The 55,683-nt window shown below is 73.8% G+C and carries 53 protein-coding genes (1 of these 53 only partly in view); 22 read left to right on the forward strand and 31 right to left on the reverse strand.

From position 1 onward, the window contains the following. Window positions 1-226 precede the first annotated feature (226 nt). Entirely contained in the window at window positions 227-1,774 is a 1,548-nt protein-coding gene (locus LP52_RS13070) for an aldehyde dehydrogenase family protein (RefSeq protein WP_040273687.1), read from the forward strand. Window positions 1,775-2,159: 385 nt separating this feature from the next. Continuing rightward, window positions 2,160-2,741 carry an HhH-GPD-type base excision DNA repair protein gene (locus tag LP52_RS13075; RefSeq protein ID WP_040273688.1) on the forward strand — a complete coding sequence of 194 codons (582 nt, stop codon included), beginning with the start codon at window positions 2,160-2,162 and terminating at the stop codon, window positions 2,739-2,741. A 229-nt stretch (window positions 2,742-2,970) separates the two neighbouring features. Here LP52_RS13075 and fdhD read toward each other — a convergent pair whose 3' ends face one another. From fdhD to LP52_RS13100, 5 genes are all read right to left on the reverse strand, one after another. After that, on the reverse strand, window positions 2,971-3,831 hold the full coding sequence (fdhD, locus tag LP52_RS13080) for a formate dehydrogenase accessory sulfurtransferase FdhD (protein WP_040273690.1): 861 nt from the start codon (window positions 3,829-3,831) through the stop codon (window positions 2,971-2,973). Window positions 3,832-3,996: 165 nt separating this feature from the next. Next, the gene (locus tag LP52_RS13085; protein WP_040273691.1) at window positions 3,997-4,938 is read right to left on the reverse strand and encodes a 2Fe-2S iron-sulfur cluster-binding protein; all 942 of its coding nucleotides are present in this window, start codon (window positions 4,936-4,938) and stop codon (window positions 3,997-3,999) included. Window positions 4,939-4,947: 9 nt separating this feature from the next. Beyond that, window positions 4,948-6,948 carry an NAD(P)H-dependent oxidoreductase subunit E gene (locus tag LP52_RS13090; protein WP_040273692.1) on the reverse strand — a complete coding sequence of 667 codons (2,001 nt, stop codon included), beginning with the start codon at window positions 6,946-6,948 and terminating at the stop codon, window positions 4,948-4,950. A gap of 405 nt (window positions 6,949-7,353) precedes the next feature. Next, window positions 7,354-9,324, reverse strand: a complete 1,971-nt coding sequence (locus tag LP52_RS13095) for a molybdopterin oxidoreductase family protein (protein WP_040273693.1) — start codon at window positions 9,322-9,324, stop codon at window positions 7,354-7,356. A gap of 161 nt (window positions 9,325-9,485) precedes the next feature. After that, window positions 9,486-10,505: a 2-dehydropantoate 2-reductase gene (locus tag LP52_RS13100; protein ID WP_040273694.1), complete on the reverse strand. Its 1,020-nt coding sequence runs from the start codon at window positions 10,503-10,505 to the stop codon at window positions 9,486-9,488. A 94-nt stretch (window positions 10,506-10,599) separates the two neighbouring features. Between LP52_RS13100 and LP52_RS27280 the strand changes: the two genes are divergently transcribed. Beyond that, entirely contained in the window at window positions 10,600-10,779 is a 180-nt protein-coding gene (locus tag LP52_RS27280) for a hypothetical protein (protein ID WP_157036319.1), read from the forward strand. Window positions 10,780-10,826: 47 nt separating this feature from the next. Beyond that, window positions 10,827-11,507 (forward strand): GntR family transcriptional regulator, encoded by a 681-nt coding sequence (locus LP52_RS13105; RefSeq protein ID WP_040273696.1) that lies wholly within the window; start codon window positions 10,827-10,829, stop codon window positions 11,505-11,507. Between the two features lie 103 nt (window positions 11,508-11,610). On the opposite strand, the gene LP52_RS13110 is transcribed toward LP52_RS13105, so the two are convergent. Both LP52_RS13110 and LP52_RS13115 read right to left on the reverse strand, forming a co-directional pair. Next, window positions 11,611-13,641 carry a CocE/NonD family hydrolase gene (locus tag LP52_RS13110; protein WP_040273697.1) on the reverse strand — a complete coding sequence of 677 codons (2,031 nt, stop codon included), beginning with the start codon at window positions 13,639-13,641 and terminating at the stop codon, window positions 11,611-11,613. Between the two features lie 35 nt (window positions 13,642-13,676). Next, window positions 13,677-14,942, reverse strand: a complete 1,266-nt coding sequence (locus tag LP52_RS13115; protein ID WP_040273698.1) for an ATP-grasp domain-containing protein — start codon at window positions 14,940-14,942, stop codon at window positions 13,677-13,679. A gap of 155 nt (window positions 14,943-15,097) precedes the next feature. Between LP52_RS13115 and LP52_RS13120 the strand changes: the two genes are divergently transcribed. Together LP52_RS13120 and LP52_RS26575 are read left to right on the forward strand one after the other, a co-directional pair. Then, a complete protein-coding gene (locus LP52_RS13120; protein WP_040273699.1) occupies window positions 15,098-15,520 on the forward strand; it encodes a hypothetical protein in 423 nt (140 codons plus the stop codon). 436 nt (window positions 15,521-15,956) lie between these two features. After that, complete coding sequence (locus LP52_RS26575) at window positions 15,957-16,355, forward strand: hypothetical protein (protein ID WP_040273700.1); 399 nt, start codon at window positions 15,957-15,959, stop codon at window positions 16,353-16,355. A 102-nt stretch (window positions 16,356-16,457) separates the two neighbouring features. Here LP52_RS26575 and LP52_RS13130 read toward each other — a convergent pair whose 3' ends face one another. Further along, the gene (locus LP52_RS13130) at window positions 16,458-17,639 is read right to left on the reverse strand and encodes a pyroglutamyl peptidase (protein ID WP_238580904.1); all 1,182 of its coding nucleotides are present in this window, start codon (window positions 17,637-17,639) and stop codon (window positions 16,458-16,460) included. A 257-nt stretch (window positions 17,640-17,896) separates the two neighbouring features. Between LP52_RS13130 and amaB the strand changes: the two genes are divergently transcribed. Next, window positions 17,897-19,438 carry an L-piperidine-6-carboxylate dehydrogenase gene (gene amaB, locus LP52_RS13135; protein WP_040273701.1) on the forward strand — a complete coding sequence of 514 codons (1,542 nt, stop codon included), beginning with the start codon at window positions 17,897-17,899 and terminating at the stop codon, window positions 19,436-19,438. A 252-nt stretch (window positions 19,439-19,690) separates the two neighbouring features. On the opposite strand, the gene LP52_RS13140 is transcribed toward amaB, so the two are convergent. Further along, window positions 19,691-20,578: a hypothetical protein gene (locus LP52_RS13140; RefSeq protein WP_052809799.1), complete on the reverse strand. Its 888-nt coding sequence runs from the start codon at window positions 20,576-20,578 to the stop codon at window positions 19,691-19,693. 185 nt (window positions 20,579-20,763) lie between these two features. Between LP52_RS13140 and LP52_RS13145 the strand changes: the two genes are divergently transcribed. The 5 genes from LP52_RS13145 to LP52_RS13165 all read left to right on the forward strand — a co-directional run bounded on the left by LP52_RS13145 (window position 20,764) and on the right by LP52_RS13165 (window position 25,581). Continuing rightward, on the forward strand, window positions 20,764-23,151 hold the full coding sequence (locus LP52_RS13145; protein ID WP_338011644.1) for a lysylphosphatidylglycerol synthase transmembrane domain-containing protein: 2,388 nt from the start codon (window positions 20,764-20,766) through the stop codon (window positions 23,149-23,151). Between the two features lie 272 nt (window positions 23,152-23,423). Next, entirely contained in the window at window positions 23,424-23,864 is a 441-nt protein-coding gene (locus LP52_RS13150; RefSeq protein WP_040273703.1) for a MarR family winged helix-turn-helix transcriptional regulator, read from the forward strand. A 79-nt stretch (window positions 23,865-23,943) separates the two neighbouring features. Then, complete coding sequence (locus LP52_RS13155) at window positions 23,944-24,414, forward strand: MarR family winged helix-turn-helix transcriptional regulator (RefSeq protein WP_040273705.1); 471 nt, start codon at window positions 23,944-23,946, stop codon at window positions 24,412-24,414. Between the two features lie 82 nt (window positions 24,415-24,496). Next, the gene (locus tag LP52_RS13160; RefSeq protein WP_040273706.1) at window positions 24,497-24,919 is read left to right on the forward strand and encodes an organic hydroperoxide resistance protein; all 423 of its coding nucleotides are present in this window, start codon (window positions 24,497-24,499) and stop codon (window positions 24,917-24,919) included. A 119-nt stretch (window positions 24,920-25,038) separates the two neighbouring features. Beyond that, window positions 25,039-25,581 (forward strand): hypothetical protein, encoded by a 543-nt coding sequence (locus LP52_RS13165; RefSeq protein WP_040273707.1) that lies wholly within the window; start codon window positions 25,039-25,041, stop codon window positions 25,579-25,581. Between the two features lie 262 nt (window positions 25,582-25,843). Here the strand turns inward: LP52_RS13165 and LP52_RS13170 are convergent, their stop codons facing one another. The 5 genes from LP52_RS13170 to LP52_RS13190 form a co-directional block, all read right to left on the reverse strand. Further along, on the reverse strand, window positions 25,844-26,785 hold the full coding sequence (locus LP52_RS13170; protein ID WP_238580906.1) for a DMT family transporter: 942 nt from the start codon (window positions 26,783-26,785) through the stop codon (window positions 25,844-25,846). A 225-nt stretch (window positions 26,786-27,010) separates the two neighbouring features. Continuing rightward, window positions 27,011-28,021: a hemolysin family protein gene (locus LP52_RS13175; protein ID WP_040273710.1), complete on the reverse strand. Its 1,011-nt coding sequence runs from the start codon at window positions 28,019-28,021 to the stop codon at window positions 27,011-27,013. Next, window positions 28,018-29,409 carry a hemolysin family protein gene (locus tag LP52_RS13180; protein ID WP_040273711.1) on the reverse strand — a complete coding sequence of 464 codons (1,392 nt, stop codon included), beginning with the start codon at window positions 29,407-29,409 and terminating at the stop codon, window positions 28,018-28,020. Before LP52_RS13180 ends, LP52_RS13175 begins: the two co-directional genes overlap by 4 nt. Before the next feature lie 259 nt (window positions 29,410-29,668). Continuing rightward, window positions 29,669-30,259: a TrmH family RNA methyltransferase gene (locus LP52_RS13185; protein WP_040273713.1), complete on the reverse strand. Its 591-nt coding sequence runs from the start codon at window positions 30,257-30,259 to the stop codon at window positions 29,669-29,671. Between the two features lie 125 nt (window positions 30,260-30,384). After that, window positions 30,385-31,062 (reverse strand): class I SAM-dependent methyltransferase, encoded by a 678-nt coding sequence (locus LP52_RS13190; protein ID WP_238580907.1) that lies wholly within the window; start codon window positions 31,060-31,062, stop codon window positions 30,385-30,387. A gap of 254 nt (window positions 31,063-31,316) precedes the next feature. Here LP52_RS13190 and LP52_RS13195 point away from each other — a divergent pair, with 254 nt between their 5' ends. The 4 genes from LP52_RS13195 (at window position 31,317) to LP52_RS13210 (ending at window position 34,352) form a co-directional block, all read left to right on the forward strand. Then, on the forward strand, window positions 31,317-32,072 hold the full coding sequence (locus tag LP52_RS13195; protein ID WP_040273714.1) for an SDR family oxidoreductase: 756 nt from the start codon (window positions 31,317-31,319) through the stop codon (window positions 32,070-32,072). 182 nt (window positions 32,073-32,254) lie between these two features. Continuing rightward, window positions 32,255-32,458, forward strand: coding sequence for a DUF1918 domain-containing protein (locus tag LP52_RS13200; protein WP_040273716.1), 204 nt, complete (start codon window positions 32,255-32,257; stop codon window positions 32,456-32,458). Between the two features lie 31 nt (window positions 32,459-32,489). Continuing rightward, entirely contained in the window at window positions 32,490-32,765 is a 276-nt protein-coding gene (locus LP52_RS13205; RefSeq protein WP_040273823.1) for a DUF1876 domain-containing protein, read from the forward strand. A gap of 321 nt (window positions 32,766-33,086) precedes the next feature. Further along, window positions 33,087-34,352, forward strand: a complete 1,266-nt coding sequence (locus LP52_RS13210; protein WP_040273717.1) for an APC family permease — start codon at window positions 33,087-33,089, stop codon at window positions 34,350-34,352. Window positions 34,353-34,364: 12 nt separating this feature from the next. On the opposite strand, the gene LP52_RS13215 is transcribed toward LP52_RS13210, so the two are convergent. From LP52_RS13215 to LP52_RS13235, 5 genes are all read right to left on the reverse strand, one after another. Next, on the reverse strand, window positions 34,365-35,234 hold the full coding sequence (locus LP52_RS13215; protein ID WP_040273719.1) for an NUDIX hydrolase: 870 nt from the start codon (window positions 35,232-35,234) through the stop codon (window positions 34,365-34,367). Continuing rightward, on the reverse strand, window positions 35,231-35,989 hold the full coding sequence (locus tag LP52_RS13220) for an HAD family hydrolase (protein ID WP_052809801.1): 759 nt from the start codon (window positions 35,987-35,989) through the stop codon (window positions 35,231-35,233). The genes LP52_RS13215 and LP52_RS13220 overlap by 4 nt, the downstream gene beginning before the upstream one ends. A 177-nt stretch (window positions 35,990-36,166) precedes the next feature. Continuing rightward, window positions 36,167-37,114 (reverse strand): VWA domain-containing protein, encoded by a 948-nt coding sequence (locus LP52_RS13225; RefSeq protein ID WP_040273721.1) that lies wholly within the window; start codon window positions 37,112-37,114, stop codon window positions 36,167-36,169. Between the two features lie 100 nt (window positions 37,115-37,214). Continuing rightward, window positions 37,215-38,192 (reverse strand): DUF58 domain-containing protein, encoded by a 978-nt coding sequence (locus tag LP52_RS13230; RefSeq protein WP_040273722.1) that lies wholly within the window; start codon window positions 38,190-38,192, stop codon window positions 37,215-37,217. Window positions 38,193-38,201: 9 nt separating this feature from the next. Then, a complete protein-coding gene (locus LP52_RS13235) occupies window positions 38,202-39,278 on the reverse strand; it encodes an AAA family ATPase (RefSeq protein WP_040273724.1) in 1,077 nt (358 codons plus the stop codon). 165 nt (window positions 39,279-39,443) lie between these two features. Between LP52_RS13235 and LP52_RS13240 the strand changes: the two genes are divergently transcribed. Continuing rightward, window positions 39,444-40,292: a hypothetical protein gene (locus tag LP52_RS13240; protein WP_040273725.1), complete on the forward strand. Its 849-nt coding sequence runs from the start codon at window positions 39,444-39,446 to the stop codon at window positions 40,290-40,292. Between the two features lie 157 nt (window positions 40,293-40,449). After that, entirely contained in the window at window positions 40,450-40,752 is a 303-nt protein-coding gene (locus LP52_RS13245) for a 4a-hydroxytetrahydrobiopterin dehydratase (protein WP_040273726.1), read from the forward strand. A 22-nt stretch (window positions 40,753-40,774) separates the two neighbouring features. Here the strand turns inward: LP52_RS13245 and LP52_RS13250 are convergent, their stop codons facing one another. Continuing rightward, on the reverse strand, window positions 40,775-42,400 hold the full coding sequence (locus tag LP52_RS13250; RefSeq protein WP_040273728.1) for an AMP-binding protein: 1,626 nt from the start codon (window positions 42,398-42,400) through the stop codon (window positions 40,775-40,777). A 145-nt stretch (window positions 42,401-42,545) separates the two neighbouring features. On the opposite strand from LP52_RS13250, the gene LP52_RS13255 reads away from it, so the two are divergent. Further along, window positions 42,546-43,556 carry an acyltransferase domain-containing protein gene (locus LP52_RS13255; RefSeq protein ID WP_040273729.1) on the forward strand — a complete coding sequence of 337 codons (1,011 nt, stop codon included), beginning with the start codon at window positions 42,546-42,548 and terminating at the stop codon, window positions 43,554-43,556. 16 nt (window positions 43,557-43,572) lie between these two features. Here the strand turns inward: LP52_RS13255 and LP52_RS13260 are convergent, their stop codons facing one another. The 3 genes from LP52_RS13260 to LP52_RS13270 form a co-directional block, all read right to left on the reverse strand. Further along, window positions 43,573-43,761: a hypothetical protein gene (locus LP52_RS13260; protein ID WP_040273731.1), complete on the reverse strand. Its 189-nt coding sequence runs from the start codon at window positions 43,759-43,761 to the stop codon at window positions 43,573-43,575. Between the two features lie 32 nt (window positions 43,762-43,793). Then, on the reverse strand, window positions 43,794-44,630 hold the full coding sequence (locus tag LP52_RS13265; RefSeq protein WP_040273732.1) for an arginase family protein: 837 nt from the start codon (window positions 44,628-44,630) through the stop codon (window positions 43,794-43,796). Window positions 44,631-44,749: 119 nt separating this feature from the next. Beyond that, a complete protein-coding gene (locus LP52_RS13270) occupies window positions 44,750-45,505 on the reverse strand; it encodes a class I SAM-dependent methyltransferase (RefSeq protein WP_040273733.1) in 756 nt (251 codons plus the stop codon). 323 nt (window positions 45,506-45,828) lie between these two features. Between LP52_RS13270 and LP52_RS13275 the strand changes: the two genes are divergently transcribed. Further along, complete coding sequence (locus LP52_RS13275) at window positions 45,829-46,122, forward strand: YiaA/YiaB family inner membrane protein (RefSeq protein WP_040273734.1); 294 nt, start codon at window positions 45,829-45,831, stop codon at window positions 46,120-46,122. 326 nt (window positions 46,123-46,448) lie between these two features. Here LP52_RS13275 and LP52_RS13280 read toward each other — a convergent pair whose 3' ends face one another. The 5 genes from LP52_RS13280 to LP52_RS13300 all read right to left on the reverse strand — a co-directional run bounded on the left by LP52_RS13280 (window position 46,449) and on the right by LP52_RS13300 (window position 49,774). Further along, on the reverse strand, window positions 46,449-46,931 hold the full coding sequence (locus LP52_RS13280) for a GNAT family N-acetyltransferase (RefSeq protein ID WP_040273735.1): 483 nt from the start codon (window positions 46,929-46,931) through the stop codon (window positions 46,449-46,451). Window positions 46,932-46,967: 36 nt separating this feature from the next. Next, window positions 46,968-47,519 (reverse strand): GNAT family N-acetyltransferase, encoded by a 552-nt coding sequence (locus LP52_RS13285; protein WP_040273736.1) that lies wholly within the window; start codon window positions 47,517-47,519, stop codon window positions 46,968-46,970. Window positions 47,520-47,571: 52 nt separating this feature from the next. Then, entirely contained in the window at window positions 47,572-48,651 is a 1,080-nt protein-coding gene (gene bioB, locus LP52_RS13290; protein WP_052809802.1) for a biotin synthase BioB, read from the reverse strand. A gap of 201 nt (window positions 48,652-48,852) precedes the next feature. Then, on the reverse strand, window positions 48,853-49,413 hold the full coding sequence (locus LP52_RS13295; RefSeq protein WP_040273737.1) for a TIGR03086 family metal-binding protein: 561 nt from the start codon (window positions 49,411-49,413) through the stop codon (window positions 48,853-48,855). A gap of 109 nt (window positions 49,414-49,522) precedes the next feature. Beyond that, window positions 49,523-49,774 (reverse strand): hypothetical protein, encoded by a 252-nt coding sequence (locus LP52_RS13300; protein WP_040273739.1) that lies wholly within the window; start codon window positions 49,772-49,774, stop codon window positions 49,523-49,525. Between the two features lie 240 nt (window positions 49,775-50,014). Here LP52_RS13300 and pabB point away from each other — a divergent pair, with 240 nt between their 5' ends. After that, window positions 50,015-52,096, forward strand: coding sequence for an aminodeoxychorismate synthase component I (gene pabB / locus LP52_RS13305; RefSeq protein WP_040273740.1), 2,082 nt, complete (start codon window positions 50,015-50,017; stop codon window positions 52,094-52,096). A 73-nt stretch (window positions 52,097-52,169) separates the two neighbouring features. Next, complete coding sequence (locus LP52_RS25775) at window positions 52,170-52,763, forward strand: RDD family protein (RefSeq protein WP_052809803.1); 594 nt, start codon at window positions 52,170-52,172, stop codon at window positions 52,761-52,763. A 56-nt stretch (window positions 52,764-52,819) separates the two neighbouring features. Here LP52_RS25775 and eda read toward each other — a convergent pair whose 3' ends face one another. The 3 genes in view from eda to edd are tightly spaced (each overlapping or abutting the next) and all read right to left on the reverse strand, a layout consistent with a single transcriptional unit that may run on beyond the window. Then, complete coding sequence (gene eda, locus LP52_RS13315) at window positions 52,820-53,458, reverse strand: bifunctional 4-hydroxy-2-oxoglutarate aldolase/2-dehydro-3-deoxy-phosphogluconate aldolase (protein WP_040273742.1); 639 nt, start codon at window positions 53,456-53,458, stop codon at window positions 52,820-52,822. Then, window positions 53,439-54,458: a glucokinase gene (gene glk, locus LP52_RS13320; RefSeq protein ID WP_040273743.1), complete on the reverse strand. Its 1,020-nt coding sequence runs from the start codon at window positions 54,456-54,458 to the stop codon at window positions 53,439-53,441. The genes eda and glk overlap by 20 nt, the downstream gene beginning before the upstream one ends. Next, on the reverse strand, window positions 54,455-55,683 hold the 3' portion of the coding sequence (gene edd / locus LP52_RS13325; RefSeq protein ID WP_040273745.1) for a phosphogluconate dehydratase. It continues 592 nt past the right edge of the window; only the last 1,229 of its 1,821 coding nucleotides appear in the window; the start codon falls outside the window, past its right edge — the gene reads right to left on this strand; it ends in the stop codon at window positions 54,455-54,457. The genes glk and edd overlap by 4 nt, the downstream gene beginning before the upstream one ends.

Consider the following 55,683-nt stretch of genomic DNA (forward strand, 5'->3'; position numbering starts at 1 on the left):
GCCGCCGGCGTCAAGGTCGGCAAAACCCCCACCGAGACGGCCGAGATCGCCCGAGCGCTCTGTTAACTATCGCCGCTCGCGACGGACTGTGAAGAGTCGCCGAAGCGGACGCGCCGCGGCCGTGGCCGCGGATCCGGAGTCAGGGGAGTGTTGAGAGCGCCGGCGGCCGGGATCGGCCGCCGGCCGCTCAGCATCGGCCCAGCACCGCAACCACCAGGGGAATCGAATGACCCTCATGCTCAAGCCCGGAACCGAATGGACCACCCTGTACCAGCGCTGCCGCGAGATCGCCCCCGAGGCGTTCGCGGCCGATCGGGTGCACAACCACTGGGGCGGCCGCTGGCGCGCCGACGGTGAACCGCGCCTGGCGGTCTCGCCCGTCGACGGCACCGAGATCGCCGGCCCGCCCATGATCGACGCCGACACCGCCGAGGCCGCGGTGCGCGCGGCGGCCGACCAGCACCGCACCTGGCGGGTCACCCCGCTTGAGGAGCGCCGCGCGCGGGTGCGCGCCACCGTCGAGGCCTGGGGCGAGCACCGCGACACGCTCGCGCTCGCGCTGGTCTGGGAGATCGGCAAGTCCTGGAAGCTGGCCCGCCAGGACGTCGACCGCGCGATCTCGGGCTCCGAATGGTACGTGGAGCAGATCGAGGACATGATGGAGGGCCGCGCCCCGCTGGAGGGGCCGGTCAGCAACATCGCCAGCTGGAACTACCCGATGAGCGTGCTGGCCCACGCCATGTGCGTGCAGGCGCTGGCCGGCAACGCCGCCATCGCCAAGACCCCCACCGACGGCGGCCTGGTGTGCCTGACCCTGGCCGTGGCCCTGGCCGCGCGCGAAGGACTGCCCTTCACGCTGGTCAGCGGCGGTGGGCGGAACCTGTCGCCGGTGCTGGTGCGCTCGCCGGAGATCGGCTGCGTGTCCTTCGTCGGCGGCCGCGACACCGGCGGCCAGGTCGCCACCGACCTCGCCGACCTCGGCAAGCCGCACATCCTGGAGCAGGAGGGGCTCAACTGCTGGGGCGTGTGGGAGTACAGCGACTGGGAGACCTTCGCCGGCCAGGTCCGCAAGACCTTCGACTACGCCAAGCAGCGCTGCACCGCCTACCCCCGCTTCGTCGTGCAGCGCTCCCTGTTCGACAGGTTCCTCGGCGCCTACCTGCCGGCGGTGGACTCGGTGCGCTTCGGCCACCCGCTCGCCGTCTCCTCGCCTGAGGACGACCTGCCCGAACTCGACTTCGGCCCGCTGATCAACGCGGCCAAGGCCAAGGACCTCACCGCCCAGGTGAGCGACGCCATCGCCGGCGGGGCGGTGCCGCTCTACCGCGGCTCCGTGGACGACGCCCACCTGCTGCCGGGCCAGAACACCGACGCCTACGTCGCACCGGTGTCCCTGCTGGAGCCGCCGCGCTCCTCCCCGCTGTTCCACGCCGAGCCCTTCGGCCCGGCCGACTCCATCGTGCTCGTCGACACCGAGGCCGAACTGCTGGCGGCCATGAACGCCAGCAACGGCGCCCTGGTCTCGACGATCTCCACCGACGACCCCGACCTGGGGGCGCGGCTGGCCGAGGAGGTGCGCGCCTTCAAGGTCGGCATCAACCGGCCGCGCTCGCGCGGCGACCGCGACGAGATGTTCGGCGGCTGGGGAGCGTCCTGGCGCGGCGCCTTCGTGGGCGGCAAGCTCCTGGTCCACGCGGTCACCCGCGGCCCGGCCGACGAGCGCCTGCCCGGCAACTTCCCCGACTACACCTACGTCCCCAAGGAGCACGGCTGATGTGAGCCGGCCCGGCCGCGCCGGTGCCCCGAGACGGGCGCCGGCGCGGCCTCCGGGCGGCTCTCCGGCCGCGAGCCCCGGCGGTCGTAGGCGCGCCCCGCCCGTTCAGCCGCCGAGTACGCGGCCGACACCGGGGACAGGGCGGATCCCGCGGGCCCGGAGGACGGCGCGCAGCCTCCGCCGCCCGACCGACCGCGCTGCGCCGCCGGCGTCGGGCGCCGTCGCTGCCGATCGGCATGGTGCTGGAGGGGCAGGTGGCGATGGAGACGGCTTCCGTCGGAATCCGCGCTCGGCAGCCGGCCGTCCATCGGCCCTGCACGGCTTCCCTGCGACCGCACGGCGGCGGGACGTGCCGTCGGGGCCCTCCCCTGGGACAATGGCGGCCATGAGCTCGTTGCACCTCGTCCAGGAACCTGAAGCCGACGCGCTGCTGGCGTCGGATCCGCTGGCGCTGCTGATCGGCATGCTGCTGGATCAGCAGGTGGCGATGGAGGTGGCCTTCGCCGGGCCGAAGAAGATCTCCGACCGGATGGGCGGCCTCGACGCCCGCACCATCGCCGCCACCGATCCGGAGGAGTTCGCCGAGGTCTGCTCTCGGCAGCCGGCCGTCCACCGCTTCCCCGGCTCGATGGCGGGCCGCATCCAGACGCTGTGCGGCTACCTCGTCGAGCACTACGGCGGCGACGCCGCCGCGCTGTGGACCTCGGGAGAGCCCGACGGACGCGAGGTCCTCAAGCGGCTCAAAGCGCTGCCGGGCTACGGAGACCAGAAGGCGCGGATCTTCCTGGCGCTGCTGGGCAAGCAGTTCGGGCTGCAGGCGCCGGGCTGGCGCGAGGCGGCCGGCGCCTACGGCGAACAGGACGCGCGCCGCTCCATCGCCGACGTGGTCGACGAGCAGACCCTGGCCGAGGTCCGTGCCTTCAAAAAGAGCGAGAAGGCGGCGAAGAAGGCGGCGAAACCGCAGTAGCGGTGCCTCGGGCGCGCGGGCGCCGCGGAGCTCGACCGCATCGGCGCCGACCGGCCGCCCCGGCAGCGGCGTCCGGGTGGAACGGCGCGCCGGGGCCCGGACCGGTGGGCACCGCGCCCGGGGGCAGGCCGATGCCCGCCCCCGGGCGGTGCGAGGAATGTCGGGACCGGCCGGCGCAGGGGGCTGGTGCACGCCGGCCGGTCTCGCGCCTACCGGCCCGGTCGGCAGATCACCCTGGGGCCGCCATCGGCGTCGTGGACGCCGTCTCCAGGGTGACCCGTTGCCGGCCGGCGTAGACGTTCATGGAGGCGCCGCGCAGGAACCCGACCAGGCTCAGCCCCGAGTCGGCGGCCAGTTCCACGGCCAGCGACGAGGGCGCGGAGACCGCGGCCAGCATCGGGATTCCCGCCATCAGCGCCTTCTGCGCGAGTTCGAAGGAGGCCCGCCCCGAAACCATCAGCGCGCTGCCGCGCAGCGGAAGCCGGCGCTCGCGCAGGGCCCAGCCCACGAGCTTGTCGACGGCGTTGTGCCTGCCGACGTCCTCGCGCACGGCGAGCAGCTCCCCCTCGGGAGTGAACAAGCCGGCGGCGTGCAGCCCGCCGGTGCGGTCGAAGACCCGCTGGGCCTCGCGCAGGCGGTCGGGCATCTGCGACAGGACCGCGACGGCGAAGTCCGCCTCGTCGTCGGCGACCGACCAGTGGGCGACGGTGGAGACCGCCTCCAGGCTGGCCTTGCCGCACACGCCGCAGGAGGAGGTGGTGTAGAAGTTGCGCTCCAGCGACGCCTCGGGCACCGGGACTCCGGGCGCCAGCACGACGTCGAGGACGTTGTAGGTGTTGGAGCCGTCGTCGGTGGCTCCGGCGCAGTAGCGGATGGTCGAGATCTGGTCGGGCTCGGTGATGACGCCCTCGCTCACCAGGAATCCCGCCGCCAGGTCGAAGTCGTGGCCCGGAGTGCGCATCGTTACCGTGAGAGCCCGGCCGTTCATCCGGATCTCCAGCGGCTCCTCGGCGACCAGGGTGTCGGCGCGCTCGTCCGCCACGCCGTCCCGGATGCGCAGGATCCGCTCGCGGACCGTGACCCGTCCCATGGCACTGCCCCTTTCCGGAAGCCCTCGGGCTTCCTGTGCCCGGCGCACTGTCGGTGCGGCCGGACGCGGGAGGTCTTCCCGCTGCGGCCGGTCTTCAGTCTGCGAACCGCCGTCCGACCGCGCCCAGGCTGACCGCGGCGGCCCCCGGGCGGGGGCCGCACGGCGTCAGTCGTGGCGTCTCTGCTGCACGTGCTGGTAGCCGAACCGCCCCTTGATGCACAGGTTTCCGTGCGTCACGGGATTGTCGTGCGGTGAGGTGACCTTCACTATCTCGTTCTCCTGCACGTGGAGGGTGACGTTGCAGCCGACCCCGCAGTAGGTGCAGATTGTGGTGGTCTGGGACTGGTTCTCCTCGTCCCAGGTACCCTCCTGGCGCATCTCGTACTCGCTGCGGAACATCAGCGCCCCGGTCGGGCAGACCTCGATGCAGTTGCCGCAGTAGACGCAGGCGGAGTCGGGCAGCGCCAGGTCGTGCTCGGTGGAGACCCCCGCGTCGAACCCGCGGCCGGCGATGCCGATGGCGAAGGTGTTCTGCCACTGCTCGCCGCAGGCGTCGACGCACTTGTAGCACATGATGCACTTGCCGTAGTCGCGCACGTAGAGATCGTTGTCGATCTTGGTGGGCTGCTCGACGGTCTCGGCCGCCATGCCGTCGCCGACCGTGTGCTCCCCGGCGCGCCGGGCCTCGCGCTCGCCCATGGGCGCGGGTTCGGCCCGGGGGCCGAACCGCTCGGGCCGTGCGTCGTAGCGCTCGTTCCACTCGGGGATGCCGGGCGTGGTGGACAGGTCCACCGAGGAGCCCAGCAGCTCCAGCACCATCTTGCGGCTGTGGCGGACGCGCTCGGAGTCGGTGGCCACCGACATGGAGTCCTCGACCTTGCGCGAGCAGGCGGGGACGAGCGTGCGCGCGCCCTCGACCTCCACCACACACACCCGGCAGGCGTTGCGCGGGGTGAGGGTGTCGCCGTAGCACAGCGTCGGCACGTCGGTGCCGACTTCTTCGCAGGCGTCCAGGATGGTCGAGCCCTCGGGCACGCGCACCACCTGGCCGTCGACGGTGGCCTCGACCAGGCGGCGAGGCGCCCCAATAGCAACCGGTGTGCTCACCGGACCTCCTTAAAGGGTTGGTTCCTCCTGCGGGCCGAACGCGCCCAGCCGGTCGATCGCCGACTCCACCGCGTTCCACGCGGTCTGGCCCAGCCCGCAGATCGAGGCGTCGCGCATCGCGTCGCCCACCTCGCGCAGCAGCGCCAGGTCGGTGCGGCGCGCCCCCGTTCCCTGCGAGAGCCGCACCAGCGCCTCCTCCTGGCGGACGGTGCCGACCCGGCAGGGCACGCACTGGCCGCAGGACTCGTCGCGGAAGAACGCCGCGATGCGCACGAGGATCGCGGTGAGGTCGACGCTTTCGTCGAGAACGAGGATGACGCCCGAGCCGAGGGTGGCCCCGGCGTCGCGTGCGCCCTCGAAGGTCAGCGGGATGTCGAGTTCGTCGCCGCGGACGAACCCGCCGGCGGCGCCGCCCAGCAGCACCGCCCGCGGCACGCGCTCCCGTCCGTCGGAACCGGTTCCCACCCCGCCGCACATCTCCATCAGCTCGCGCAGGTCGGCGCCGAAGGGGACCTCGTAGACGCCGGGGCGCTCGACCGCGCCGGAGACGCAGAACAGCTTGGGGCCGGTGGAGCGGCCGGTGCCGATGGACGCGTAGGCGGGTCCGCCCTGCAGCACGATCGGCAGCACGTTGACGAGGGTCTCGACGTTGTTGATGGCGGTGGGCTTGCCGAAGACGCCGCGCTCGACGGGGAAGGGCGGTTTGCTGCGGGGCTCGCCGCGCAGCCCTTCGATCGAGTTGAAGATCGCGGTCTCCTCGCCGCAGATGTAGGCGCCGGCGCCGCGGCGGATCTCGATGTCGAAGTCGAACCCGGTGCCGAGGATGTCGGTGCCCAGCAGGTTGCGCGCCCGGGCCAGCTCGATCGCGTTCTCCAGCAGCCACAGCGCCCGCGGGTATTCGCCGCGGATGTAGATGTAGCCCATGGCGGCGTTGTTGGCGTAGCCGGCGATGGTCAGCGCCTCGATCACCGAGAACGGGTCGCCCTCCATGAGGACCCGGTCCTTGAAGGTGCCGGGCTCGCTCTCGTCGGCGTTGCAGATGACATAGCGCGGAGTCTCGGGCCGCTTGGCGGTGCCGTCCCATTTGCGCCCGGTGGGGAACGCGGCGCCGCCGCGTCCCACCAGTCCCGAATCGGAGACCTCGCGGATGACGCCGGCGGAGCCCAGCCGCAGCGCCTCGCGCAGCGCGGCGTAGCCGCCGTTGGCGCGGTAGTCGTCCAGGCTGGTGGGGTCGACCACGCCGATGCGGCGCAGCAGGACGAGGTCGGGGTCGCCGGCTTGGGGGACCGCCGCGTGCGGCGGCGGTTCGGGTGCGGGACCGGGCAGCGTCTCGGGGGAGAAGGTGGTGCGGCGCTGCGGGCGGTCCCCGTCGAGCGAGGGCCCGTGGCCGTTGCCCGAAGCGCCGTGTCCGTTGGCCGATGCGGCCGCGGATGCCTCCGCGGCGGGTACTTCACCGGGTGCGGGGACGATGTCGTCGACGTTCGCCGGCGCGGCCACGCTGTAGCGGGGCGGGTCGCCCGCCTGCAGCGACACCGCGGCGGGTGCCCGTTCGCACAGGCCCAGGCACGGGCTCTCGTGCCAGGTGAACTCGCCGTCCTCGCTCCCCGGCTCGCCCACGCGCTCGGTCAGCTGCGCGCAGAGGCTCGCGGAGTCCTTGGCCGCGCAGGCGATGTCGGTGCACACGTGCACGACCCGGCGCGGGCGCTGTTTGAGCGAGAACATGGCGTAGAAGGTCGCCACGCCGTAGGCCTCGGCCGGCGGGATCGTCAGCCGGCGGCAGATGTAGTCGAGCGCGGCCTGGCTGATCCAGCCCACGCGGTCGTTGACGGCATGCAGTGCCGGAAGCAGCAGGTCGCGCCTGCCGCGGGCGACGTGGCCGCCCTCGGCGAAGCGCAGATCGGAAGCCTGGCGCGTGCCGCCGTCCCATCCCGAATCGGGCGGGCCCAGGACAGCGTCCACGGCCTCGCGCTCGGCGTCCTCCGGAACTGCGTCCAGGAAGTGCAGGTCCACGTCCCCGGTCACCTCGAATCAAATGTAAGCCAGGTCACAGACTTTGTATACGGGCTACAGTATGCTTAATACCCGCCGTGGGCAACCCCCGCTCGCCCCCGTCTTCGGGCGCTGTCCTGCAGGTGCGTGCCCACGGCCATGCCCGCTGCGGTCGGCGCGCACCCGTGGTGCGCGCCGACCCGGCGGCCTCCGCCCGGGCGCAGTTCGGGCGGAGGCCGCCTCGCTACGCGCCGGAAGCGGAACGCTCGTGCCGCACGGCCGAGAACGCCCGGCCGCCGCGGCCGGCACGCACCGCTGCCCGCCGCGTACCCGCGGCCCGCGCCCCGGGTGCCGGGTGGCGAACAGAGCACCCGGGGCCGGAGCCGGGACCGCAGGGGTCCCGGCCGCGGGCCGCGGCGGTCGCGGCTAGGGCGAGGCCGGTACCGGCGCATGGTCGGCCGCCCCCGCGGGCGCGGCTCCCTCGGTGATCTTCTCGATGCTCACGGCCGCCGCCTTGTACTCGGCGGTACCGGCGTCAGGGTCGGTGGCGTCGATGGTCAGCAGCTGGGTGTCGACCTGGTCGGGGAAGTGGAAGGTCATGAAGACCAGCCCCGAGCGCATCTGCGTGGAGACGGCGGCGGGCACCAGCACCGATCCGCGGCGCGAGGAGACCCGTACGACCTCGCCGTGGGCGATACCCAGCCGCTCGGCGTCCTCGGGCGAGAGGTCCAGCGTCTCGCCGCGCCGCATGGGCGAGGAGAAGCCGCTGGTCTGCACGCCGGTGTTGTAGTCGTCCAACCGGCGGCCCGTGGTCAGGCGGAAGGGGTAGTCGTCGTCGAGCAGGTCGACCGGCGGCGAGTGGCCCACGATCCCGAAGGGCGCGGGGTCGCCCCGCTCCTGGGGATCGGTCGACCACAGCCGGGAATGCAGATAGCTGGGCTCCAGGCGGTCCTCGGAGAAGCAGGGCCACTGGATGCCCTGCAGCTCCTCCAGCCGCCGGTAGCTCATACCGCGGTGGATGGGCGAGAGGCTGCGCAGCTCGTCCCAGACGACCTCGGAGTCGGGGCGCTGCCAGGCGTGCCCCAGGCGCTGGGCCAGTTCGCACATGATCTCGATGTCGTCGCGCGCACCGGGCGGCGGGTCCAGCGCCTTGCGCACCAGCTGCACGCGGCGCTCGCTGTTGGTGAAGGTGCCGTCGGACTCGCACCAGGACGCGCTGGCCGGCAGTACCACGTCGGCCAGTTCGGCGGTCTTGGTCAGGAAGATGTCCTGCACCACCAGGTGGTCCAGCTGCTGCAGCCGGCGGGTGGTGGTGAAGGTCTCGGGCTCGGACTGCACCGGGTTCTCGCCGATGACGTAGAGCGTCTTGAGCTCGTCCTCGTCCATCGCCTCGAACATCTGGGTCAGCGTCTTGCCCTTCTGCGGCTGGATGGTGGTGTTCCAGACCGCCTCGAAGCGCGAGCGGACCTCGGCGTCGAGGATGTCCTGGAACCCGGCCAGCCGGTCGGGAATGGCGCCCATGTCGCCGCCGCCCTGGACGTTGTTCTGCCCGCGCAGCGGCTGCAGGCCGGAGCCGTAGCGGCCCACGTGCCCGGTGAGCAGGGCGAGGTTGATCAGCGCCTTGACGTTGTCGGTGGCGTTGTGGTGCTCGGTGATGCCCAGCGTCCACGACAGCTGCGCCCGCTCGGCGGTGGCGTAGGCGTGGGCCAGCTCGCGGATGGCGTCGGCGGGTACGCCCGTCTCGGCCTCGGCCGCCGCCAGGGTCCAGGGCTCGACCAGTTCGCGGTACTCCTCGAAGCCGGTGGTGGCCCGCTGGATGAAGGCTTGGTTGGCCAGGCCCGCGTGGATGATCTCGCGCCCGATCGCGTGGGCCAGCGGAATGTCGGTGCCGACGTTGAGGCCCAGCCAGCGGTCGGCCCACTGGGCCGACGAGGTGCGGCGGGGGTCGACCACGACAAGCCGGGCGCCCTTGTGCACGCCCTTGAGCACGTGCTGGAAGAAGATCGGGTGGGCGAAGCGCGGGTTGCCGCCCCACACGATGATCAGGTCGGTGTCCTCGACATCGGAGTAGGAGGAGGTGCCTCCTCCCGAGCCGAAGGCCGCGGACAGCCCGGCCACGCTCGGTGCGTGGCAGGTGCGGTTGCAGGAGTCGACGTTGTTGGTGCCCATCACGACGCGGGTGAACTTCTGGGCCATGAAGTTCATCTCGTTGGTGGCCCGTGCGCAGGAGAGCATGCCGAAGGTGTCGGGGCCGTGGCGCTCGACTCCGGCGCGGAAGCCGTCGGCGGCGCGGTCCAGCGCCTCGTCCCACGAGGCGGGACGCAGTCGGCCGTCCTCACGAACGAGCGGGCGGGTGAGGCGTTCGTAGCTGCTGGGCTGGTGGTCGTCCGATCGCATCTTCAAGGCCTCGCTTGGGTCTCGTGGCCACTGCGGTGTGTCGATTACATCACAGCAATATTGTCTACAGTATGCGAAACCCGTGCGGCGGGCAAGGGCTCGCAGGCGGGGGCGGCGGCAGGGGACCGCCCCCGCCGGGCGGGGAGAAGAGGTCGGGAGCCTCAGGCGGCACGGGCCGGCGCGGCGGCGGCCATGCGCTCGGCCACGCTGCCGTCGACCAGCCGGTCGTTGAGCAGCCGGGCGACCGCGTCGACGGTGCGCAGGGTGGGCACCTCGGCGCCGACCAGGTCGGCGAGCTCGACGACGGCGGTGAGGATGACGTCGAGCTCCATGGGGCGGCCGCGCTCGACGTCGTGCAGGGTGGAGGTGCGGTGGTCGCCGGCGCGTTCGGCTCCGGCCAGGCGGCGCTCGACGGAGATCGAGGGGCGGACGCCCAGGCGTGCCGCCACCTCCAGCGTCTCGTTCATCATCGCCCGCGCCATTTCGCGCGAGGAGCGGTTGTGGCAGATCTGGGCCATGGTGGAGCGGGTCAGTGCGCTGAGGGGGTTGAAGGTGATGTTGCCCATCAGCTTGACCCAGATCTCCTCCCGCAGATCCGGCTCCACCGGGCACTTCAGTCCGCCGGCCTTCATCGCCTCGCTGAAGTCGGTGCTGCGCTGGGAGGCGCTGCCGTCGGGCTCGCCGATGGAGAAGCGGGTGCCCTCCAGATGGCGGACGACGCCGGGCGCCTCGATCTCGGTGGCGGCGTAGACGACGCAGCCGATGGCGCGCTCGACGGGGATCGCCCGGCTCACGGCGCCGCCCGGGTCGACGGTGTGGACCCGGTGCTCGGCCAGCGGCCCCGAGGTGCCGTGGAAGTACCACCAGGGGATGCCGTTCTGTGCGGCGACCACGGCGGTGTGCGGGCCCATGAGCGGACGCAGCATCGGCCCGCAGCCGGCGTAGTGCTGGGCCTTGAGGCCCAGGAAGACGAAGTCGACGGGGCCGATCTCGCGGGGGTCGCTGGTGGCGTTGGGCCGGGCGGTGAAGTCGCCCCGGTCGCTGAGGACGCGCACCCCGTCGCTCCGCAGCGCCTCCAGGTGGGGGCCCCGGGCGATCAGGTGGACGTCGGCTCCGCCGCGGTGGAGTGCGGCGCCCGCGTAGGCGCCGATCGCGCCGGCGCCGAGGATGGCGATTCTCATACTGTGCTCCGTTCTCTCGCCCGAACGATTTTGTATACAGTATGCTGAGATGCGTGCAAGCACGAGGGGTCGGTAGCGGAAAAGGAACGGGTGAATGCAGGCGAACAGCAAGTTCATCGGTTCTTCTCCGTCGCCGAACCCTCGTGTGCAGGGGGCGGGCGCGGCCGGGGCGGCCGACGTGCCGCCGGGTGCGCCCCGTGCGATCGCGAGCCGGCGGGCCGCCCGCGGGCTCGCGATCGCCGCACGGCCCGCAGGCGTTGCCGGGATTTCGTAGACTGTCTACATCAAACATTCGAGCATCGTGCGACGGGCAGGAGCGGCATGACCACACAGCCGTTGAAGGCCGCGCTGAGTGGGCGGGTGCAACGCCCTGTCCCACTTCGTGAGACGGTCTACGAGACCCTCCTCAACCTCATCATCACCCGGGAGTTCCCGCCCGGCAGGCATCTGGTCGAAAGCGAGCTCGCCGAGCAGCTGGGCGTATCGCGCCAGCCTGTGCGCGAGGCACTCCAGCGCCTGAGCAACGAAGCCTGGGTCGATCTGCGGCCGGGCTACGGCGCCTTCGTGCACACGCCCACCGAAAGCGAGGCCGACCAGCTGCTCGCGGTGCGCGCCGTGCTGGAGACCGAGGCCGCCCGCCTGGCGGCACTGTCGGCCGAGCCCGCGCAGCTCGAGCATCTGCGCGAGCTGTGGCGCGCCGGCGTCGCCGCGGTCTCCGACGCCGACGTCGACTCGGTGGTCACGGCGAACGCCGACTTCCACCGCGGAGTCATCGAGGCATCGGGCAACCGGGTCCTGGCCGAGCTGGCCGCACAGGTCGACCGCCGGGTGCGCTGGTACTACGCTCCCATCGCGCGCTCGCGCGGCATGGCCTCCTGGGACGAGCACGCCGGGATCATCGACGCCATCCAGGCGGGCAGCGCCGATGAGGCCGCCCGCCTGATGAACGACCACACCGAACGGACCCGGCTGACCTACCACGACCAGGTCGACGGGGGCTGACCCGCCACCGACCGCGGAGGGCCCCGCCGGGAACTCCCGGCGGGGCCCTCCGCGGTTTCGGCCGCTCCGTGGCAGCGCACCGCCTGCGCGGCGGCCGGCGGCCTCAGACGTGGTTGCGCGGAACGACCGTGTTCCAGGTGCGCGCGGTGACCCGGTCGCCGTTCTCGTAGGCGTCCAGCGTCGCGTTCAGATGGAAGGCCTCGGGGGTGGAGGTGAGCTCGGTCTTGGTGACCGTCTCCACATCCCACCCCTCGCGTTTGAAGCGCATGTGCCACTCGGTGGTGCCCGTGGGCGAGGTGAAGTCGTCGACGCGCACCGTGTAGACCTCGTCGGCGCGTCGGGACACGTCCAGGTCGATGTCCTCGAAGCGCACCGTGCCCAGGTCCTTGACCACCCGCAGCGACGACTCGTAGTCGACCAGGTCGCGCTCGACCTTCCACTGCTGATCGCCGGGGATCAGGTGGGTCGACGCCAGCGGGGGCGTTCCCTCGGCCTCGTCGAAGGGCTGCGGCGCCACCTCGTCGGAGCTGTCGGTCGGGCGCACCGGCAGCACGACGGTGCTCTCGCCTTCCAGTAGCACCGTCAGCAGCACCGGCTCCGGCGGCGGCCAGGCCAGGGGCCAATAGGAGGTCGACACCGACACCCGCAGCCGGTGCCCCGGCGGGAACGCCTGGGCCACCCCGTTCATCGGCACGGCCACCTTGTAGCGCTTGCCGGGCACCAGGTCCTGGGCCTGGGAGTGGTCCTCGGAGTGGGTGAGGTTGAGCAGCCCGTAGGTCACCCGCGTCGCCCGCCCGTCGGGGGCCACATCCGACAGCCGCACGCTCACCATCGCCACCGGCCGGTCGACGGTGAACTCGAGGTTGACCACCGGCGCGCCGAGGATCTCCAGCCGCTCGGGCAGCGCCTCGCTGTCGAAGACCAGCGACCCGCCGTCGTCCTCGCGCTGGTCGAAGGGCAGATCCGGCGGTGCGTTGTAGGAGCACCACTTGCCCGCGTACTGGCCCACGGTCAGTGGCGACTCCACCGACGCGCTCTCGGATCCGACCTCCTCGCCGGGCTCGGCGATGCGGTCCTTGCCCAAGGGGTGGGTGCGGCGGCTGATGCGCGGCGAGGGCCAGCGGGGCTCGCCCACCCAGCGGCCGGGCCGCTCCTCGTAGGCGGTGGAGGGCGGCACACTCTCCTGCATCCAGGTCCGCACGGTCGGCTCGTCCATGACGTCGTTGTCCACGCCCTTGAGCCAGCGGTCCCACCAGCGCACGCACTGCTGCAGGAACCCGATGGCGGGTCCGGGCACGCCCAGGTGCGGGTACTTGTGCGACCACGGGCCGATCAGCCCCAGCCGCGGCACGCTCAGCCCTTCCATCAGCCGGAACACCGCGTTGGAGTAACCGTCGGCCCACCCGCTGACGGCCATCACCGGCACCTCGATGTCGGAGAGGTCCTCACACACCGAGCCGTGCCGCCAGTAGTCGTCGCGCAGCTGGTGGCGCAGCCAGGTGTCCAGCCACAGCCCGCTGTGGGCCAGCCGCTGCTGCCACATCTCCCGCCAGCGCTCGCCGACCACGGCCGGGTCCGGCGGGCAGGAGGTGTAGGCGAACATCGTCGAGGCCCACGAGAGGTTGTCGCCCAGCAGGCAGCCGCCCATGTAGTGCACGTCATCGGCGTAGCGGTCGTCGGTCGAGCACAGCGACACGATCGCGCCCAGGCTCTCCGGGCGGCGCGCCGCCACCTGCAGCGCGTTGAACCCGCCCCAGGAGATGCCCATCATGCCCGTCGAGCCCGAGCACCACGGCTGGGAGGCCAGCCAGGCCAGCACCTCCTCGGCGTCGCGCAGTTCCTGCTCCAGGTACTCGTCGGCGAGCACGCCCTCGGAGTCGCCGCTGCCGCGCAGGTCCACTCGGGCGCAGGCGTAGCCGTGGCCCGCCAGATAGGGGTGGATGGTGGAATCGCGCTGGGCGGTGAGGTCGCGCTGGCGGTAGGGGATGAACTCCAGGATCGCCGGGACCGGTTCCTCGGCCGGCTCGGGCCGCCAGATCCGCGCGGCCAGCCGGGTGCCGTCGGACAGGGGGATCATGACCCCCTGGTCCTCGACGACCTTGTGGGGCAGTTCCGGTTCCGTGACATGGCGCATGCGGCCTCTCCCTTCTCGTCGGCTCCGCGCCTGCCTCAGCCGGGCTCCTCCTCGATCTCGAACGGAAGCCGGGCCAGGCACAGTTCATAAGCGCGCTGCAGACTCTCGGCGTCGGCCGCGCCCGTGTAGACGATCGCCAAGGCGTAGCTGTAGCTGTCCTGGTCGGGCAGCTCCGACAGCCACATGCCGGGGCTGACCATGATCTCCGCCGAGGTGCCGGGGATGTCGCGCGCCATGGCGGCGACGTCCTCGTCGTCGGGAGCGATACGCACCACGCCGTCGGCGAAGCGGCGCAGGAACCACTTCGCCGCCACCGCGGACTCGCCGCCGCCCTGCTCCAGCACGGGTTCGTGGCCCAGGGCGAGGTCGAGGCGGTAGGAGTGGTTGGGGCGGGCGTCGACGTAGGTCATCAGCTTGGCGTGGGACTGGGAGTGGCGGGGATTGACCTCCAGCAGGCGCGTGGTGTCGGTGTCGGGGTCCCAGAAGAACTCGATGTTGAACGTGGTGTCGTCCAGGCCCATCCGGGTGACCACGCGGCAGGCGACGTCGCGGACCCGCTCCAGTACGTGCCCGGGCAGCTCGGAGGGGTACTGGTAGCGCAGGAAGCTGGGGGAGCCGGGGTAGTTCAGCGAGTCGATCACCCCGTAGGCGTGCGGGCGGCCCTTGTACACGTATCCCTCGACGGTCAGCTGGAGACCGTCCACCGCCTCCTCGGCCAGGCATGCCGTCCCTCCGGCCTGGGCCACGGCCTCGGGCAGCTCGATCTGGTCCAGTACCCACTCGAAGGGACCGCCGAGTTTGCCGGCTCCCTCCCGGATACGGGCCAGGGCGTCGCGGAAGCCCTCGTCGTCGGCGACCCGGAAGGCCAGCTCCGAGGAGAACCCCTTCACCGGCTTCAGCCACATGGGGTACTTCAGGTGCTCGGGCGGGCCCTCGGCGTCGAAGGGGATCTCGGCGAAGGCGGGCAGTTCGTCGATGACCTCGGCCTGCTCCAAGCGGCTCCAGTACTTGTGCTCGCACTTGACGACCGCCTCCAGCGGCGGCGCGGGCAGGCCCCGCTCCGCGCACAGGATCGGCACCAGGGTGCTCACCGGGAAGTCCCAGTAGCCCATGATGGCGTCCACCGACCCCTCGAAAGCGTCCAGCTGTGCGCGGGCCTCGTCCAGCATCGCGGCCAGGTCGTCGCGCTTGCGCACCCGGTCCACCGACAGCAGTTCGTGGAAGCGGACGTCGTGGGGGAGCTGATCGAGGGTTTCGCGGTTCTGCTCGTCCATGCCGAGCACAAAAACGTTCTGGCTCATCTCACACCTCTTTCATTCCCTCGCAGGCGCGCCTACCCGCAGGGAGGGCGAATACGACGTGGCAACCCCGGTGATGCGGGCCTCGTTCCCTGCGCCCCCTGCTCCGCGGGCGGTTTCCGCCGTCTCGTGGGGCCCGATCCTCCTAAGCTGGGTCCATGGCGCACCGACACCCCAGCAAGCTCAACGCTGAGCACGTCGTCCATCCCGGTGCCCGCCGCCTGCTCAAGGCCGAACTGGCCAACTGCGCCGCGTGCCGGGCCCAGGGCGACGCCGACGCCCTGGCCGCCCCCGAGATCCTGGAGTCGCTGCTGCACGGCTTCGTGCTCAAACGCGCCGAGCAGTGGCGCAACCGCCATTCCCGCTACCCGGTCAACCTCTACGACCTCGCCCCGCCCGACGAACTGCGGTTCCTGCACATCCCCACCCGCGAAGTGGTGCGCCTGTGCGTGGTCGAAGGGCGCGCGGGCGACCGTGTCGAAACGGCCGGTGCGCTGGTCGAGATGGGCAACCTCACCGGAGACGACAAGGAGCGGGTGCTGGGCGACATCATCGACGGGATCCTGGAGGACGAAGGCTGAGCTCCGCCTGCTCTCCTCTCCGGACAGCGGGCCGATTGCGGTTGTATCACGATCATCCGCGCCGGCGATCGCCGCGCCCAGGCGGCGCGGCGCCGCCTGGACCGGCGTCTGCGCTCCGCAGCGGTGGCCGCGATCGGCCGCCCACCCCCGGGTACGGCCGTGATCCCGCATTGTGCAGGGCCCTGGCGGACCGGGCCGGGGATCGGACACCGTATGCTGCCCTGGCGGACGCTGCGGATTCCAGCGCCCTGATCCGATTTGCGGTGCGTCTTCGAAGGCGGCCGCCCCTGCGCCCGCATCGGGCAGGCTCAGCGAACCGACGGAACCGCGGCGCTCGTGTGCGCATCCAACCTGTGCACGCAAGTACGCAAACCTATCGAGACATCCCAGCGGCGCCGGTGAGCGCGCCGCCCGGGCATTTCCGGGGAGGAAACACATGAGTTACGGACCGTCAGGGGGTCAGCCGCCCTACGGCAACAGCGGAGGCTACGGCCCGCCGCCCCCGCCGCCCCCCTCCGGCCCGCCCGGCGGCGGCGCCTACGGCCCTCCGCCTCCGCCCGGCGGTCCCGGCGAGCCCCCCGCCAACAAGGGTGCGGCGATCGGCGCGCTGGTGGCCAACGTGATCGGGTTGTGCATCAACTGCCTGTTCTCGCTGGTCGGCCTGATCCTGGCGATCGTGGCCATCACCCAGGCCGAGAGCAACCCCAAGGCCGCGCGGACCTGCACGCTGATCTCCTGGATCCTCTTCGGCGTGGGCCTGGTCGTCGGAGTGCTCTACTGGATATTCGTGGGGTTCGACGCGCTCATGGCGAGCTCGACCACCACGAGCTACTAGGCGGTTCCCGCAGGGTCCTCGGCGCCCTGCCGCACGGCCCCGGCTCGGCACAAGGCGCGAGCCGGGGCCTCGTCGTGTCCGGCCCCGCCCTGGAACGGCCCCTCACCCCTCCAGCGCCGCCTGCACGATCGCGCGCAGCTGCTCGACGATGTCGGCGCGGTCGCGCTCGAAGTCCGGCGAGGTCAGCGCCTCGGGATCGGCCGAGCCGAGTTCCAGCACCGGGGTGAGCACGTGGCCGGCGGGGATCTCGCGTCCCGTCGCGTCGCGCAGCAGCGTGTTGCGGTAGGCGACCTCGTTGGAGACGTAGTCCCCGCCCCCGCCCGCGCGCACCCGCGCGCCGGGCGTGGGACCGCCCGCGTGCGTCACCGGTTCGCCGCCCTCCGCCGGCACCTCGGTGACCTCGGTGTTGTCGTGCACCGGGAAGCGCCCCTCCGCGTGCTGCAGGACGGCGCCGCGCCGCAGCGAGGAAGCGGTCCACTCCGGCAGCGGATCGAGGGCCGGCTCCACGCGCGGCGGCGGCACCGGACCCGGCGCGCTCACCCCCTCGTTGTCGGGCGCCGCGCCGCGCATCCCGGCACTGTAGCGGGGCAGGTCGAACCGGCCCGGCCGGCCCTGGCTGACCGTGATCACCGCGTCGGCGGCCACCGCACCCGGGCCGGGGGAGTAGTGCGGCCCCAGCGCCTGCTCGACCATGCCCGCGGTCAGGTCCCGCCAGCGCGTGGGGAAGATCGCGGTGCGCAGCGCCGCCGAGCGGCCGCCGATCTCCAGGCGGGACCCGTGCAGGGTGAGCGCGGCGGCGCCGGAGGGGTTGGAGCGGCGGACGTCGGTGTCCAGGCCGAAGGGATCGAACCCGGCCACGACGACCCGCAGCAGCTTGTCGTCGGGCGGGAACACCAGGTCGTCGTGCCCGCGCGAGGCCCGCTCCAGCCGGTCGGCCAGCGCGGCGCGGCGCTGCTCGTCCACGGAGAAGGCGGGACGCCACTCGCGCAGCCGGGCGCTGAGGGTCAACCGCGCCCAGTACAGGAAGCGGTCGTCGGCGACGCCGTCGCTCTGGCGCACCGCCTCGGTCCACAGCCTCCGGCCGTGCGAGGCGACGACCCCCTCGGCCTCCTCCGCGTCGGCGGCCGCGGCCAGGTCGGCCGCGAACAGCGGAGCCGCGGCGGCGAAGCCCGAGCGGCGCAGGATCGCCTGCGGTGCGGCGAAGGCGGTGCGGGACTCCTCGACGGTCATGGCGGTGGCCCTCATGTGCGTTGCGGCGTGCGGCCCCCGGCCGTGCGGGGACACGCCGCGCCTCCTTCCAGGTATAGCGCGGTCGCCGGTGTCGTTGCCAAGCGGTCACCCTAGGCTCCGCCCGGACACCGGCGCGCCGCCGCGGCCGGAACCGGGGCCGGGCGCGGGGTTCGGCGCACAGCCTCCCACAGGCACCGCGCCGCCCGACCGCCGCCCGCGCCGACCCGGCGGAACCGACACGCGGTTATCCCGGGGCGGTGCGGGGAAAAAGTCGAATGCCCGCACCCGCCTCTCAACGGAGAGAGAAGGACATGGCAGCCCTACCCGAAACCGAGCAGCTGCGTGAGCGCGCCCGCACCGCGCTGCGCCGCTGCGGCGCCGAGGGCCTCGCAGAAGGCTCCGGCACCGGGCACACCGCCCGCACCCCCATCACCGGCGAGACGCTGTTCGAGCTGGCGCCCGCCGGCGCCGCCGAAGCCGACCGGGCCGTCGCCACGGCCGAATCGGTCTTCACCGGGGCCTGGCGCGACACACCGGCGCCCGAGCGCGGCCACCTCGTACGTCGGCTGGGCGAACTGCTGCGCGAGCACAAGCAGGACGTGGCCGACCTCGTCACCATCGAAGCCGGCAAGATCGGCTCCGAGGCCGCCGGCGAGGTCCAGGAGATGATCGACATCTGCGACTTCGCCGTGGGCCTGTCCCGCCAGCTCTACGGCCGCACGATGGCCTCCGAGCGGCCCGGCCACCGGCTGATGGAGACCTGGCACCCGCTGGGCGTGGTCGGGGTCGTCACCGCCTTCAACTTCCCCGTCGCCGTGTGGTCGTGGAACACCGCGGTGGCACTGGTGTGCGGTGACACCGTCGTATGGAAGCCCTCCGAGTCGACGCCGCTGACCGCACTGGCCTGCCACGGACTGCTGATGCGCGCCGCCGCCGACGTCGGCGCCCCCGAAGGCGTGCACCGTGTGCTGATCGGCGGTCGCGAGGTCGGCGAGCGGCTCGTCGACGACCCGCGGGTGGCGCTGCTGAGCGCCACCGGATCAGTCCGCATGGGCCGCGAGGTCGCCCCCCGGGTGGCCTCCCGCCTGGGCCGCTACCTGTTGGAACTGGGCGGCAACAACGCCGCGATCGTCGCCCCCTCGGCCGACGCCGACCTGGCCCTGCAAGGGGTCGTCTTCGGCGCCGCCGGCACCGCGGGCCAGCGCTGCACCACCCAGCGGCGCCTCATCGTGCACGAGGACATCGCCGAGGACTTCACCGGGCGCGTCGCCGAGGCCTACACCAAGCTGCGCGAGCGCATCGGCGACCCCTTCGCCGCGGACACCCTCGTAGGCCCGCTGATCGGCGAGGGCGCCCACCGCTCGATGGGGCGCGCCCTGCAGGCGGCCGCCGACGAGGGCGGCAGCCTGCTCACCGGCGGCGCGCGCCGCCTGGAGGACGAGGCGCCCCGGGCCTACTACGCAGACCCCGCGGTGGTGCGCATGCCGCGCCAGAGCGCCATCGTGTGCGAGGAGACCTTCGCTCCGATCCTGTACGTGCTCACCTACCGCACCTTCGAGGAGGCCCTGGAGCTGCACAACGGGGTACCGCAGGGACTGTCGGGCTCGGTGTTCACCCGCGACCAGCGCGAGGCCGAGCGGTTCCTGTCGGCGGCCGGCTGCGACTGCGGCATCGCCAACGTCAACATCGGCACCTCCGGCGCCGAGATCGGCGGCGCCTTCGGCGGCGAGAAGGCCACCGGTTCGGGGCGCGAGTCCGGCTCCGACGCCTGGCGCGCCTACATGCGCCGCGCCACCAACACCGTCAACTACTCCACCGAGCTGCCGCTGGCCCAAGGTGTGAGTTTCCTCTGAGGCGGCACGAGGGCTGACTGGGAGGCGCGAGGCGGCCGACGCGGCAGGAGGTCCGGGTGCCGCGCCGACCGGGTCTCTCGCGGCGGGGGCGCTGCGACCGGCGGCGCGCCCGCCGACGATCACAGCGGCCCGCTTCCCGCGTGCCGGAGCCCTCGCCGGCTCCGGCACCGCACGGTGCGGACTGATGCCCCGCTACCCGGATCCGGACTTCGGCAACACATCCGATCCCGGCCTGAGCAGCCGATCGCCGGATCAGCTCGCGGGCACCTCGTGGGAGTCCGTGCGCAGGCGGGCCCGCAGGCAGGCTGCGGCCCGCACCAGCGCCCGGCACCGCGCGAACTCCACGGGGGTGAACGGGACGGCGCGGCGCAGCACCAGCGCGCCGCCCTCGGGATCGGGCAGCGACATCTCCGTGCGCCGCACGTCCTCGGCTTCCAGCCCCGGCGGGGGAGCGGAGCGGCGCTCGACGGCCTCGGCCCCCGACACCGACACCAGCGCCTCCGGCAGGCTCGTCTGCCCGCCGACCAGACCGGCCAGCAGCGACAGCGCGCGCGCCGCGGTGTCGGTCAGATCGCGGACGTCGGCGGGCTCGACGACCGCGCGGCGTCCGCCCGCGCGGGCCGCGGTCGCACGCAGCACCTCGGCGCCGACCCCGGCCGGCGCCGTCACATAAAGCTCGTCGACGGCCTCGTCACCCCCGGGGTGGACCTGCAGCAGCCGTATGTCCACGCCGCGTCCCGCCATCTGCGCGGTGAGCGCGGCCAGCCCTCCGGGCACATCGTCGACGGCCACCCGCACCCGCCACAGCCGCTCCCGCTCCGGTGCGCCCGGATCCGCAACGTCGGCCGCGCCGCCGTGCGGCGCCGCAGGACCGCGGCCGAACGGGCGGGCGCCGGCGCGGTGCGCCCTCCAGCGGTGCAGTGTCGAGGCCGCCAGCACCACGGCTCCGGCCGCGGCCAGCAGGCGGCCGCCGTGGTCGCTGTGTCCCAGGGACAGCACCAGCAGGTGCGCAGCCCCCGCCGCCAGCAACAGCCCGCCCACATCCACCAGCTCCTGGCCGAAGAACCCCCGGGCGGGCACGTGCCGCGCGCCCGCCCGTCCTGTCCGCGTCTTCACGTCGGTCCGCACGTCATCACCCATGCCCCCGACGATGCCCCCCGCGCGTTTCACCCGATCGACCGGCGGTGACGGCGCTGTTACGCCGGGGCGTGACGTCGGTCACCAAGCGTGACCGAGGGGCACCCTGCGTCTCGTGCGCGCACCGCGGACACGCCACCGCCCCGCGGCTGGCACGGGCACCACCCGGATTCGGGCAGTCTGGAACCGTGAATTTCGCAGGAGTCAACCCGGACCAGGGCGCCGACGAGCGCCTCCCGGCGCTGGGGCCCACCGCCCGAAGACCCGTTGATCTGCTGGTGGCCTCGGCAGGAGTGCTGGCCATCGCCGCAGTGCTGATCGCCGTGCGCTTCACCACCGACGGCCAGGACGCCGCGTATCCGGCCGAGCTGCGCACGCTGCTGCCGCCCTCGGTACTGGCTCTCGCTGCCGGCGTGGCCAATCTGATCGTCATCGTGCTGGCCGCGGTCGCCGCGGTGGAGCGGCTTCTGCGCCGGGAGTTCCGCCAGAGCGTGCGCGCGCTGGCGGCGGCCGCATTCGCCTACGGCCTGGCCGGCGCGATCAACGCCACCGCGCACGCGCTCACCCCTTCCGAGTCCCTGCCGGAGGTGCTGCTGGGCCCGCAGGCCCAGAGCATGTTCACCTCGCCGCTGCACGCCTACATCGCCGCTGCCGTGGCCTATGTGCGCGCGCTGCCGCTGGGGCACATGCCCCGTGTCCGGGCGGCGATGTGGGGCGGAATCGCGCTGACCTCGGCCTCGGTGCTGCTGGCGGGGGTTACCACGCCGTTGTCGCTGCTGCTGACGGTGCTGGCCGCCTGGACCTGCGCGTCGGTGGCCGCCTACGCTGTGGGCCTGTCGCGGCCGGTTCCGGCCACCGGGCGCCTGATGCGCGAGCTGCGCCGCTTCGGCTGGGAGCCGCTGGGCCTGACCCCGCTGGGCGGCGACGCCGAAGGCAACCAGCGCTACGCCGTCGACACCGTCGACCGGCGCCTGGACGTGGTGCTGTTTCGCAGCGAGGACACCAACGGGGTGTGGAAGCGGCTGCTGGCCGCGGCGATGCTGCGCGGACCTGCCGCGCCCTCGGTCCTGCTGGGGGTGCAGCGCCGGGTCGAGCACGCCGCGCTGATGGACTTCGCCGCGCGCGCCGCGGGCGCCGCCGGCCCGCGGGTGCTGGGCATCGGCGAGCTGGGCCTGGGCACCGTGGCGCTGGTGACCGAGCACGTGCCGCTGCGCGCCCTCGACGAGATGTCCACCGCCGAGCTCACCGACGAGGCGCTCGACGAAGTCTTCACCGAATTGGCGCTGCTGCACCGCAACCGCATCACCCACGGCAACCTCAACGGTGCGACCGTGGGCCGTCGGCTCAACGGGCGGGTCGTCTTCGCCGGCCTGGCCAACGGCACCGTCGCCGCCTCCCCGATCAAGGCGTCGCTGGACGTGGCGGCGCTGATGACCGTGCTGGCGCTGCGCGTGGGGGAGCAGCGGGCGGTGGAGGCGGCCATCCGCGTGCTGGGCCGCGAGACCGCAGCGGCCGCGCTGCCGTTCCTGCAGGCCGCCGGGATGCCCTTCGCGGTCCGAAGCCGGCTGCGCGCCAACCGCGAGATGCTGGGCGCCATCCGCGCGCAGATCACGGGCGCGGTGCCCGATGCGCCGGCCCGCCCGGCCCGCCTGGAGCGGATGCGTCCGCGCACCGTGGTCAGCGTCGCGGCCGCCACCGCGGTGGGGCTGATCCTGACCTACCAGCTCGCCGGAGTCGACCTCACCACGATCTCCGGCGCGAACCTGGGCTGGGCGGGGGCCGCGTTCGGCGCCTCGACGCTGTGCATGGTCGCCGCGGCCATGGCGCTGATGGGGTTCGTGCCGATCCCGCTGAACCTGTGGACGACCGTCCTGGTCCAGTACGCCGGCTCGTTCGTGCGCATCGCCGCACCCGCCGGTCTGGGGTCGCTGGCGATCAACACCCGCTACGTCTCCCAGATGGGCGCCTCGGCCGGGCTGGCGATCTCGGCGGTGGGACTCTCCCAGGTGGTGGGGCTGATCCTGCACGTGCCCCTGCTGCTGATCTGCGCCTACCTGACCGGAACCGCCTACCTCGCCGACTTCTCGCCCTCGGTGACGGCCATCGCGGTCACCGCCGGCCTGGCGGTGGCCGTGGCGCTGGTGCTGCTCGTGCCCGCCCTGCGGCGGGCGGTGCTGGACCGGGCGCGGCCCTACTTCCACAACACCCTGCCCCAGCTGCTGGATCTGCTGCAGCACCCGCGCCGGCTGATGCTGGGCGTGGGCGGGACGCTGCTGCTGACGGTGGCGTTCGTGATGTGCCTGGGCTTCTCCGTCGCCGCGTTCGGCGGCAGCGCCGGCATCGCCGCGCTGGCCGTGGTCTTCCTCGCCGGAAACGCGATCGGCTCGGCCGCACCCACCCCCGGCGGGCTCGGCGCGGTCGAGGCCGCGCTGCTGGGCGGATTGACCACGGTCGCCGGGGTTCCGGCGGCGGTGGGGCTGCCGGCGGTACTGCTGTATCGGCTGCTGACCTTCTGGTTGCCGGTGCTGCCGGGATGGGGCGCCTTCCACCTGCTGCAGCGCTGGAAGGCCATCTGAGGCCGGCGGGGCATCGCCGCCCCGGTGCGCGGCCGCCGAGGCCGGCAGCCGGCGGCCGACACGTGGCGGGGAGCCCGGTGGGCGGGTAGCTGCGGGCGGGGCCGCATCCGCCGAAGGCGGACGGGCGCTGCGGCCCCGCCGGAGGTCGCCGGTCGATGGAATGATGAGTCGGCGGGGCCCGCAGCGGGCAACGGGCGGCATCGCCCGCCCCGGATCCGGCCGGAGCGTTCCCGCCGAAGGGCCCGCGGGCGCCAGCGCGGAAAGGCGGAGGAATGGCCAGGGACAAGCTCGCCGAGCAGGCGTGGGAGGAACTCGCCCGCGCCCAGGTCGCACTGATGCGCCGGTTTCAGGACGACTTCCGCCGCACCGAGGTCTCCATGCGCGAGTACGACGTGCTCTTCACCCTCTCGCGCTGCCCGGAGGGCACGCGGATGCGCGACCTCAGCGAACACGTGCTGCTGACCCAGCCCGGAATCAGCCGGCTGGTCGAGCGCATGGCCGCCGACGGCCTGGTCAGCCGCGACGGTGACCCCGGCGACAGGCGGGGCACCGTCGTGGGACTCACCGAGCGCGGCCGCGAGGTCCTGCAGCGGGCCGGTCGCTCCCACGCGACGGCCATCGAGGACTACGTGGGAGCGGTGCTCAGCCGCGACGAACTGATCAGCCTGCGCGACATCGCCCGCAAGCTGCGCCGTGCCCAGGCGTCCGAGTGAGACCGCGGGGCTATCGGTTGTGCGCAATTCGGTTGTGCTAAATTGAGTGGCGCCGAGGGAGGAAGGGGCCGCCCGCGCCATGACCGACACGTCCGAGTCCGACCCGCAGGCGCTGGAGCGCCAGCTGTGCTTCGCGGTCTATGCGGCCTCGCGCGCGCTCACCGGCCTGTACCGGGAACTGCTCGGCGAGCTCGGCCTCACCTACCCTCAGTACCTGGCGATGCTGGTGCTGTGGGAGCACGGCGACCTCACCGTCACGGAGCTGGGCACCAGACTGCGACTCGATTCGGGAACCCTGTCGCCCCTGCTGCGCCGGCTGGAGGCGGGCGGCCTCGTGCGGCGCAGCCGCACGGGCGGCGACGAGCGTGTCGTGCGCGTCACTCTCACCGGCAACGGCGCTCGACTGCGCGAGCAGGCCGCCGGCATCCCCGCTTCAGTGCTGGAGGCCGCCGGCGTCTCCGCGGCCGAGGCCGCGGAGCTGCGCCGGGCCCTGGAGCGGATCACCGACTCCGCCACCGCCGCCACCGACGATCTCCGCTGCCGGCGGTGAGCGGGCGGCGGCGCCCGGCGGGGGCAGCGACCCGCGGCCACCGGGCCGCGGGCACGAGCCCATCCGAAAAGGAGAATGTGCGATGAAGGTCATGTACACCGCCGAAGCCGAGGTCACCGGCGAAGGCCGCAAGGGTTACGGCCGTACCCCCGACGACCGCCTCAACGTCGACCTGTCCGTGCCCAAGGGCCTGGGCGGCGACGACGGCCCCGGCACCAACCCCGAGCAGCTGTTCGCGGTGGGCTATGCGGCCTGCTTCCACGGCGCCCTGAAGAAGGTCGCCCGCGAGGCCGGCGACTCCGCCGAGGGCTCCACGATCGACTCCCGGGTCAGCCTGGGCAGCGCCGACGACGGCCTGACCCTGGCGGTCGAGCTGGAGGTCACCATCCCCGGCAAGACCCAGGAGGAGGCGCAGAAGCTGGTCGAGGCCGCCCACCAGGTGTGCCCCTACTCGCGCGCCACCCGCGGCAACATCGAGGTCACCCTCACCACCAAGAACGGCTGAGGACTCCGCGGCCGCGCCGGCCCGCGCCCGCCCGCCTCCGGGGCGGCGCCGGGCTGGCGCTCGGAGGCGGGTGATCACCGCCTACCACGGCACTGCCGCGTTTCGTTACGCTGGCCGTCATGTTGGATCCACTCATCAAGCGGGCCGGCCTGCCCGCCGACGCCTCCCTCGCCCAGGTGGTCGACGCCGTCCACCGCATCCCCTTCGGACCCCCCGCCGACCGCACCGCCCAGGCCACTCTGGACGAGTGGCAGGGCACCAGCGCCACCAAGCACGAACTGCTCGCCGCTGCCTTGGAGCGCGGCTGGCCCGAGACCAGACCGCGCCTGGTGCACCGCGTCCACCGGTGCACGCCCCAGGACGCGCGCGAACGCTTCGGCGAGGAAGCGGCCGCCGCCCTGCCCGAGAGCGGGATGTGGGACGTGCACCGCTACCTGCTCGTGGAGTCCGGCGGCGAACGCGTCGTCCTCGACGTCACCTTCCCGTCGATGCCGGGTTGGGACGGATCCTCCTCGATGCCGGTGGCGGCCGCCGAGGGCACCGACCACGAGGCCGGCCCCGATGCCGACCGCGAGCTGCGCGTCCTGGAGGCGGCCCACTGCGACCCGCGCCTCCGCGACCGCTTCGCGACCGCCCTGTCGGCGTCGTTGGCCTCGGCCTGAGGAGCACGCGCACGCACCGGCCCTGCGCCGCGCGGCCCCGCCGCCCATGAAGCGGGCGCGGACGCCGCACGGGTGAGCCCGGCCCCGACGAGACCGTTCCAGCCCCCACCGCAGCCTCTGCGCCCGTTCGCTCCGGCGCGCACGTCCGACCGCAGCGCGGCCGTCGTGTCCCGGTGCGACACTCCCCGGCCCCGTGCCCGCGGCCGCAGGAAGACCCCTGAGTCCCCGCACCCGCGCCGCGTCGCCGCAGCCGGGCCGTCCGTCAGTGCACCGCCGGGCGGGCGGCCGGAGTGTCCTCGGGCACGTGCACTCCCGAGGGGCGCGGCCCCGACCGGTTCAGGGCCATCGAGGTCACGGCGATCAGCACCACGGCGCCGCCCGCCCACTGGCTCCATTGCAGGCTCCCGCCGAGCAGACCCGCTCCCACGACCGCCGAGACCAGCGGAAATGCCAATTCGGCCAGCGTGGCGCGGCTGGCCGCGGTGCGGCGCAGCCCCCAGTAGTACAGCGTCAGCGCCAGCAGGCCCGGGATCAGCGCCAGCAGCACCAGCCGGGGAACCTGGGCGGGTCCCACCGCCAGGGAAGCGCCCGACGCCAGCGCGATCACCAGCGCCACGGGCAGCCCGAAGGTGAAGCGCAGTACCGTGACGTGCATGAACGCCAACCGCACGCCGGCCAGACGGCCCAGCACGGTGCCGGCGGCCCACAGCAGCGCCGCGCCCACCGCCAGCGCCGCGCCGCGGGCGTCGTCGACGGTGACCCCCAGCGGATCGGGGAAGGCCAGGATCCACGCCCCGGCCAGGGCCGGCAGGGCGTACAGCCCGAAGCGCGGCGCCAGCCGCTCGCCCAGCAGCACCACAGCGAGCACGATCGCGAAGACCGGCTGCAGCTTCTGCAGCACCTGGGGCGTGATGGGGTCCCCGACCGTGAAGGCCAGGGTGAACAGCATCGTCGCCAGCGCCGAGGAGCCGCCGCCGATCACCGCGACCGCCGCGATCACCGCGGGCCCGGCCGCGGCCAGCGCCCGCAGCGCCGGTATCAGCCACGGAAGCAGCAGCACCACGATGACGGCGTGCTCGTAGACCACGATGGTCGAGGCCGGCAGCACCTGCGCCAGCGGGTCGCGCATCAGCGCCGAGGTTCCCCACAGTCCGGCGGCCAGGGCCACCGCCCACATCCGGTCCGCTCCGCGAGCCTGCACCACGCCCCCGATTCCCCTCGTCGCCGGCTTCGTCCGCGGCCTACGGTAGCGGCTCGGCCGAACGCGGCGGGGACCGGCCCGCCTCCGCCCGGCGGGTGAGGGCCGCGACCCGCCGTGGGCGCCGAGACCGCGTGCGCGGCCACCCGCCGAGCGCCGGCGCCGCGCGAACCGCGGCCGCCGCCCCCGGGCGGGGGCGGCGGCCGGTCGGATCGGCGGCGGGCGGCCGGCTCAGGCGGCGGAGTCGAGCAGCAGCCGATCCAGCATGTCCTGCAGCGTGACCAGCCCGGCCAAGCGGCCCTGCTCCTCCACCAGCGCGAGGTGGGTGCGGCTCTCGCGCATGACGCCCAGCGCCGCGTAGATGGGCGTGTCGCCCTCCAAGGTGAGCACCGGCCGCATCAGGTCGGCGGCGGTGGTCTCGGGCGTGCTGGTCAGCGCGTCGCGCACGTGGAGTACGCCCACCGGCTCGGCGCCCTCGCGCACCACCAGCCGCAGGTGGCCGGATTGGCGGGAGACGCGCTTGACGTCCTCCAGAGAGGCCGAGGGCGCCACGGCCGCCAACTCCTCGCGGGGTGTGGTGATCTCGCGCAGCGGCCGCGAGTTCATCTCCAGGGCGGTGGCCAACTGGTCGCGCCGGTCCTCCTCCAACGCACCCGCCTTGGCCGAGTGGTCGACGAGCTCGCGCAGGTCCTCGGGCCCGTGCCCGGAGGCGACCTCGTCGACGGCCTGCACGCCCACGCGGTGCAGGGTCCAGTTCGCCAGCCCGTTGAGCAGTACCAGCGCCGGGCGCGTCAGCCACATGAACGCGCGCATCGGCAGCGCCAGCAGCGTCGCCGAGCGCTCGGGGTGGGAGATGGCCCAGGACTTGGGCGCCATCTCGCCCACGACCAGGTGCACGAAGGTCACCGTGATCAGCGCCACCACGAACGCCACCGCGGTTGCCGCCGCAGCCGGCAGCCACCCGGTGAACAGCGGATGCAGCATGTGCTCCACCGCCGGCTTGGTGACGGCGCCCAGCGCCAGCGTGCACAGGGTGATGCCCAGCTGGGAGCCGGCCAGCAGCAGCGAGAGGTCGCGCGCGCTCTTCAGCGCCGCGCGCGCCGAGAGGCTGGTCTCGGCGGCCTCCTCCAGGCGGTAGCGGCGGGCGGCCACCAGCGCGAACTCGATGGCCACGAAGAACGCGCTCGCCGCGATGATCACGACCGTGGCGGCCAGCGCCACCAGCGGGTTCAAGTCGCTCATGCGTTCACCTCGCTGTCCTGGTCGGCGGGCTCGCCGGCGGGCTCCTCGTGCAGCTCCAGGCGCACGGTCTCGGGCACGTGCCGGTCGACGGTGCGCACACCCAGATCCACGGTGCGCAGCGGCTCGTGCTCGGCGGCGCCGACGTTGCGCGGCAGCGCCACGCTGATCCTGTCGCCGGGTTCGGGCAGCCGCCGCAGCTGGGCGATGACCAGGCCGCCGATGGTCTCGAAGTCGCCCTCGGGCAGGTCGTGGCCGATGAGACGCTCGACCTCGTCGACGTGCAGCGCGCCGGGCACCAGCCAGCTGCCGTCCTCGCCCACGCGCGCCTCGCCGGCGTCCTCGGGGTCGTGCTCGTCGGCGATCTCGCCCACGAGCTCCTCGGCGATGTCCTCGGTGGTGATGACGCCCGCAAGGCCGCCGTACTCGTCGACCACGCAGGCGAACTCCTCCTCGGACTCGCGCAGCCGGTTCAGCACGGCCGGCAGCGGCAGCGAACCGGGCACCAGCAGCGGCGGGCGCGCGACGTCGGAGACCCGGACGTCGGAGAGCGTGCGGTCGCCCAGCTCCAGCACGTCGCGCAGGCAGACCACGCCGACGATGTCGTCGACGCCGTCGCCCAGCACCGGGAAGCGGGAGTGGCCCGAGGCCATCAGCTCGACCACGCGGCTCACCGGTTCGCCCGTCTCGACGGTGGAGACCTGCGGACGCGGGATCATGGCGTGCTCGGCCGTGCGGTCGTGGAAGTCCAGCGTGCGGTCCAGCAGCGTGGACAGCTCAGCGGGCAGATCCCCGCTCTCGCGCGACTCCTCGACGATGTACTCCAGGTCGCGGGGGGTGGCGGCGTGCTGGACGTCCTCGACCGGCTCGATCCCCACCGCCTTGAGCAGCACCAGCGAGGCCTGGTCGAACAGCCAGATCAGCCAGCCGAACAGACGCAGGTAGACGCCGGTGGACAGCGCGAGCCAGCGGGCGACCGGCTCGGGGCGGGCGATGGCCAGGTTCTTGGGGAACAGCTCGCCGAAGACCATCTGCATCACGGTGGAGAACAGCAGCGCCACGGCGATGCCGATCGCGATGCCGGTCCCGGCGGGAACCCCGACCCAGCCCAGCAGCTCGCCGATGCCCTCGCCCATCATCGGCTCGGCGACGTAGCCGACCAGCAGGCCGGTGACGGTGATGCCCAGCTGAGCGCCGGAGAGCATGAACGAGGTGCGGCCGGTGATGCCCAGAGCACGTCGTGCCCCGGCATCGCCCTGGGCGGCGCGGGCCTTCAGGCGGGAGCGGTCCACCGCCATGAAGCCGAACTCCTGGGCGACGAAGTAGCCCGTCGCCGCTGTGATCGCCAGGATCACCAGTGCTCCGAGGAGGATGCTCAGGATCACGCTCACTTCGCACGCACCGCCTCGGAGCAGTGGTCTGCGGCGCGGGCGCTATCTGGTGAAGGCGGCTCGTCGGAGTCGGGGGAGCAGCGTCCGTCCGGGACGCTGCCGGTACTTCGGGACGGGTCCACGTGTCCTCTCTCGCGTCGGTTTCAGTGTGTGGATACGAATGCGGAGCTGGAAATATTCCCCCGATGCCCCGCCTCGACCCCCCGGGCGGCGATGTTTGCGGAGTCCCTGCTCAGCGCACCGCCGGCACGGCCGCGGCCTAGCGCGCGGGGCTCGCCCCGGCGTCTCCGGCGGCATCGGCGTCTTCCGGGGTTCCGACCGGGTCCTGCTGCCATTCGCGGCGCCGGGTCTCGGCGACGGCGACGGCGGCGGCCACGGCCACGTTCAGCGAGCCGACCCGTCCGACCTGCGGAATGTAGGCGACGGTGTCGGCGCCGGACAGCAGCGCACGGGAGCAGCCGTGGTCCTCGGCGCCCACGGCCAGGCAGATGTCGCCCTCCAGCGGCGCCTCGTGCAGCGGCACGGCGCCGCGGGCCAGCTCGACTGCGGCGACGCGGTATCCGGCCTCGTGCGCGGCGGCGACCGCCTGTGCGGCGTCGGCCGCCTTCTCCAGATGCAGCTTCTGCTCGGTACCCAGAGCGGTCTTGCCCACCTGGGGGTGGGCGGGATCGGCGCTGTTGCCGGCGAGCCAGACGGTCTCCACCCCGAATGTCGCGCAGGTGCGCAGGATGGAGCCCAGGTTGAACGGCTGGGTGACGGACTCTGCGATGAGGGCGATACGGCCCTGGGTGCGCCTGCGCCAGTGGCGGTTGAGTCGTTTGACGTCGGTGGGGCGCAGCTGCGTGCTCACCTGCGGTGTGTTCCTCGTGTACGAGTGGATGGGGCCAGGACGTGCGGTTTCCGCCTCCACGATAGCGGCATCGCCGCGCGAAGGTCAGGGGTGGGCGCCCGCGGCTGTGCGCAACCGGCGCGGCGTCAGGGCGCCTGGATGCGCAGGACGCGGAAACCGGCCCGTGAGGCGGCGCGTGTGGTGGCCAGCCCGGCGTCCTGCTCCAGCCAGCGGTGCAGCGAGTCGGCGCCCAGGTTGCGCTGGACGACCAGGTGGGCGGCGCCGCCGGGGGCGAGCCTGCCCAGCCACGTGCGCAGCAGAGCGTGCAGCTTGGGCTTGCCGATGCGGATGGGCGGGTTGGACCAGATCGCGTCGAAGGGCCCCTCCGGCGCCGCTCGGGGCCGAGCGGAGCCGTCTGCGGGGGAGCCGTCCTGGTCGACCAATAGAAAATCTACGTTGTAAAGGTGGTTGTCCGCTGCGTTGCGCCGCGCCAGCTCCACCCCCCGGGTGTTGACGTCCACCCCCAGCACCGACGCCTCCGGTGCCCGGGCGGCCATGGCCAGGGCGACGGGTCCGTAGCCGCAGCCGAGGTCGAGCAGCCTGCCCTGGTGCGGCGGCGCGGGTACCGACTCCAGCAGGACGCGGGTTCCCAGGTCCACCCGGTCGGCGGAGAACACGCCGCGGTCGGTGGCCAGGCGCAGGTGCACATCGGGCAGTACGAGATCGACCGAGGAGGGGCGGCTGGGGGCGGCGGGGTCGGCGTCGAAGTAGTGCTGGTGGCGGTGCTCGCCGCCGGGACCGCCGTCCTGCTCGCGCCGCTCCACGGCGCCTCCCATCCCATGTGCGCCCCCGCGGGGGCCTGCCTCGCCGGCCCGTCGGGGCGCGGCGCCGATCGCGCCGGAGGTCCTCGGTCCGCGCGCCACCGGCGCACCTTACCAGCCGCGGCCGTAGGCTCGTGCGCTGCGCGGACGTGCACGGGCGGGCGCGCGTGGAGGTACGGGACCCGAGGCGGTCCGCGTCACAATCCGACTGGTCGGTAGTGTTGTGCCGTCGAAGCACGGACGAAAGGACACAGCTCGTGGGACGTTTTGCCGGCAAGGTCGCCATCATCACCGGAGCCAGCCGCGGGATCGGCTTGGCCGCCGCCCAGCGCATCGTGGACGAGGGTGGAAAGGTCGTCATCACCGGGCGCAACCCCGAACCGCTGGAGCAGGCGGTCGCGGACCTGGGCGGCGCGGGCACCGCGATCGGCGTGGCGGGCAAGGCCCACGACGCCGAGCACCGCGATGCCGTCGTCCAGCGCACCCTCGACGAGTTCGGCCGCATCGACGTCCTGGTCAACAACACCGGCACCAACCCCGTCTTCGACGCGATCGTCAATCTGGAGCCCGCCGCGATGGCCAAGATCTTCGAGATCAACGTCATCGCCGCGGCCTCCTGGGTCAGCGCCGTCCACCGCGCCTGGATGGCCGAGCACGGCGGATCCGTCGTCAACGTCGCCTCGCTGGCCGGCCAGCACCCCTCGCCCGGGATCGGCATCTACGGCGCCAGCAAGGCCGCGCTGATCAATCTGACCGAGCAGCTGGCCTATGAGCTGGCGCCCGTGGGCATCCGCGTCAACGCCGTCGCCCCTGCCGTGGTCAAGACCAAGTTCGCCGAGGCGCTGTTCGAGGACGAGGAGTCCACCGCCAAGAGCTACCCGCTGGGCCGGCTGGGCGTGCCCGAGGACATCGCCGCCGCCATCGCCTACCTCGCCTCCGACGAGGCCTCCTGGGTCACCGGCCAGACCCACACCCTCGACGGCGGTCGCACCCTCAGCGCAGGCGTCGAGTAGGGCGGTTTCGGCAGCGGCCGCGCACCGGCGCGCCGGCCCTTCCCCGCGCCCCGCCCGCGCCCGCTCCCACCTGCGGATCCATCGCCCGCACGGCATTGAATTCGGCGGTGAGCAGGCGCAGGATGGTGGGTAACTTCCGCAGGTGAGGACACACAGGCACGGACGTGTCGAGGGGAGGAGCGATGAGAGCCCGGATCGGAGACCACCTCGTCGTCGAAGGCCCCCGCGACGACATGCACCGCCGCACCGGGGTCGTCACCCAGGTGCGCGGCCGCGAGGGCGCGCCGCCCTACCAGGTCCGGTGGTTGGACGAGGACGTCGACAACGAGTCGTTGATCTACCCCGGACCCGACGCCCACATCGAGGAGAAGGCCGCCGAACGCTGAGTCGGCCGGCGGCGACGGGAGGTGGATGGCGATGCACACCATGAAGCGGTGGAACGTCGACATCCTGCTGTCAGAGGAGGCCGAGGGCGACTCCGCCCGCACATGGGCCGAGGTCGGGCTCGAATCCCATGACGGTGCGGGACTGCGCGGCCACGGCATGGCCCGCAAGCACCCCACCGACGACGATGTTCCCGAGATCGGCGACGAGCTCGCGGTATCGCGAGCGCTGGCCGACCTCTCCCGCCAGCTCCGCCAGGCGGCGGCCGAGGACATCAGCGAGCACACCGGAACGCCCTGGCCGCGCTGAAACACGGCGCGGCCCGAGCGCAGCGACCTTCGCTCGGCCTCGCGCCCGGCCGCGGCATCCGGCCACCGCGGGGGCGGGGCCGGGCCGCGGCACGGCCGTGCCCGAGTGTGACGTCGGTCTCACCGACGGTGAGCCGGCGGTAGAGCGCCGGAGCCCCGTACGGCTCGGCCGAGTGGGCCGACACGCCCGCACGGCCGGATCCGGCCGCGGCAGCGGCCGGTGCAGGCGACCCTACGTGCGGCGGGTGCGGCCGGTTGTGGTCGCCGCGGGTAGGGGAGATGTTCACTGACGCGTGATCACGGTGGGGCAGACTCTGCCGGTATGACCACCTCTTCTGGATCGCAGGCGAGATCCTCGCGGGAGCTGGGCACCGCCGATGCGGTGACCGTCGGCGCCGCGGCGATGATCGGCGCCGGGGTGTTCGCGGTCTTCGCACCGGCCGCCGACGAGGCCGGCGCGTGGATGTGGGTGGCGCTGCTGATCGCCGCCGTGGTCGCCTACTGCAACGCGACCTCCTCGGCCCGGCTGGCCGCACGCCACCCGGAGTCGGGAGGCACCTACGTCTACGGGCGCGAGCGGCTCGGCGAACTGTGGGGCTACATCGCGGGCTGGGCCTTCATCGTGGGCAAGACGGCCTCGTGCGCCGCGATGGCGCTGACCTTCGCCGCCTACGCCGCCCCCGAGTGGAGCCGCCCGCTGGCGTTGGCCGCCGTGGTGGGGCTGACCGCCGTCAACTACGTCGGGGTGCGCACGTCGGCGGGCCTGGCGCGGGTGCTGCTGGTCACCGTGCTGGCGGTCCTGGGCGCCGTGGCCGCCGTCGGTCTGGGCGGCAGTGAAGCCGACCCCGGGCACCTGGCGATCAACACCCACTGGCCGGGCTTCTTCGGACTGCTGGGCGCGGCGGGAATGCTGTTCTTCGCCTTCGCCGGCTACGCGCGCATCGCCACGCTGGGCGGCGAGGTCCGCGACCCCGCCACCACCATCCCGCGTGCGATCGCCATCTCCCTGATCGGCGTCCTCACCGTCTACCTGCTGGTGGGCACCGCCGCGGTGACCGTCCTGGGCCACGGCAGGCTCGCCGACAGCCAGGCGCCGCTGGCCGACACCGTCGTCGCAGCCGGCTGGCCCCAATTGACCCCCCTGGTGTCGGTGGGCGCGGCGCTGGCCAGCCTCGGCGCCCTGATGGCGCTGATCCTCGGGGTTTCGCGGATCGTGGCGGCGATGGCCGACGACGGCCACCTGCCGCGCGCACTGGCGGCCGTGCACGAGCGCTTCGGCGGTCCGCACCGCGCTGAACTCGCCGTGGGCGCGGTGGTGTGCCTGATCGTGCTGGTGGCCGATGTGCGCGGCGCGATCGGGTTCTCCGCCTTCGGCGTGCTGGTCTACTACACCGTCACCAACGCCTCGGCGCTGCGGCTGGGCCCGCGCGAGAACCGCCCGCCGCTGCTGGTGCCCGTGGTGGGCCTGGCCGGATGCGTGGTGCTGGCCTTCAGCCTGCCCCTGCAGTCCGTGGTGGTCGGCGTCCTGGCCATCGGGGCCGGAGTCGGGGTGTGGGCCCTGCGCCGGATGGTGCTGGACCGCCACTGAGGGGCGGGCGGCCTACTGCACGGGTGCGTCCACGCGCGACAGGTCGGTGAAGGCCCGCCTAGCCGTGGTGGAGAGCGGAATGTGGGCGAGATCGTCGGCGGCGAACCACGCGCAGTCGTCGGTGGAGCCCTCGACCTCCGCCACCCGCAGCGCGCGCGGCTCCCTCACGTGGGCGTGGAAGAACACCCACACCGCGTAGATGTCGCTCTCGGGGCTCTCCGGCCCGGGCTCGCGGGTGCGCCGGTGGTGGGAGATCGAGATGAGCTCGCCCACGCCGCAGAGCTGGTCGGTCTCCTCGGCCACCTCGCGGCGCAGCGCCGCCCGTGCCGTCTCGCCGTGGTCGACGCCGCCGCCGGGCAGGTGCCACGTGCCCGCGCCGGGAAACCCGGGGGCGATCCGCGACAGCAGGATGCGCCCGGCGGGGTCGGTGACCACCCCGTAGCAGGAGAACCGGCGCAGCACCGGCCCTGGGCGCCGGGCCTCCTCCTCGGCCAGTTCCTCGGCGCCGGGCCGGGCGGGCAGCGCGACCGCCGCCCGCACCGGCAGGCTGCGCCCGGCGGGCGCGGGCCCGGCCCAGGCCAGGGGAGCGGTGTAGTAGAGCCGGTCGATATGCAGCTCCACCGTGCCGCCGTCCGCGGCCGGAGCCGGAGCGAACTCCGTGCGGACCTCGCAGGGCGCCACCGGCGTGCCGCCGGGGAGCCCGGCGGCGGCACGGGCGGTTTCGGCCGGGTCCTCGCCGAAACCGACCCGCGCCCCGGGCAGGCGCTCCTCGCCCGGCGGCCCCCCGGCAGGCAGCACCGCGCGCCCGTCGTCGCCGACCAGCGCGAGGTGGGCGGTGACCCGGCGCCCCCGCCGCCCGGGGGCGGCGCCCTGCCCGTTCACAGCCCCGCGTCGGCGGCGCGGCCGACCTGGGGGTGGGGCGCCGGCGGCCGGGCGGCCTGAACCGCCCGCAGCAGCTCCTCCAGGCCGCTCACGGTCCACACGTCGGCGCCTTCGTTGCGCTCGTGGCGGTCCACCAGCACCGGGTAGAGGCCGGCGGCCATGGCGCCGAGGGCGTCGGCCTGCAGCTGGTCGCCGACGTGCCAGGCGCGCTCGGGCGCCACGCCGACGGTCTGGCAGGCGGTGAGGAAGATATGGGGATCGGGCTTGCCCGCCCCGGCGGTGTCGGCGCAGATCACCGTGGGAAAGAACGCGGCGAGGTCGAGCACGGCGAGCTTGTCGCGCTGCAGCTGCTCGATCCCGTTGGTGACCAGAGCCAGCCGCAGCCCGCTGCGGGCCAGCTCGCCGAGCACGGGCGCCGCATCGCGGAAGGGCGCCCACGCCGAGCGGTGGGCCGACAGGTAGAGGTGGTACAGCTCGTCGCAGTGCTCGTCGGAGATGTGGGCGTGGCCGGCCTGGATGGCCAGGGCGCGTACCCGCTCGCGGCGCTGCTCCTCCAGAGTCAGGCGTCCGGCGATGTAGGCGCCGAAGGAGATGTCGGTCTGGACGTCCCACAACCGGCGGGCGGCGGAGAACTCCGGGTGCCCGAGGCGGTCCATGATCGCACGTAGGCCCGCCGAGCTGGCGGCGCGGTCGTCGAGCAGGGTGTCGTCGAGGTCGAAGAGGATCGCCTCGGGTGCGGGGGCTGTTGGGGGCATCGTTCCTTTTCCGTCGTCCCAAGGATGAGGGCAACCGCAAACACTGCCACGCTACCGGGCGAACTGGGCAAACGCGGTAGCGGCCCCGGCGCGGGCGCCTGTGCGACCCCCACCGGCGCCGATGGGACTCCGGGCCCCGCGCGGCGGATCCGCGCTGGCCGGAAGCGGCCATGTGCCTCAGGGCACCCGTTGGCTCCACACCATCGACGCCACCGCACCGGCCGCGGCCAGTATCAGGCCCACGAGCACGAACCGGGTGACGATCTCGCGGTCGACGGTCTCGCTGCCCAGCGAGGAACCGATGTCGTCGTAGACGTCGCTGAGCTCGGCCTCGGACTCGGCCTCGTAGAAGTGGCCGGAGGTGTCGGCGGCCAGCCGCTCCAGCGCCCCCTTGTCGATGTCGGCTTCCACCGGTTCGCCGTTGATCTCGATGATGGCGGCGCCGGTGCCGAAGGCGATCGTGGAGACCGGCACTCCGATATCGGAGGCGGCGCCGCCGGCGGAGGTGATCGGGCGCCCGCTGGTGTTCTCGCCGTCGGAGAGCAGCACGATCGCCGACGGGGGCGGGTTGTCGCCGGCCTCCTCGTCGAAGGAGCGGATGGACTCCAACGAGGTGAACACCCCCTCGCCGATGGCGGTGCCCGGCGACATCTGCAGGGTCTCGATGGAGTCGGTCACGGCCTGGTGGTCCTGGGTGGGCGAGGAGATCACGCTGGCCGTGGAGGAGAACGCCACCAGGCCCACGTTGAACCGGTCGGGCAGCGAGTCGACGAAACCGCGCGCTGACTCCTTGGCGGCGCTGAGCCGGTTGGGGTCCACGTCGTTGGCGGCCATCGAGGGCGAGACGTCGATGGCGACCATGATCGTGGCGCGCTCCCGCGGCACCTCGACGGGCATCGCCGGCCGGGCCATCGCGCCGATCAGCGCCGCCACGGCCAGGAAGAACAGGACGGCGCCGATGTGGCGCGGCCAGCTCGCCCGCCGGGGCGCCACCCGGTCCAGCAGCGAGAGGTTGGTGAACCTGAGCGTGTCCTCGCGGCGGCGGAACTGCAGCACGACGTAGGCGGCGACGAGTGCGGCCAGGGCGAGCAGCAGCCACAGCCAGCCTGGCGAGAGGAATGTCACCCGGTCGTCCTTTCTGCGTTCCTGCCTGGTCGCGCGCCCCGAGGGCGTGTGTACCCGGCCGGTGCGCCGGCGCCGGGACGCGCGGGCGCCGGCCGGGCGATCAGCGTGGGATGGCCGGCGTGTGCCGGGACAGCCGGTGGGCGGTGCGGCGCTGCTCGACCACGAACCGCGCCACGTCCACGATCCAGTCGCGGTCGGTGCGCAGCACGAGGTGGGGGACCCCGCAGCGGCGCAGGGCCGCACGCACGGCGGCGCGCTGATCCTGGGCGACCTGCTGGTAGTCGCGCCGCAGCCGCGGGGTGAGGCGGACCTCGCGGGTGCGCCCGGACTCGGGATCCTGCATCGTGACCAAGCCTATGTCGGGAAGGTCGAGTTCGCGGGGGTCGACGACCTCCACCGCCAGCGTCTGGTGGCGGGTGCCCATGCTGCGCAGCGCCCGCTCCCAGGGCGCCGGCGACTCGGCCGAGACCGCCTCGGGCGGGGTGTCGAGGAAGTCGGAGATCACCACGCGCAGGCCGCGGCGGGAGCGGGTGCGGGCCAGGTCGTCCAGGGCGTCGGCCAGCGTGGCGTCCTCCACGTCGGCGCCGCCCTCGGGTGCGGCGGCGACCGTCGACAGCAGCGACATCAGCGCCGCCTTGCCCGACCGCGCCGGCCAGCGGCGGATCCGGCCCCGGTGCAGGAAGTGCGCGCCGAAGCGGTCGCCCACCCGCTGGGTGAGCACGGTGACGGCGGCCATGGCGCCGATGGCGACCTCGCGCTTGCCCTCCAGAGCGGTACCGAAGTCCATGCTGGCCGAGAGGTCCAGCAGCGTCCAGCTCTCCAGTTCGCGGTCGGCGACCAGGTCGCGCACGTGGGGCTGGGTGGTGCGCGCGGTCACCGACCAGTCCATCAGCCGCACGTCGTCCTCGCCCGGCTGGTAGGGCCGGGCCTCGGCGGGCTCGCTGCCGGGCCCCGCCCACAGGCCCAGGTGCTCGCCGTGCAGCAGGCCCTCCAGGCGGCGGATGATGCGCAGGTCCAGCCGGTGCAGTGCCGCGTGCATCCGCGGGTCGAGTCCCGGGGTGGTGGAGCGCTGGGGCATGGCCGCCTCCTATCGCGCGGCCGCGGCGGCCTGCTCGCCGCTGGGCGGGTCGTCCCAGATGACGCGGGGCGGCGGCACCGCGGCCAGCACCCGGTCGACGATCTGGGTGGTGGTGACCCCGTCGGCCAGCGCGTCGAAGGTCAGCACCAGCCGGTGGGACATGATGTCGCGCGCCAGCACCCGCACGTCCTCGGGCAGCACGTACTCGCGGCCCCGGATGAGGGCCAGCGCGCGGGCGGCGGCGACCAGGCCCAGGCTGGCGCGCGGACTCGCGCCGACCTCCAGGACCCGGCGCAGCTCGGGCACCCCGTAGTTCTCGGGCTCGCGCGTGGCCATCACCAGACGCACCACATAGTCGGCGATGAGCTGGTGGACGTGCACCTGCTCGGCGTCGTGCTGCAGCTCCAAAAGCGTGACCGGGTCGAGCACCTGGTGGGGCTCGGGCGGCCGGGCGCTCATCCGCCGCAGGATCTCCATCTCCTCGTGCGCGCGGGGATGGGGCACCTGGACCTTCATCAGGAACCTGTCGCGCTGGGCCTCGGGCAGCGGATACACCCCCTCGGACTCGACCGGGTTCTGCGTGGCGATGACGATGAAGGGGTCGGGCAGGGGATAGGTGGTGCCGCCCAGCGAGACCTGCTTTTCGGCCATGACCTCAAGCAGGGAGGACTGCACTTTGGCGGGGGCCCGGTTGATCTCGTCGGCCAGCACGAAGTTGGCGAAGACCGGTCCCAGCTCGACGTCGAACTGCTCGGTGGAGGGGTGGTAGATGCGGGTGCCGACGATGTCGGAGGGCACCAGGTCGGGTGTGAACTGCACGCGCGCGAACGAGCCGCCGGTGACCTTGGCCAGGGTGGAGACCGCCAGCGTCTTGGCGATGCCGGGCACGCCCTCCAGCAGGCAGTGGCCGCGTGCGATGAGTGCGACCATGCTGCGCTCGATCATCTGGTCCTGGCCGACGATGACGGTGGAGACCTCCTGCAGCGCGGCGCGCAGCAGCCGCGTGGGCTCGCCCGTGGGTGCGCCCGGACGCCCGCGCGCTCCCGCCTCGTCCCCGTGCCCGCCCGAGAGATCGGCCTCGGCCATGTCACCAGCCTTTCCAACGCGGCGCGGTGCCGCTGCGCGCCGCCGGGTACGTTGATGGTCACGCACCGGCGATGCTACCCGCTGATCCTGCAAGGAACCGGTCGTCTCGGGGCATCCGTGCCGATGCGACCGCGGCCGCGGCCAGGGGAGAGAAGGAGGCTTCGGGTGTCCCTGCACGATGCGGATCCGCGCCAGCTCGGGCCGTTCAGGCTCACCGACCGGGTGGGCACGACCCCCGAGGGCGTCGTCTACCGCGCCCGCGACTCCCGCGGGCGGCGGGTGAGCGTCGCCATGCTCAGCTCCGGGGCCGCCGCCGACCCCGCCGCGCGCGACCGCTTCGCCGCCGCCGTGCGCGGCGGAACGGGTGTCGCCGACCCGCCGAGGGTCCTGGCCTCCAGCCTGTCCAGCCCGGCCGCCTCGTGGGTGGCCGTGCGCCACAGCGGACCGCGCGGGGCCGAGGCCTACCTGGAGCCCGTTTCGGCCGGCGAGCAGGACTCCGGCGCCGCCTCGGCCGCGCCTTCCTACGCCCCGTACTGGGCCGAGCGCGGCGGCACCCCGGCCGCCGCGGCCTGGTCGTGGGCTCTGGTCGGCCTGCGGCGGATGTCGGGAGCCGCCTCGGCGGAACCCTCCCGCGCCGGGAGCCGGACCCCGCACGGGGCCGCCCCGGCAGGGGCGGTGACGCCAGGGGGCGCGGCGCTCCTGCGGCGGGAACCGGGCCGCTCCACGCGCACCGGCTGGTCGATGGCCGCCGCGCTGCTGCTGGTGCTGGTGCTGCTGGCGGCGGTGGTGACGGCGGTGTACCTGCTGCTGCACAACGTCACCTCCCAGGCCACCCCGCCGCCGCAGCCCTCTTCGGCGCCGCAGTCCTCCCCGGGAACCGAGCCCGGCACCGAGCCGGGCACGGCGCCCGAACCCACGCCGTCCCCCGCGCCCAGCGGGGTGCCCAGCGTCGAAGTCGACGAGGACGACTACCCGCCGGGCGAGGTCCCGCTCGACCCCGAGGGCCAGGCCTGAGCGCATCCCCGCTCCGGCGCCGCGCCGAACCGGGCCCCATGTGAATCTACAATGTAAAGAAACAGGTTTCGCGATCTTCACCGCGATTGCCCGCGGGCCCGCTGCGGTAGGACCCCCACCGCAAGACAACCGACCGTCTACATCCAGGAGTCGACCCATGGACCTGCTCACCGAGGACCAGATCGCCCAGGGCCTGCAGCGGCTCGACGGCTGGGAGCGGGAGAACCAGAGCAACGCGATCCGGCGCACCGTGCGCATGCCCGACTTCCTGAGCGGGATCAGCCTGGTCGCCTCGGTCGCCCACGCGGCCGAGGAGGCCGGTCACCATCCCGACATCGACATCCGCTACAACCGGATCACCTTCCACCAGACCACCCACGCCGCCGGCGGGGTGACCGAGGCCGACATGGAGATGGCCGCGCGCATCGACGACCTCGTCTCCGGCGTGCAGGCCGGCTAGCGCCCCGGTCGCGGGCGCGGCGTCAGGCCCCCGGCCGGCCCAGGCGCGCCCGCCGGATCTTGCCCGACGGGCTGCGCGGCAGCTCGTCGGCGAAGGTGATGCGCCGCGGGTAGGCGTGCGAGGCGAACCTGGTGCGCACGATCTCGCGCAGATCCTCGGCCAGGTCGTCGTCGCCGACGGCGCCCTCGTCCAGCACGACCGTCGCCGCCACCAGCTGCCCGTGCAGCTCGTCGGGCACCCCGTAGACGGCCGCCTCCTGCACCGCGGGATGCTCCAGCAGCGCCGACTCCACGTCGTAGGGGCCGATGCGGTAGCCCGAGGTCAGGATGGCGTCGTCGTCGCGGGAGGAGAAGTACAGGCTGCCCTCGCGGTCGCGGGTGCCGGTGTCGCCGGTCAGGTACCAGCGGCCGTCGGGGGTGAACCGCGCCGCGGCGGCCGCGGGCGCCTCCCGATAGCCCGTGAACCACATCAGCGGGCTGTCCTTGACGTCCACCGCGATCCGGCCGAACGCGCCGGGCGGGGCCTCCTCGTCGGAGACGGGCTCCAGCACCGTGGCGCGCCATCCCGGCAGGGCGGCGCCCAGCGAGTCGGCGTCGTCGGGCTCGGCGGCGAGGTCGGGGTGGTTGGCGTGGCCCACGCACATGCCCAGTTCGATCTGGCCGTAGTGGTCGCGCACGGGCACTCCGAACACGTCGCGCGCCCACTCCAGGACGTCGGCGCCCAGCTGCTCGCCCGCGCTGGAGAGGCGCCGCAGGGCGATCTCCGGCGGCAGCGTCTTCAGCGTCGCGCGCAGCGAGCGGTAGATCGTGGGCGCCGCGGCGAGGTTGGTCACCTCGTGGGTCTCCAGCACGTCCAGCACCAGCTCCGGATCGAAGCCGGCGTCGAGGTGCAGCGTCCGGTGCCCGGCCAGCAGCGGGGAGATCAGGCCGTGGTAGAGGCCGTAGGCGCCGTTGAGGTCGGCGGTGTTCCAGTAGACGTCCTCGTCCGCGACGTCCAGGCCGTAGTGGTGGTAGGCGTGGAAGGCCGCCAGCGCCCGGACGGGCACCGGGATGCCCTTGGCGGGCCCGGCGCTGCCGGCGGTGTGCATCAGGACGAAGGGGGCGTCGCCGCCGACCGCCTCGGCCGGCGCCGAAGCGCCGGCGCCCGCCGCCTCCAGGCCGGCCAGGGTGCTGTCGCCCTCGCGCAGCGGCGCGCCGCCGGTGGTGGCCACCCGGCGGACTGCGTCGGCGGGCAGGTCGGGTCCGGGATCGAGCTTGGAGCGCTGGTCCTCGTCGCAGACCACCAGCGCGGTGTCGGCGGTGAGGCGGTGGGCGATCGCCGAGGGGGCGAAGGCGGTCAGCAGCGGCAGGTGCACGGCTCCGAGCCGCCACACCGCCAGCGCCGCCACGGCCAGGTCGGCGCCTGCGGCCACCATGGTGGCCACGTGGTCGCCGCGGCCCACCCCCAGGGCGGCCATGCCCGCGGCCAGCGCCGCGGAGCGGTCGGCGAGTTCGCCGTAGGTCAGGTCGCTGCCTTGGAGACCCGGCCCGATCTGGGTGAGCGCGACACGCTCGCGGGGATGGCGGTCGCAGAGGAGCTCGGCCACTGATGCGGCAGGGGTGTCGTAGGTGGCCAGCCAGTCGCGTACCTGCTGCGCCGGGTCGGGCATCGGCGGTGGTCCCCTTGTCCGGTGGTCGGTCGAGTTCGGGTTGTCCCCGTATCAGACTATGTCGCCTCCTGTGACGTGAGTCCCAGGGTCTGCTTTGGGCGAAATCCCCGTTGTGCCCGCAGTGCGGGGCTCGGATCATGGGCGCATGGACGCTGATGTGGCCGCCCGGCGGCTGGGGCTCGGGGAGCAGGCGCGCGACTGGCTCGCTCAGGCCGCCGAACTGCGGCCGCCCGAGGGCGGAGTGGACCCGCCTCCCGCGTCCCGGGCACGGCGGGCGCTGGCGCCGCTGGGGCTGGACCCGGCCGACGAGGACGAGATCGTGGCGCTGTGGCCCGACGCCTCCTGGCCCGGGGAACTGCTGTGGGTCGTGGAGACCATGTACGCGCGCCTGGCCGACGACCTGCTCCGAGAACGCACCGCCTGGCGCGACTGGCCGGTGCTGGTGCACGCCCCGGACGCCCGGGTGCGCTGCTCGGTACTCGTGGCGCTGGCGGCCGCGGCGCCGCTGGTGCTGGCCGCCCACGCCCGCAGCGGCGTGCCCGCCTCAGTGAGCGCGGCGACCCTTGCCGACACCGGCCGCCACGTCGCCCAGACCCGCGCCATGTTCGGACGCCTGGGGCTGGAGACCGCCACCTGGATCGCGCTGCCCTTCCGCTGCGGCCTCTACGAGCTGGGGCGGTTGCAGTACGAGCCCGACCGCGTCCACGCCGAGGGCGCGGTGCGCTGGTATCCGCCCGAGGAGGCCGCGGCGCTTGGACCGGAGTTCGTCCGCGGCGCTCCGGTGCTGCGGATCCACATCCCGGCCGCGGGACCGCTGGATCCCGCGCGGGTGGAGGAGTCGCTGGCGCGGGCCCGGGACTTCTTCGCCGAGCACTTCGGCCTCGACTATCCCCTCGCCGCGTGCTCCTCGTGGCTGCTGGACCCGCAGTTGGCGCAGTACCTGCCGGAGTCGTCCAACATCCTCGCCTTCCAGCGGCGCTTCACCCTGGTGGAGCAGGACACCCCCGGCGACGCCGACGTCTTCCGCTTCGTCTTCGGCCTGCCCGAGGTCGACACCGGCCGCGCGCCGCAGCGGAGCCGGCTGGAGAAGGCGGTGGTGCAGCACCTGGAGGCGGGCGGCCGTTGGCGGGTGCCCACCGGGTGGCTGCGGCTGTAGCCCCGGGGGCGACGGCTCAGGTCGCTCGGTCGTCGGGGTCGGAACCGGCGGTCCAGCCGGAGGTGCGCACGCGCCCGGCACCCGCGCACTCGCCGCAGCGACGGGGCACCACCATCTCCCCGGTCAGGTCGCTGCCGGCGTAGCCGACGACGGAGACGCGCAGTCCGCTGCCCTGGCAGGCCTGGCACACGATCAAGAGGTCCATCCACGCAGCATAGGCCGCGGAGCGGGGTGCAGTCAGTCCGAGGCGCCGTCGAGCAGGTGCAGGCCGTCGAGCAGAGCCCGGATGCGGTCCTCGTCGTGCTCGATCACCGGGGCGTACTCGGTGACGGCCACACCCACGACGCGGTGGTGGGCGGCGACGGCGGCCAGGGCGCGCGCGACGGCGGCCGTGCCCGGACCGCCGGGGGCGGGCACGGAGACGGCGGGCATCTCCGGGGGGTCGCACACGTCGATGTCCAGGTGCACATAGGCGGGGGAGCCGGCGCGGCGGCCGGCGGCGATACCCGCGGGCTCGGCGCTCACCTCGGCGGGGCCGAGCGCGGTGACGGAGTTGGCGGCGATATAGGCCCGCTCGGACGGGTCCAGGTCGCGCACGCCGGCGAGCACGACCTGGTCGGGGGCCAGTGCCGGTCCGGCCGGGCCGGTCAGCTCGGGGTGGCCCTCGCCCAGGAGCGTGCGCAGCGCCATGCCGTGGGCGAGCCCGCTGGGGGACTCGGCCGGTGTGTTCAGGTCGCCGTGCGCGTCGACCCAGTAGACGGTCAAACCCGGGTGGCGCCGGGCGAGGTGCTGGACGGCGGCGATGTCGCTGGCGCAGTCGCCGCCGAGGGTGAGGACGCTGCCGGGGGAGCGGCGGGCCAGGCGTTCGCGCATGTGGCGGGTGGTCTCGGCGACGGTGTCGAGGTTGCGTACGCCCTCGCGGGCGGTGCGGGCCCCTTCGGAGACGGCGATGTGCAGCCTCCCGGCGTGGGTGGGCACCAGCCGGGCCAGGGCGCCGGCCCCGGCGGCCACACGCACGTCGTCGCCGCCCTGCCAGAGCGGGACCACCAGATCGACCTCGCGTTGCCACACCATGGGTTCACCCTAGGGCCGCGCGAGGGCGCCCGCCGGGGGAACGGCGCACGGGAAGCGGCCGGCAGCGGCCACGTCCGCGGGTAAACCGGGTGCCGCCCGTGCGGGGGCGGCCGGGGCGATCAGCCCTCGGGCTTGGTCGCCGAGACGCGCAGGCGCACGTAGTCGGCCCACCAGCCGCCGGTGTGGTGCAGGACCGGGCGCAGCCGGTCGGTGAGGAGGGTGACGAAGGCGTCGGGGGCGGGGGCGCCGGCGAGCAGCGGCGCGCCGAACATGCGCAGCCAGGCGGCGAGGCCGTCGTCGCCCTCCAGGCGGGTGGGGCGGTCGAACAGCCAGGCGCCGGTGACCTTCAGCCCGGCCCCGTCCAGCACGGCGGAGTACTCGTCGATGCCGGGGAAGTACCAGGCCTCCTCGGCGCGCGGCAGGTCCAACTCGGCGCGCAGGCCCTGCGCGGCGCCGCGGATGGCGGTGATGTTGCCTGCGCCGCCCAGCTCGGCGACGAGGCGCCCGCCGGGCCGCAGCGCGGCGGCCATGGAGGCAGCGGCGGCGGGGGCATCGGGGATCCAGTGCAGCACGGCGTTGCTGAGTACGGCGTCGAATCCGGCGTCGAAATCCAGTTCGCGCAGGTCGGCCAGGCGCAGGTCCAGGTGGGGGAAGCGCTCGCGGGCGCGGTCGATCATCTCCGGGCTGGAGTCGACGCCCACGACCTCGGCTCCGGCGTCGGCCAGGGCGGCGGCCAGCTCGCCCGTGCCGCATCCGGCGTCGAGGATCCGCTCGCCGGGGCGGGGGGCGAGCTCGCCGACGAGGTCCTGCCCGTTTCGCGTGACGTAGGAATGGCGGTCGTCGTAGAGGCGGGAGTCCCATCGCTGTACTGCCATGGAGGAAACCTACCGTGTCGTCTCATTGTGCGAAATCGAAATCTCGCAATTCGGACAAAATGGAGGCCTGGCCGTATCGGGCGGCGAACGCCAGCCTGTCACGGCGCGCGGGCCGGGCGGCAGGGGCGGAGCCGCATGTGCCGTGGCCGCATCAGGCCGAGCAGGGGCGCGGGGGTTCGGCCGAAAGCCGAAGCGCCGAGCGCCGCCCGCGAGATCGGCGCCGCTCTCGGCGGAGTCGGGTACCGCCGACGCCCGCCGGTCCGGGCGCGGATCTGAGTACGCGCACTCGGGTGCCGCGGCCGCGCGGCGGCCAGCATGGACCCATGAGCACTACACAGGTACGCCCCACCAACACACAGGCGTTCTTCGTCCAATCCGCGCTGTCGTTCGGCGTCTCGGCCATCGGCATGGCTACGGGCGTCGCCTTCCTGCCCGTCGGCGCGTGGACGCGTGCGTTCCTCGCGCTGGGTCTGCTCTACGTGATCACCTCGGCGTTCACGCTGGCCAAGTGCGTACGCGACCGCCAGGAGGAGACCACCGTCTCCGGGCGCGTCGACCAGGCGCGCCTGGACAAGCTGCTGGCCGAGCACGACCCCTTCAAGGTGGACAATCCCTGACCGCGCCTGGGGAGCCGGAGCCCGGTACGCACAGCAGCGCCGCCACCTGCTCGGCACGCCACGCCCCGGCGGCTCCGGGCCGTGAGGCCAGGTAGGCGGCGCTGCGCCGGGCGCACCCGGACATCACCGTTGATCTTGTACCTACGGTCACTGGAAAACGGTTTCCGTCACAGTGGGTACAAGATCAACGAGGGTCAGCCATTTCCGAGGCCGACGCGTGGCGCTTCGCAATCGGCGTGTACACCGTGCGCGTCGGCCGCTCCGGCCGGCGCCGCACCCGGCAGACCGGGGTCGTACAGTTCAGGCCGCCGCCCGCGCCGCGGCGCTCAGGCCGGCGCGGGGAAGGGGGCGGACCGCAGGTCGATTCCGTAGCATACGCTCGCCGCACAGCCCACATACGGGCCGTACAACGGGATCCGGCTGTAGCCGCAGCGCTCGTAGAGCCGCATCGCCTCGGGCTGCTCGACACCGGTCTCCAGGCGCATCCGCCGCGCGCCGCGCTCGCGGCCGGCGTCCTCCAGCGCGTGCAGCAGCGCCGCGCCGATCCCGCGGCCCCGCCGGTCGGGCACCACATACATCCGCTTCAGTTCGAAGGTGTGCTCGTCGAGCCGGCGCAGCGCGCCGCAGCCCACCACCTCGCCGCCCTCGGACTCGGCGGCCGCCAGGAACACCGCGGTGTCCTCCGCCGAGGGCTTCGCGCCCTGTTCGAGGTCGCCGCCGTAGCGCTCGATCGTCTCGCGCTCCTGGTCGCGGCGCAGACGGACGCCGACGGGATCGTCCCAGGCCATTTCGCTGATCGTGATGTGCACAGCCGAGAAGGATAGCCCGCCGCCGTTTCCGGCGGGTTACGCGTCGTCGGCCGCCAGCCGGTAGAGGACGTGCGGCCCGAGCCGGTGCCCGGAGGGAAGCTCCGGGTGGTCGAAGTCGTCGGCGGAGTCGCAGCGCATGCCCAGCCGCCGCATCACCGCCTGGGAGCGCACGTTGGTGCGGGCGGTGAAGGAGACGATCTCCTCCAGCCCGCAGCGGTCGAACCCGAACGCCACGGCGGCGCGCGCGGCCTCGGTGGCGTAGCCGCGCCCCCACGCGTGGCGGGCCAGCCGCCAGCCGACCTCCACAGCCGGGGTGAAGTGCGCGGGAAAGCGCGCCAGGCTCAGACCGGTGAAGCCGATGAACGCGCCGGTCTCGGCGACCTCCAGCGCCCACAGGCCGAAACCGCGCTCGTCCATGCGCACCTGGATGCGGTCGGCCGTCGCGTCGGACTCGTCCCGGGTCAGCGCGGCCGGGAAGTGCGCCATGACCTCGGGGTCGGCGTTGAGCCGTGCGAAGGGCTCCCGGTCCTCGGCCCGCCAGCCGCGCAGCACCAGCCGCGACGTCCGCAGCCACACATCGGTGTCCATGCCTTGAGGCTAGCCCGCGCCGGGGCCTGCTCGGCGCGGGCCGGCCGGGATCTCAGGCGTTGGGCGGCCGGTCGGTGCCGGCGCCGCGGCGGCGCGGGCGCACCAGGTCGAGCCGGTGGGCGGGCAGACTCTGCGCATCGGTGCCCTGCACCCGGAAGCCGGCGTCGCGCACCATCTCCAGGTCGGCGGCGCCGGGTCCGCCCTCGCTGGTCAGGTAGTCGCCCAGGAAGATCGAGTTGGCCAGGTGCAGCGCCAGCGGCTGCAGACTGCGCAGATGGATCTCGCGGCCGCCGGCCAGGCGCACCTCGACATCGGGGAAGACCAGCCGGGCGGCGGCGAGGATGCGCAGGCACCGCTGCGGCGTCAGTTCCCAGCGCCCGGCCAGCGGTGTGCCGTCGAAGGGGATGAGGAAGTTGACCGGAACCGAGTCGGGATCGAGCCTGCGCAGCTCCTGCAGGGCGTCGACGAGGTCGCCGTCGCTTTCGCCCATGCCCGCGATCAGACCTGAGCACGGGGAGAGGCCGGCCTGCGCGGCCCGCTGCACCGTCTCGACGCGGTCGGCGAAGCCGTGGGTGGAGCAGATGTCGGCGTAGCGCTCCTCGGAGGTGTTGAGGTTGTGGTTGTAGGCGTCGACACCGGCCTCGCGCAGCCGCTCGGGCTGGCCGGGCGAGAGCAGCCCCAGGCAGGCGCACACCTCCACGCCGGGGTTGTCGTCCTTGATGGCCGCGATCGCCGGGGCCAGGCGGTCGACGTCGCGGTCGGTGGGCCCGCGGCCGCTGGCCACCAGGCACACCCGGGCCGCTCCGCCCTCGATCCCGCAGGCGGCGGCCCGGCGGGTCTGCTCGGAGCTGAGCCAGGTGTAGGTGACGATGTCGGCGCCGGAGCCCAGCCGCTGCGAGCAGTAGGTGCAGTCCTCCGGGCACAGCCCGCTTTTGAGGTTGACGAGGTAGTTGAGCTTGACGCGGTCGCCGAAGAACCGGCGGCGGACCCGGCCGACGGCCGCGACCAGCTCCAGCAGGTCCTCGTCGGGCCAGGACAGCACCCCGAGCAGGTCGTCGCGGGAGGGGTGTTCGCAGCGCAGCGCGGACCGGGCGAGTGCGGCCGCCGAGGGCCGGTGTTCGGGTTGGGACATGGCCACGATCCTGTGGCAGCGCGCGGCGGAGGGCACCCGCCGAAACGGCCAAAGTTCGCCCGCCGGGGTTTGTACGCTTCCGAACGAACACCGCCTGTGCCGCCGGGGAAGGCCCCCGGGAACCCGTCCGCGGATCGCGGAGGGTTCCCGGTGCTCGGGCCGGAGGATTTCACCGGGGCCGGGCGGCCCGAGCCGGTGCGGCTAGACGCTGCGCCCGGTCAGGGCCAGCAGGCGCGTCTGGGCGTCGGCGTCGTCTCCCACGGGCACGGGCGGGGCGAACAGGGCGCCGGCGCCGGGGCTCTGCCCGCCCAGCCAATCCACCAGGGACTCGACCAGGCCGGGGTCGAGCTTCTCGTCTGCGCCGATGGCGCGGGCCATGTCCCAGGCGTGGACCGCCAGGTCGAAGGTCATCTGCCAGAGGTAGAGCTCGCCCGGGGCGTCGCCGAAGGACAGGTGCACGGTCCGCTCCAAGGCGCCCGGCTGCAGCCAGGCCGAGCGGGACTCGCGCGAGGCGACCTCCCAGGTGGCCACGGGCTCCTCGCCGAGCACGTCGCCCTCGTAGCGGTCGCCGGCCTCCTCCATCGTGCCGCCCGCGAGCAGGAAGGGCACCCACAGCTGCTCACCGGTGAGGTGGTTGAGCAGGTCGTGCACGTCCCAATCTGAGCAAGGGGTGGGATCGCCCCACTGCGTGACCCGGATGGCGCGGACCCTGCGGTCGAACTCCGCCATCGCCTGGCCGTGCAACTCCAGCAGATCGGTCATCGCTTGCTCGCTCCCCCTCGGGCTGGTGCATGGGCGGTGCGTGACCCTACCCGCCCAGCGGCCGCAGCAACCAACCGCCCCCACGGCGGGGCCGGCGGCCCGGCGCGGCTCAGGCGACCAGGTCCCAGCCGTCGCCGAGTTCGGCGGCGATGCGGGCCATCACATCGTGCAGTGCGGCGGGAGTGGGTACGACGCCTTCGGCCAGCAGCAGATCGCGGGAGTAGGCCTCGCGCTCGGTCGCGCCGAGCTCGGCGCGCGGGCAGACGCGTGCGGTCCCCTCGGCCGACACGGCGATGACCGCGTCGGCGGTGGCGTGCATCAGGGCCACGAGATGGCCGAAGAGGCTGGAGGGCGCGTGCATGTGTCCTTCCGGGGGTGTGCGGGGCACGGTGCGGCCAGTGTCTCAGGACGCCGGCGAAAATCGGGTATCGGAAGTGCGTGATGGCGCATTCTCTGCTGTCCGGAATCAAACACCGCAGGACAGAAGGGGCGTTCCGGTTCCCCGACGGCAAACAGCCCCGGTCCCGCAGCCGCCCCGGCCACAGGGCGGCGCGGCGGCGAACCGTAGCCTGGGCGGCACCGCCGACCTTGCAGGAGCCGCATGCGGGTACTGCTCGTGGACAACCACGACTCCTACACCTACAACCTCTTCCACCTGATCGCGCGCGCCGCGGGCGCCGAGCCCGACGTGTGGACCAACGACGATCCCCGCCTGGGCGAGGACACGCCGCCGGTGCTGGAGGGATACGCCGCCGTGGTCGTCTCACCCGGCCCCGGCCATCCGGCCCGCCGCCGCGACCTCGGGCTCCTCGGCGCGGCGCTGACCCGTGCGCCCGCCGTGCCCGTGCTGGGCGTGTGCCTGGGCCACCAGGCGCTGGTCCAGCTGGCCGGGGGAGAGGTCGCCGCGGCCCCGGCCGCCCGCCACGGCCGTCTCAGCCGCATCCGCCACGACGGAGCCGGGCTCTTCACCGGCCTGGCACAGGACTTCACCGCCGTGCGCTACCACTCGCTGGCGGCGCGCACTCCGCTGCCGCCGGAGCTGGCCGCCACCGCCTTCGCCGAGGACGGCGTCGTCATGGCCGTCGAGCACCGCCGCCTGCCGCGGTGGGGCGTGCAGTTCCACCCCGAGTCGGTCGCCGGCGAGCACGGCGGCGACCTGATCGCCAACTTCCTGCGCCTGGCTCGCGAGACCGGTCCCGGCGCCGGCACTCGCACGGCGGCGAGCACGGGCGAGGGCGCACCGGCCGCCTCCTCCGCCCCGCGCAGCGGCGCCGCTGCGGCGATGCCGCCCTCGCCGCCCCACGTTCGGGTCCTCGGCCACGCGGTCGACACCGAAGCCGCCTTCACTCGGCTCTACGCCCGCAGTCCCCACGCCTTCTGGCTCGACAGCAGCCGCACCGGCGGACCCGCCCGCTTCTCGTTCCTCGGCGACGCCCAGGGCCCCGACGGCGAGGTGCTGTCCTACCGCGTCGGCGAAGGCGCCGTCACGGTCGCCCCCGCCACCGGGCCGAGCCGCCGCGAGCCCGGCACGATCTTCGACGCCCTGCGCCGGCGCGCCCCCGAACGGCCCGTGCCGCCGCCCGGAGGGCTGCCGTTCGACTTCACGGGCGGCTACGTCGGCTACTTCGGCTACGAACTCAAGGCCGACTGCGGCGGCGCGGCCGTCCACCGCTCGCCGGCGCCCGACGCCGTCTGGCTGCGCTGCGACCGCCTGCTCGCCGTCGACCACGAACGCGACCGCACCTACCTCGTCGGCCGCGGCCCCGGAGCCGCGGACTGGGCCGAGCAGACGGCACGCGCCCTGTCCGCGCTCGGCGCGGCGCCGGCCCCGCCGCCCGGGCCGGTGACGGCGGACGGCGAGGCGGACCTGGAGACGCTGCTGGAGCGCAGCCGCGAGGGATACCTCACCGACGTCAAGGAGTGCCTGCGGCAGCTGGAGCACGGCGAGAGCTATGAGATCTGCCTGACCAACCGGCTGCGGGCCCCGGCACCGACCGACGACCTCGACTTCTACCGCCGCCTGCGCCGCTCCGCCCCGGCCCCCTACGCCGCGCTGCTGCGGCTGGGGGAGACGACGGTGCACAGCGCGTCGCCCGAGCGGTTCCTGCGCATCGGCGCCGACGCGGTCGCCGAGAGCCGTCCCATCAAGGGCACCGCGCCGCGCAGCGCCGACCCCGGTACCGACGCCCGCCGCGCCCGTGAGCTGCGTACCGGAGCCAAGACCCGCGCCGAGAACCTGATGATCGTGGATCTGCTGCGCAACGACCTGGGCCGGGTCTGCGAGGTCGGCACCGTCGAGGTGCCGCGGTTCATGTACACCGAGTCCTACAGCACCGTGCACCAGCTCGTCTCCACCGTGCGCGGGCGCCTGCGTCCGGATGTGCACCCCGTCGACGCGGTGCGGACCTGCTTTCCCGGCGGGTCGATGACCGGCGCGCCCAAGCTGCGCACGATGGAGATCATCGACCGGCTGGAGAACTCGGCGCGCGGCGTGTACTCCGGAGCCCTGGGCTACCTCTCCCACCAGGGCACCGCGGACCTGAGCATCGTCATCCGCACGGCCGTGCGGCAGGGGCCGGATCTGGCCGTGGGCGCGGGCGGGGCCGTCGTGCTCGACTCGGTTCCCGAGGAGGAGTACGCCGAGATGCTGCTCAAGGCCGCCGTCCCGCTCAGCGGCGGGTAGGGCGCGCGGGGGCTCCAGGCGCCGGGAATGGCAGAATACCGTCGGTTCGCACCCGACCACACCGAGGACGGCGATGACCCACCCCCACGACCCCGGATCGTTCGACGGCACCGGCGGGCGGTCGCGGCAGGAGCCGCCCCGGCCCGGGTACGGCCCCGCCGAGCCGTGGCAGGCCCCGCCGGGAGCGCACTACGGCGCACAGGCGCCGCAGCGGCCCTCGGCCGACCCGGCGCGGCGGCTGGTCGCCGCCGTCGTCGACCTTCCGCTGTCGGTGCTGATCCTCTACGCGGGTTCCATGCTGGTGATGATGCTCACCTATGCGGCCGTGACCCTGCTGGGGCTGCCCGACAACCAGGTGTCGCTGAACATCGGCGCGACCTCGGCCGCCGTCCTCTCCCTGGCAGCGCTGTTCTGCTACCACTGGCTGCCCGTGGCGCGGCGCGGCCAGACCCCGGGCAAGCGGATCGCCGGCATCCGGGTGGTCGCCGCCGACACCGGCCGTCCGCTGTCCACCGGCCGCGCGGCCGGGCGCGCCGCCGTCTTCGGCCTGCTCCTGCTGCCCTGCATGCTCGGTCACATCGTCAGCGGGATCATGGTCACCTCCGACACGAGGGCAGGCAGGTCGCTGCTCGACCGCGCCGCGGGCACCCGCGTCGTGGCCGCCTGAGCGCCCGCCCGGTGCCGGGGGCGGCGAACCGCCCCCGGCACCGGCGGAAGCCGGAGCTAGCGCGCCGGGGCCAGCGCGGCGGCCTCGCTCGCCAGTTGGCCCACGCGTTCCCAGTCCCCGGCGGCCAGTGCATCGGCCGGAGTCAGCCAGGTGCCGCCGACGCAGCCCACGTTGGGCAGCGCCAGGTAGTCGGGCGCCGACGCCGCGGTGACGCCGCCGGTGGGGCAGAAGCGCACCTGCGGCAGCGGGCCCGCCAGCGACGTGAGGTAGGCGCGTCCGCCCGCCGCCTCGGCGGGGAAGAACTTCAGCGCCGTGGCTCCGCGCTCCAGCAGCGCCATCGCCTCCGAGGCCGTGGACACCCCCGGAAGCGTCGGCAGCCCGGTGGCGGCCATCGCCTCGTACAACCCGGCGGTGCAGCCGGGGGAGACCAGGAATCCGGCGCCGGCGGCGGCGGCCCTTTCGGCCTGCTCGGGCGTAGTCACCGTGCCCGCGCCGACCACGGCGTCGGGCACCTCGGCTGCGATGCGCTCGATCGCGCCGAGTGCAGCCTCGGTGCGCAGCGTCACCTCCACCGCAGGCAGCCCGCCGGCCACCAGCGCGCGGGCCATCGGCACCGCGTCCGCGGCGTCGGAGAGGACCACCACCGGCACCACGGGGGCGAGGTCGAACAGGTCCTCACTGCTGCGCGGGTTCATGCACGTCTCCTTGTACGGTTTCGAGGCGCTGGTCCAGCCGGGCCGCCGCGCCCAGCAGCGCCGGGTCCTGCGCCACGATCAGCATCGTGGCGATGCCGTGCAGATAGTCGTTCATCCGGTGCTTGTCCTCGAAGCGGCGCCGGAAGCCGCTGGAGCGCACCACGGGGATGATACGCGGCAGGATGCCCCCGCCCAGGAACACGCCTCCCGTCGCGCCCAGGCTCAGGGCCGCGTTTCCGGCGAAGCCGCCCAACAGGCAGCAGAACACGTCCAGCGCCTCGGCGCACAACCGGTCCTCGGTCGCCTCGGCGCAGATCTCGGCGGCGGTGCGCTCGGGCGCCGCGACGCCGCGCACCTCGGCCAGCGCGCCGTGCAGCCGGCCCAGCCCGGGGCCGCACAGCAAGCACTCGGCGGTGACCGCGCCCTGCCGGGCGCGCAGCAGGCGCACGATCTCCCACTCGCGCTCGTCCACCGCGGGCACGTCGACGTGGCCGCCCTCGCCGGGCACCGGCACCCAGCCGGCGCCCTCGGCCGGCACCAGCCCGGCCACGCCCAGCCCGGTGCCCGGGCCCAGCACGGCCATGGGGCCCTCGGGGACGGTATCGGGGCCGCCCAGCGACACCAGGTCAGCGCCGCCCAGCCGCGGCAGCGACAGGGCCAGCGCCGCGAAGTCGTTGACGACCTCCAGGTGGTCCAGCCCCAGCCGGCCGCGGGTGGCCGCGGCCGAGAAGTCCCAGTGGGAGTTGGTCAGCCGGACCCGGTCGCCGCCGACCGGGCCGGCCACCGCCACGCACGCGGCGCCCGGTTCGGCGGTCGCACCGACCTGCTCCAGGTAGGCCGTGGCAGCCGCGGCGAGGTCGGCGTGCTCGGCCCCCTCCAGGCGGCGCACCCGCTCCGGGCGGGTGCCGGGCTCCTCGACCAGCCCGAACCGGGCGTTGGTGCCGCCGATGTCGGCGACCAGCCAGGGGCGCTGCTTGGACGGCGGCTGGGGGCGGCTCACCGCAGCGCCCCGAACACGCCGGCGCCGCGCTCGGCCGGACCCACGGAGGCGCGGAAGGCGGCGAAGAGCTCGCGGCCGGTGCCGGCGGAGGAGTCCACGGTCGGCTCGGCGGCCGGACGCTCACCCAGGTCCTCGGCGCCCAGCACCTCCAGCGCGCCCGCCGCGGCGTCCACACGGACGAGGTCCCCGTCGCGCACCCGCGCCAGCGGGCCGCCGGCCGCCGCCTCGGGGGAGACGTGGATGGCGGCCGGCACCTTGCCCGAAGCACCGGACATGCGGCCGTCGGTGACCAGCGCGACCTTGTGGCCGCGGTCCTGCAGCACCCCGAGCGTGGGGGTGAGCTTGTGCAGCTCGGGCATGCCGTTGGCACGCGGGCCCTGGAAGCGCACGACCGCCACCACGTCGCCGTCCAGCTCGCCGGCGGCGAAGGCCTCCTGCAGGCCGGCCTGGCTGTCGAAGACGCGCGCGGGCGCCTCGACGACGCGGTTCTCGGGCTCCACCGCCGAGACCTTGATGACCGCCCGGCCCAGATTGCCGCGGACCATGCGCAGCCCGCCGTCGGCGCTGAAGGGCTCCTCGGCGCTGCGCAGCACGGTGGTGTCGGCGCTCTCCCGGGGCTCCTCGCCCCAGGTGAGGCCGTCGTCGCCGAGCACGGGCCGGCGGCGGTAGCGGGCCAGGCCGGGTCCGGCGACGGTGGCGACGTCCTCGTGCAGCAGCCCGCTGTCCAGCAGCTGGCCGATCAGGTACGGCATCCCGCCGACGTCGTGGAACCGGTTCACGTCGGCGGCCCCGTTGGGATACATCCGGGTCAGCAGCGGCACGACCTCCGACAGCTCCGCGAAATCGTCCCAGCTCAGTTCGATCCCGGCGGCCTGGGCCACCGCGACGAGGTGCAGGGTGTGGTTGGTCGAACCGCCGGTGGCCAGCAGCGCCACCACCGCGTTGACGACGGCGCGCTCGTCGACGACCTCGCTGACGGGGGTGTAGCGCTCGCCCAGTGCGGTCAGGCCCGTCACCGCGCGCCCGGCCTCGGCGGTCAGCGCGGTGCGCAGCCCGCTTCCCGGCTGCTCGAAGCTGGCGCCGGGCAGGTGCAGGCCCATGACCTCCATCAGCATCTGGTTGGAGTTGGCGGTTCCGTAGAAAGTGCAGGTGCCCGGCGCGTGGTAGGCGGCCGACTCGGCCTGCAGCAGCTCGGCGCGGTCGGCCTTGCCCTCGGTGAAGCGCT

The organism is Streptomonospora alba, assembly GCF_000826685.1.
Taxonomy (GTDB): Bacteria; Actinomycetota; Actinomycetes; order Streptosporangiales; family Streptosporangiaceae; genus Streptomonospora; species Streptomonospora alba.

Coding starts and splice junctions, on each gene's coding strand:
- LP52_RS13150 (WP_040273703.1), top strand. CDS start 23,424: ATGGCCAGGGACAAGCTCGCCGAGCAGGCGTGGGAGGAACTCGCCCGC.
- LP52_RS13270 (WP_040273733.1), bottom strand. CDS start 45,505: ATGGCAGTACAGCGATGGGACTCCCGCCTCTACGACGACCGCCATTCC.
- LP52_RS13220 (WP_052809801.1), bottom strand. CDS start 35,989: ATGCCCCCAACAGCCCCCGCACCCGAGGCGATCCTCTTCGACCTCGAC.
- LP52_RS13095 (WP_040273693.1), bottom strand. CDS start 9,324: ATGCGATCGGACGACCACCAGCCCAGCAGCTACGAACGCCTCACCCGC.
- LP52_RS13155 (WP_040273705.1), top strand. CDS start 23,944: ATGACCGACACGTCCGAGTCCGACCCGCAGGCGCTGGAGCGCCAGCTG.
- LP52_RS13205 (WP_040273823.1), top strand. CDS start 32,490: ATGCACACCATGAAGCGGTGGAACGTCGACATCCTGCTGTCAGAGGAG.
- LP52_RS13200 (WP_040273716.1), top strand. CDS start 32,255: ATGAGAGCCCGGATCGGAGACCACCTCGTCGTCGAAGGCCCCCGCGAC.
- LP52_RS13265 (WP_040273732.1), bottom strand. CDS start 44,630: ATGGTGTGGCAACGCGAGGTCGATCTGGTGGTCCCGCTCTGGCAGGGC.
- amaB (WP_040273701.1), top strand. CDS start 17,897: ATGGCAGCCCTACCCGAAACCGAGCAGCTGCGTGAGCGCGCCCGCACC.
- fdhD (WP_040273690.1), bottom strand. CDS start 3,831: ATGGGACGGGTCACGGTCCGCGAGCGGATCCTGCGCATCCGGGACGGC.
- LP52_RS13075 (WP_040273688.1), top strand. CDS start 2,160: ATGAGCTCGTTGCACCTCGTCCAGGAACCTGAAGCCGACGCGCTGCTG.
- LP52_RS13165 (WP_040273707.1), top strand. CDS start 25,039: ATGTTGGATCCACTCATCAAGCGGGCCGGCCTGCCCGCCGACGCCTCC.
- LP52_RS27280 (WP_157036319.1), top strand. CDS start 10,600: ATGCAGGCGAACAGCAAGTTCATCGGTTCTTCTCCGTCGCCGAACCCT.
- LP52_RS13260 (WP_040273731.1), bottom strand. CDS start 43,761: ATGGACCTCTTGATCGTGTGCCAGGCCTGCCAGGGCAGCGGACTGCGC.
- LP52_RS13210 (WP_040273717.1), top strand. CDS start 33,087: ATGACCACCTCTTCTGGATCGCAGGCGAGATCCTCGCGGGAGCTGGGC.
- LP52_RS13295 (WP_040273737.1), bottom strand. CDS start 49,413: ATGACCGATCTGCTGGAGTTGCACGGCCAGGCGATGGCGGAGTTCGAC.
- LP52_RS13140 (WP_052809799.1), bottom strand. CDS start 20,578: ATGGGTGATGACGTGCGGACCGACGTGAAGACGCGGACAGGACGGGCG.
- pabB (WP_040273740.1), top strand. CDS start 50,015: ATGCGGGTACTGCTCGTGGACAACCACGACTCCTACACCTACAACCTC.
- LP52_RS13105 (WP_040273696.1), top strand. CDS start 10,827: ATGACCACACAGCCGTTGAAGGCCGCGCTGAGTGGGCGGGTGCAACGC.
- bioB (WP_052809802.1), bottom strand. CDS start 48,651: ATGTCCCAACCCGAACACCGGCCCTCGGCGGCCGCACTCGCCCGGTCC.
- LP52_RS13235 (WP_040273724.1), bottom strand. CDS start 39,278: ATGGCCGAGGCCGATCTCTCGGGCGGGCACGGGGACGAGGCGGGAGCG.
- LP52_RS13100 (WP_040273694.1), bottom strand. CDS start 10,505: ATGAGAATCGCCATCCTCGGCGCCGGCGCGATCGGCGCCTACGCGGGC.
- LP52_RS13300 (WP_040273739.1), bottom strand. CDS start 49,774: ATGCACGCGCCCTCCAGCCTCTTCGGCCATCTCGTGGCCCTGATGCAC.
- LP52_RS13115 (WP_040273698.1), bottom strand. CDS start 14,942: ATGAGCCAGAACGTTTTTGTGCTCGGCATGGACGAGCAGAACCGCGAA.
- LP52_RS13175 (WP_040273710.1), bottom strand. CDS start 28,021: ATGAGCGACTTGAACCCGCTGGTGGCGCTGGCCGCCACGGTCGTGATC.
- LP52_RS13285 (WP_040273736.1), bottom strand. CDS start 47,519: ATGGACACCGATGTGTGGCTGCGGACGTCGCGGCTGGTGCTGCGCGGC.
- LP52_RS13110 (WP_040273697.1), bottom strand. CDS start 13,641: ATGCGCCATGTCACGGAACCGGAACTGCCCCACAAGGTCGTCGAGGAC.
- LP52_RS13160 (WP_040273706.1), top strand. CDS start 24,497: ATGAAGGTCATGTACACCGCCGAAGCCGAGGTCACCGGCGAAGGCCGC.
- LP52_RS13230 (WP_040273722.1), bottom strand. CDS start 38,192: ATGCCCCAGCGCTCCACCACCCCGGGACTCGACCCGCGGATGCACGCG.
- eda (WP_040273742.1), bottom strand. CDS start 53,458: ATGAACCCGCGCAGCAGTGAGGACCTGTTCGACCTCGCCCCCGTGGTG.
- LP52_RS25775 (WP_052809803.1), top strand. CDS start 52,170: ATGACCCACCCCCACGACCCCGGATCGTTCGACGGCACCGGCGGGCGG.
- LP52_RS13250 (WP_040273728.1), bottom strand. CDS start 42,400: ATGCCCGACCCGGCGCAGCAGGTACGCGACTGGCTGGCCACCTACGAC.
- LP52_RS26575 (WP_040273700.1), top strand. CDS start 15,957: ATGAGTTACGGACCGTCAGGGGGTCAGCCGCCCTACGGCAACAGCGGA.
- LP52_RS13255 (WP_040273729.1), top strand. CDS start 42,546: ATGGACGCTGATGTGGCCGCCCGGCGGCTGGGGCTCGGGGAGCAGGCG.
- LP52_RS13245 (WP_040273726.1), top strand. CDS start 40,450: ATGGACCTGCTCACCGAGGACCAGATCGCCCAGGGCCTGCAGCGGCTC.
- LP52_RS13120 (WP_040273699.1), top strand. CDS start 15,098: ATGGCGCACCGACACCCCAGCAAGCTCAACGCTGAGCACGTCGTCCAT.
- LP52_RS13275 (WP_040273734.1), top strand. CDS start 45,829: ATGAGCACTACACAGGTACGCCCCACCAACACACAGGCGTTCTTCGTC.
- LP52_RS13070 (WP_040273687.1), top strand. CDS start 227: ATGACCCTCATGCTCAAGCCCGGAACCGAATGGACCACCCTGTACCAG.